The 56779-nt window shown below is 66.9% G+C and carries 53 protein-coding genes, 1 tRNA gene and 2 pseudogenes (2 of these 56 cut by a window edge); 24 read left to right on the top strand and 32 right to left on the bottom strand.

Going from position 1 to position 56779, the window contains the following annotated elements:
* Both ACVWWN_RS08360 and dacB read right to left on the bottom strand, forming a co-directional pair.
* On the bottom strand, positions 1-819 hold the 5' portion of the coding sequence (locus ACVWWN_RS08360; RefSeq protein ID WP_457143472.1) for a zinc-dependent metalloprotease. 255 nt of this gene lie to the left of the window's left edge; only the first 819 of its 1074 coding nucleotides appear in the window; it begins with the start codon at positions 817-819; the stop codon falls past the left edge of the window.
* The gene (dacB, locus tag ACVWWN_RS08355; RefSeq protein WP_457143471.1) at positions 816-2201 is read right to left on the bottom strand and encodes a D-alanyl-D-alanine carboxypeptidase/D-alanyl-D-alanine endopeptidase; all 1386 of its coding nucleotides are present in this window, start codon (positions 2199-2201) and stop codon (positions 816-818) included. Before dacB ends, ACVWWN_RS08360 begins: the two co-directional genes overlap by 4 nt.
* A gap of 125 nt (positions 2202-2326) precedes the next feature.
* Here dacB and ACVWWN_RS08350 point away from each other — a divergent pair, with 125 nt between their 5' ends.
* Both ACVWWN_RS08350 and ACVWWN_RS08345 read left to right on the top strand, forming a co-directional pair.
* Positions 2327-2812: an inorganic diphosphatase gene (locus ACVWWN_RS08350; RefSeq protein ID WP_457143470.1), complete on the top strand. Its 486-nt coding sequence runs from the start codon at positions 2327-2329 to the stop codon at positions 2810-2812.
* 60 nt (positions 2813-2872) lie between these two features.
* Complete coding sequence (locus tag ACVWWN_RS08345; protein WP_457143469.1) at positions 2873-3394, top strand: 2-oxo-4-hydroxy-4-carboxy-5-ureidoimidazoline decarboxylase; 522 nt, start codon at positions 2873-2875, stop codon at positions 3392-3394.
* A 13-nt stretch (positions 3395-3407) separates the two neighbouring features.
* Here the strand turns inward: ACVWWN_RS08345 and ACVWWN_RS08340 are convergent, their stop codons facing one another.
* Positions 3408-3938: a hypothetical protein gene (locus tag ACVWWN_RS08340; protein ID WP_457143468.1), complete on the bottom strand. Its 531-nt coding sequence runs from the start codon at positions 3936-3938 to the stop codon at positions 3408-3410.
* 555 nt (positions 3939-4493) lie between these two features.
* Here ACVWWN_RS08340 and ACVWWN_RS08335 point away from each other — a divergent pair.
* Positions 4494-5105, top strand: coding sequence for a TetR/AcrR family transcriptional regulator (locus ACVWWN_RS08335; protein WP_457143467.1), 612 nt, complete (start codon positions 4494-4496; stop codon positions 5103-5105).
* Between the two features lie 19 nt (positions 5106-5124).
* Here ACVWWN_RS08335 and ACVWWN_RS08330 read toward each other — a convergent pair whose 3' ends face one another.
* On the bottom strand, positions 5125-6681 hold the full coding sequence (locus ACVWWN_RS08330; protein ID WP_457143466.1) for a GMC family oxidoreductase: 1557 nt from the start codon (positions 6679-6681) through the stop codon (positions 5125-5127).
* 1897 nt (positions 6682-8578) lie between these two features.
* On the opposite strand from ACVWWN_RS08330, the gene ACVWWN_RS08325 reads away from it, so the two are divergent.
* Together ACVWWN_RS08325 and ACVWWN_RS08320 are read left to right on the top strand one after the other, a co-directional pair.
* Complete coding sequence (locus ACVWWN_RS08325) at positions 8579-8824, top strand: type II toxin-antitoxin system Phd/YefM family antitoxin (RefSeq protein WP_457143465.1); 246 nt, start codon at positions 8579-8581, stop codon at positions 8822-8824.
* Positions 8825-8826: 2 nt separating this feature from the next.
* Positions 8827-9222 (top strand): PIN domain-containing protein, encoded by a 396-nt coding sequence (locus tag ACVWWN_RS08320; protein ID WP_457143464.1) that lies wholly within the window; start codon positions 8827-8829, stop codon positions 9220-9222.
* Positions 9223-9264: 42 nt separating this feature from the next.
* Here the strand turns inward: ACVWWN_RS08320 and ACVWWN_RS08315 are convergent, their stop codons facing one another.
* Complete coding sequence (locus ACVWWN_RS08315; RefSeq protein ID WP_457149052.1) at positions 9265-10149, bottom strand: L,D-transpeptidase; 885 nt, start codon at positions 10147-10149, stop codon at positions 9265-9267.
* Positions 10150-10325: 176 nt separating this feature from the next.
* Here ACVWWN_RS08315 and ACVWWN_RS08310 point away from each other — a divergent pair.
* Together ACVWWN_RS08310 and ACVWWN_RS08305 are read left to right on the top strand one after the other, a co-directional pair.
* Positions 10326-11182, top strand: a pseudogene (locus ACVWWN_RS08310) (L,D-transpeptidase family protein); the annotation flags it as partial.
* 533 nt (positions 11183-11715) lie between these two features.
* Entirely contained in the window at positions 11716-12027 is a 312-nt protein-coding gene (locus ACVWWN_RS08305) for a serine hydrolase domain-containing protein (RefSeq protein WP_457143463.1), read from the top strand.
* A 236-nt stretch (positions 12028-12263) separates the two neighbouring features.
* Here the strand turns inward: ACVWWN_RS08305 and ACVWWN_RS08300 are convergent, their stop codons facing one another.
* Positions 12264-12674 (bottom strand): hypothetical protein, encoded by a 411-nt coding sequence (locus ACVWWN_RS08300; protein ID WP_457143462.1) that lies wholly within the window; start codon positions 12672-12674, stop codon positions 12264-12266.
* Between the two features lie 44 nt (positions 12675-12718).
* On the bottom strand, positions 12719-13708 hold the full coding sequence (locus tag ACVWWN_RS08295; protein WP_457143461.1) for a TerC family protein: 990 nt from the start codon (positions 13706-13708) through the stop codon (positions 12719-12721).
* A gap of 209 nt (positions 13709-13917) precedes the next feature.
* Here ACVWWN_RS08295 and ACVWWN_RS08290 point away from each other — a divergent pair, with 209 nt between their 5' ends.
* Genes ACVWWN_RS08290 through ACVWWN_RS08265 form a run of 6 tightly spaced genes read left to right on the top strand, consistent with a single transcriptional unit; the run spans position 13918 to position 22137 of the window.
* Positions 13918-14547, top strand: a complete 630-nt coding sequence (locus ACVWWN_RS08290) for a DedA family protein (protein WP_457143460.1) — start codon at positions 13918-13920, stop codon at positions 14545-14547.
* Between the two features lie 12 nt (positions 14548-14559).
* Positions 14560-18489: a Pls/PosA family non-ribosomal peptide synthetase gene (locus ACVWWN_RS08285; protein ID WP_457143459.1), complete on the top strand. Its 3930-nt coding sequence runs from the start codon at positions 14560-14562 to the stop codon at positions 18487-18489.
* On the top strand, positions 18486-19832 hold the full coding sequence (locus ACVWWN_RS08280) for a M1 family metallopeptidase (protein ID WP_457143458.1): 1347 nt from the start codon (positions 18486-18488) through the stop codon (positions 19830-19832). The genes ACVWWN_RS08285 and ACVWWN_RS08280 overlap by 4 nt, the downstream gene beginning before the upstream one ends.
* Positions 19829-21070, top strand: coding sequence for a hypothetical protein (locus ACVWWN_RS08275; protein ID WP_457143457.1), 1242 nt, complete (start codon positions 19829-19831; stop codon positions 21068-21070). Before ACVWWN_RS08280 ends, ACVWWN_RS08275 begins: the two co-directional genes overlap by 4 nt.
* A 15-nt stretch (positions 21071-21085) precedes the next feature.
* Complete coding sequence (locus tag ACVWWN_RS08270) at positions 21086-21799, top strand: glycosyltransferase family 2 protein (protein ID WP_457143456.1); 714 nt, start codon at positions 21086-21088, stop codon at positions 21797-21799.
* Complete coding sequence (locus tag ACVWWN_RS08265; RefSeq protein ID WP_457143455.1) at positions 21796-22137, top strand: DUF2304 domain-containing protein; 342 nt, start codon at positions 21796-21798, stop codon at positions 22135-22137. Before ACVWWN_RS08270 ends, ACVWWN_RS08265 begins: the two co-directional genes overlap by 4 nt.
* Here ACVWWN_RS08265 and ACVWWN_RS08260 read toward each other — a convergent pair.
* Positions 22134-22727 (bottom strand): TetR/AcrR family transcriptional regulator, encoded by a 594-nt coding sequence (locus ACVWWN_RS08260; RefSeq protein ID WP_457143454.1) that lies wholly within the window; start codon positions 22725-22727, stop codon positions 22134-22136. The two genes, ACVWWN_RS08265 and ACVWWN_RS08260, sit on opposite strands and share 4 nt — an antisense overlap.
* 1 nt (position 22728) lies before the next feature.
* Positions 22729-24507, bottom strand: coding sequence for an N-acyl-D-amino-acid deacylase family protein (locus tag ACVWWN_RS08255; protein ID WP_457143453.1), 1779 nt, complete (start codon positions 24505-24507; stop codon positions 22729-22731).
* Positions 24508-24620: 113 nt separating this feature from the next.
* Here ACVWWN_RS08255 and ACVWWN_RS08250 point away from each other — a divergent pair, with 113 nt between their 5' ends.
* Positions 24621-26384 carry a hypothetical protein gene (locus ACVWWN_RS08250; protein WP_457143452.1) on the top strand — a complete coding sequence of 588 codons (1764 nt, stop codon included), beginning with the start codon at positions 24621-24623 and terminating at the stop codon, positions 26382-26384.
* A 17-nt stretch (positions 26385-26401) separates the two neighbouring features.
* Here ACVWWN_RS08250 and ACVWWN_RS08245 read toward each other — a convergent pair.
* Together ACVWWN_RS08245 and ACVWWN_RS08240 are read right to left on the bottom strand one after the other, a co-directional pair.
* Positions 26402-26474: transfer RNA gene (locus tag ACVWWN_RS08245), tRNA-Thr, on the bottom strand.
* Positions 26475-26559: 85 nt separating this feature from the next.
* A complete protein-coding gene (locus ACVWWN_RS08240) occupies positions 26560-27768 on the bottom strand; it encodes a DNA polymerase III subunit delta' (protein WP_457143451.1) in 1209 nt (402 codons plus the stop codon).
* An 82-nt stretch (positions 27769-27850) separates the two neighbouring features.
* On the opposite strand from ACVWWN_RS08240, the gene ACVWWN_RS08235 reads away from it, so the two are divergent.
* The gene (locus ACVWWN_RS08235; RefSeq protein WP_457143450.1) at positions 27851-29470 is read left to right on the top strand and encodes an adenylate/guanylate cyclase domain-containing protein; all 1620 of its coding nucleotides are present in this window, start codon (positions 27851-27853) and stop codon (positions 29468-29470) included.
* An 18-nt stretch (positions 29471-29488) separates the two neighbouring features.
* Here the strand turns inward: ACVWWN_RS08235 and topA are convergent, their stop codons facing one another.
* From topA to ACVWWN_RS08220, 3 genes are all read right to left on the bottom strand, one after another.
* Positions 29489-32275, bottom strand: a complete 2787-nt coding sequence (gene topA, locus ACVWWN_RS08230; protein WP_457143449.1) for a type I DNA topoisomerase — start codon at positions 32273-32275, stop codon at positions 29489-29491.
* A 138-nt stretch (positions 32276-32413) separates the two neighbouring features.
* Positions 32414-33004 (bottom strand): hypothetical protein, encoded by a 591-nt coding sequence (locus ACVWWN_RS08225; protein WP_457143448.1) that lies wholly within the window; start codon positions 33002-33004, stop codon positions 32414-32416.
* 130 nt (positions 33005-33134) lie between these two features.
* Positions 33135-33338, bottom strand: coding sequence for a cold-shock protein (locus ACVWWN_RS08220; protein WP_457143447.1), 204 nt, complete (start codon positions 33336-33338; stop codon positions 33135-33137).
* Between the two features lie 276 nt (positions 33339-33614).
* On the opposite strand from ACVWWN_RS08220, the gene ACVWWN_RS08215 reads away from it, so the two are divergent.
* Both ACVWWN_RS08215 and ACVWWN_RS08210 read left to right on the top strand, forming a co-directional pair.
* Positions 33615-35954: a DEAD/DEAH box helicase gene (locus ACVWWN_RS08215; protein ID WP_457143446.1), complete on the top strand. Its 2340-nt coding sequence runs from the start codon at positions 33615-33617 to the stop codon at positions 35952-35954.
* 314 nt (positions 35955-36268) lie between these two features.
* On the top strand, positions 36269-37342 hold the full coding sequence (locus tag ACVWWN_RS08210) for a PAS domain-containing protein (RefSeq protein WP_457143445.1): 1074 nt from the start codon (positions 36269-36271) through the stop codon (positions 37340-37342).
* On the opposite strand, the gene ACVWWN_RS08205 is transcribed toward ACVWWN_RS08210, so the two are convergent.
* The 8 genes and pseudogenes from ACVWWN_RS08205 to ssd all read right to left on the bottom strand — a co-directional run bounded on the left by ACVWWN_RS08205 (position 37339) and on the right by ssd (position 43220).
* The gene (locus ACVWWN_RS08205) at positions 37339-38484 is read right to left on the bottom strand and encodes a nitric oxide synthase oxygenase (RefSeq protein ID WP_457143444.1); all 1146 of its coding nucleotides are present in this window, start codon (positions 38482-38484) and stop codon (positions 37339-37341) included. The genes ACVWWN_RS08210 and ACVWWN_RS08205 overlap by 4 nt on opposite strands.
* Positions 38485-38734: 250 nt before the next feature.
* Entirely contained in the window at positions 38735-39130 is a 396-nt protein-coding gene (locus ACVWWN_RS08200; protein WP_457143443.1) for an Rv3654c family TadE-like protein, read from the bottom strand.
* Positions 39078-39404 (bottom strand): TadE family type IV pilus minor pilin, encoded by a 327-nt coding sequence (locus ACVWWN_RS08195; protein WP_457149051.1) that lies wholly within the window; start codon positions 39402-39404, stop codon positions 39078-39080. Before ACVWWN_RS08195 ends, ACVWWN_RS08200 begins: the two co-directional genes overlap by 53 nt.
* Positions 39401-39607 (bottom strand): DUF4244 domain-containing protein, encoded by a 207-nt coding sequence (locus ACVWWN_RS08190; RefSeq protein ID WP_457143442.1) that lies wholly within the window; start codon positions 39605-39607, stop codon positions 39401-39403. Before ACVWWN_RS08190 ends, ACVWWN_RS08195 begins: the two co-directional genes overlap by 4 nt.
* 24 nt (positions 39608-39631) lie before the next feature.
* Positions 39632-40211 (bottom strand): annotated as a pseudogene (locus ACVWWN_RS08185) (type II secretion system F family protein).
* Positions 40208-40999 carry a type II secretion system F family protein gene (locus tag ACVWWN_RS08180; RefSeq protein ID WP_457143441.1) on the bottom strand — a complete coding sequence of 264 codons (792 nt, stop codon included), beginning with the start codon at positions 40997-40999 and terminating at the stop codon, positions 40208-40210. The pseudogene ACVWWN_RS08185 and the gene ACVWWN_RS08180 overlap by 4 nt, the downstream one beginning before the upstream one ends.
* Positions 40996-42162 (bottom strand): TadA family conjugal transfer-associated ATPase, encoded by a 1167-nt coding sequence (locus ACVWWN_RS08175; protein ID WP_457143440.1) that lies wholly within the window; start codon positions 42160-42162, stop codon positions 40996-40998. The genes ACVWWN_RS08180 and ACVWWN_RS08175 overlap by 4 nt, the downstream gene beginning before the upstream one ends.
* The gene (gene ssd / locus ACVWWN_RS08170) at positions 42159-43220 is read right to left on the bottom strand and encodes a septum site-determining protein Ssd (protein WP_457143439.1); all 1062 of its coding nucleotides are present in this window, start codon (positions 43218-43220) and stop codon (positions 42159-42161) included. The genes ACVWWN_RS08175 and ssd overlap by 4 nt, the downstream gene beginning before the upstream one ends.
* A gap of 453 nt (positions 43221-43673) precedes the next feature.
* Here ssd and ACVWWN_RS08165 point away from each other — a divergent pair, with 453 nt between their 5' ends.
* On the top strand, positions 43674-44498 hold the full coding sequence (locus ACVWWN_RS08165; protein ID WP_457149050.1) for an HAD-IB family hydrolase: 825 nt from the start codon (positions 43674-43676) through the stop codon (positions 44496-44498).
* A 427-nt stretch (positions 44499-44925) separates the two neighbouring features.
* Here the strand turns inward: ACVWWN_RS08165 and ACVWWN_RS08160 are convergent, their stop codons facing one another.
* Together ACVWWN_RS08160 and ACVWWN_RS08155 are read right to left on the bottom strand one after the other, a co-directional pair.
* Entirely contained in the window at positions 44926-45675 is a 750-nt protein-coding gene (locus ACVWWN_RS08160; RefSeq protein ID WP_457143438.1) for an oxidoreductase, read from the bottom strand.
* A gap of 11 nt (positions 45676-45686) precedes the next feature.
* On the bottom strand, positions 45687-46157 hold the full coding sequence (locus tag ACVWWN_RS08155; protein WP_457143437.1) for a DUF6653 family protein: 471 nt from the start codon (positions 46155-46157) through the stop codon (positions 45687-45689).
* An 83-nt stretch (positions 46158-46240) separates the two neighbouring features.
* On the opposite strand from ACVWWN_RS08155, the gene acs reads away from it, so the two are divergent.
* Positions 46241-48190 carry an acetate--CoA ligase gene (gene acs / locus ACVWWN_RS08150; protein WP_457143436.1) on the top strand — a complete coding sequence of 650 codons (1950 nt, stop codon included), beginning with the start codon at positions 46241-46243 and terminating at the stop codon, positions 48188-48190.
* Here acs and ACVWWN_RS08145 read toward each other — a convergent pair whose 3' ends face one another.
* Positions 48191-48916 (bottom strand): serine protease, encoded by a 726-nt coding sequence (locus tag ACVWWN_RS08145; protein WP_457143435.1) that lies wholly within the window; start codon positions 48914-48916, stop codon positions 48191-48193.
* A 117-nt stretch (positions 48917-49033) separates the two neighbouring features.
* Between ACVWWN_RS08145 and ACVWWN_RS08140 the strand changes: the two genes are divergently transcribed.
* Positions 49034-49555: a phage holin family protein gene (locus tag ACVWWN_RS08140; RefSeq protein ID WP_457149049.1), complete on the top strand. Its 522-nt coding sequence runs from the start codon at positions 49034-49036 to the stop codon at positions 49553-49555.
* Positions 49555-50505, top strand: coding sequence for an alpha/beta fold hydrolase (locus tag ACVWWN_RS08135; RefSeq protein WP_457143434.1), 951 nt, complete (start codon positions 49555-49557; stop codon positions 50503-50505). Before ACVWWN_RS08140 ends, ACVWWN_RS08135 begins: the two co-directional genes overlap by 1 nt.
* On the opposite strand, the gene marP is transcribed toward ACVWWN_RS08135, so the two are convergent.
* From marP to nth, 4 genes are read right to left on the bottom strand one after another with little or no spacing between them, the layout of a single operon-like run.
* Complete coding sequence (gene marP, locus ACVWWN_RS08130) at positions 50502-51692, bottom strand: acid resistance serine protease MarP (RefSeq protein WP_457143433.1); 1191 nt, start codon at positions 51690-51692, stop codon at positions 50502-50504. The two genes, ACVWWN_RS08135 and marP, sit on opposite strands and share 4 nt — an antisense overlap.
* Positions 51692-52468 (bottom strand): NUDIX hydrolase, encoded by a 777-nt coding sequence (locus ACVWWN_RS08125; protein ID WP_457143432.1) that lies wholly within the window; start codon positions 52466-52468, stop codon positions 51692-51694. The genes marP and ACVWWN_RS08125 overlap by 1 nt, the downstream gene beginning before the upstream one ends.
* On the bottom strand, positions 52465-53112 hold the full coding sequence (locus tag ACVWWN_RS08120) for a TlpA family protein disulfide reductase (protein WP_457143431.1): 648 nt from the start codon (positions 53110-53112) through the stop codon (positions 52465-52467). Before ACVWWN_RS08120 ends, ACVWWN_RS08125 begins: the two co-directional genes overlap by 4 nt.
* A gap of 16 nt (positions 53113-53128) precedes the next feature.
* A complete protein-coding gene (nth, locus tag ACVWWN_RS08115; RefSeq protein ID WP_457149048.1) occupies positions 53129-53809 on the bottom strand; it encodes an endonuclease III in 681 nt (226 codons plus the stop codon).
* A gap of 251 nt (positions 53810-54060) precedes the next feature.
* Between nth and ACVWWN_RS08110 the strand changes: the two genes are divergently transcribed.
* Positions 54061-54354, top strand: coding sequence for a hypothetical protein (locus tag ACVWWN_RS08110; RefSeq protein WP_457149047.1), 294 nt, complete (start codon positions 54061-54063; stop codon positions 54352-54354).
* A 103-nt stretch (positions 54355-54457) separates the two neighbouring features.
* On the top strand, positions 54458-55132 hold the full coding sequence (crp, locus tag ACVWWN_RS08105; RefSeq protein WP_457143430.1) for a cAMP-activated global transcriptional regulator CRP: 675 nt from the start codon (positions 54458-54460) through the stop codon (positions 55130-55132).
* A 15-nt stretch (positions 55133-55147) separates the two neighbouring features.
* Here the strand turns inward: crp and ACVWWN_RS08100 are convergent, their stop codons facing one another.
* The 3 genes from ACVWWN_RS08100 to ACVWWN_RS08090 are packed head-to-tail and all read right to left on the bottom strand — an operon-like array spanning position 55148 to position 56569.
* On the bottom strand, positions 55148-55924 hold the full coding sequence (locus ACVWWN_RS08100) for an MBL fold metallo-hydrolase (protein WP_457143429.1): 777 nt from the start codon (positions 55922-55924) through the stop codon (positions 55148-55150).
* 22 nt (positions 55925-55946) lie between these two features.
* Entirely contained in the window at positions 55947-56411 is a 465-nt protein-coding gene (locus ACVWWN_RS08095) for a RidA family protein (RefSeq protein ID WP_457143428.1), read from the bottom strand.
* Complete coding sequence (locus ACVWWN_RS08090) at positions 56408-56569, bottom strand: DUF4177 domain-containing protein (RefSeq protein WP_014817956.1); 162 nt, start codon at positions 56567-56569, stop codon at positions 56408-56410. The genes ACVWWN_RS08095 and ACVWWN_RS08090 overlap by 4 nt, the downstream gene beginning before the upstream one ends.
* A gap of 48 nt (positions 56570-56617) precedes the next feature.
* On the opposite strand from ACVWWN_RS08090, the gene ACVWWN_RS08085 reads away from it, so the two are divergent.
* Positions 56618-56779, top strand: partial view of an ArsA family ATPase gene (locus ACVWWN_RS08085; RefSeq protein WP_457143427.1) — the start only. It continues 858 nt past the right edge of the window; 162 of the gene's 1020 nt are visible here — the first part of the coding sequence; the start codon lies at positions 56618-56620; its stop codon lies off the right edge, out of view.

The raw sequence follows: 56779 nt of genomic DNA, 5'->3' as shown, positions 1-56779 counted from the left end.
CACCACCGCCGGTCCGACGGCGTCCATCACATGATCGGCGTGGCCCTCCAGCAGCGTCCCCAGCACCAGCAGCCGGTCCAGCGCCTGGCGCTGCGGTTCGGACTGGACCGCCCGCAGCAATCCGATCATTCCGCTGGAATTCGGCTCCGGTGCTGCACCGTTGGAGTCGTTGCGGCGGCTGCGGACGAATCCCGCGAGTCTGCCGGCCACCGCTGCGAGGTCTTCGCTCGCGTCGTCGGTGAGTATCGCCAGGGCCCGCGACATGTGGTCGGCCAGCCACGGATTGGCACGGAACTGCACCCGGTGCGTCACCTCGTGCAGGCACACCCAGAGCCGGAAATCGGCGGGCAGTACCCGTAATTGACGCTCGACGGCGATGACGTTCGGATACACCAGTAGCAACTCGCCGCCGTTCGGCCCGAACGGGTCGTACTGGCCGAGGATGCCCGACGACACGAACGCCAGCACGGCCCCGGTCTGCGCGCCGGTGATCCTGCCGGTGATCGGCCGCGGCCGGGCCGTGTCGCTCTCGTCGCTGCCACCCGTCATGATACGCATGGATTGCGTTGCAGCCCTGATCCATTCGACGCGGTCCACGATGCGCGACTCGGGAATCTCCCCGCCTTCACTCAGGCCCGTGACCTCGCGCACCGGCAGCTCTGCGCTGCGCGACGCCTCCGCGAGCTGGTCGATGACCTGGTTGCGGGTGTAGTCGGTGGCCGCCGGACCGGGCCGGGCCAGCTTGGCGCCGACGGTCGCCGCGAACTGCCAGTCGACCGCGCGGCTGACGTTGAACTTGGAGGAGGTGGAGGAGCTCACGCGCTGCACCCGCACGATCGCAGCGCGGCCGAGATGGCATCGATGGCCGTGCGGCCGGTCGGCCCGGCGTTGTTCGAGATGAACCCGAACGTCAGCACGCGTCCACTCGAATCGGTGACGAAGCCCGCCAGCGCATTGGTTCCGGTCAGCGATCCGGTCTTGGCGCGCAGGTAACCCAGCGAAGCCCGGCCGGCGTCGGTGTCGAGGTATCGGTTGGACAGCGTGCCGCTTCCGCCGGCGATCGGCAGCAGGTCGACCAGCGGACGCAGGTCGGGCTGATCGTTGCCTGCGGCCGCGTTCACCACGCCGTCAAGGGTTTCGGCGGTGAGCCGGTCGTCGACCGACAACCCACTGGAGTCCACCAGGTGGGCGCCGCCGGTGTCGATCTTGGCCTTGTCGAGCTGGCTCAGCACCGCCCCGACGGCGCCGTCGAAGCTCTGCGGCCGATTCAGCTTCGCGGCCACCTCACGGCCGATCGATTCGGCCATCACGTTATCGGAATTGTTCATCATCTCGCGCAGCCGCTCCATCAGCGGCGGTGACTGGACGGTCGCGATCTCCTTGCCACCGCGCAGCCCGGCGGGCATCACCCCGACCGTGGCCGGGTCGACCTTCAGCGCCACGGCCAGCGCGCGGCCGGCGTCCAGTGCCGGGGTGGTGGACCGCGCCGAGTCGACACTCACCGGCTGGGTACGACCGCCGTCGAGCATCACCGCCTCCATCGGCGCGATGTCGCCGCCGTCGATGTCGCGTGGATCCCAGCCGGGCGCCATGGTGGGGCCGCTGTAGTCGCTGACATCCACCTGGACCCTGGTCACGGCGACACCACTGCGCCGCACCTGGTCGGCCAGGTCGCTGATGCGCGCCGCGTCGCGGTACCACGTCGGCTGTTTCGAGGGCGCCGCCGACAGCGTGGGATCACCGCCGCCCTCGAGCACGACGAGGCCGGCGGTCTGGTCGGCGGCCAGCACCCTCGTGGTGAGCCGGGCGTCGCGATCCAGGGTCAACAGGGCGGCCGCCGTCGTGAGCACCTTGTTGGTGGAAGCCGGCTGCATCGGGATGTCGGCACCCCGGGCCCACAGCTGGGCGCCGGTGATCGCGTCGGTGATCCGGCCGGTAAAGGTACCCAGATTCGGGTCGGCGGCCAGCGGCGCCAGCAGGGCGGCCAGCCGGTCGGGCGTCGGTTTCTCCGCAGACTCGGCGACGGGCACGATCCCCGGATGGGCGACCGCCGCGGCCGGCGCGGGCTCGACGGCCTGCGCATCGCCGGTCGGGTGCCCCTTGGTGATGACGGCGGCGGCGGCCACCACCGCGGCGACGAGCAGCAGAACCGCCACCCCGATCGCTACGTGGGTGGATCGTCGCCACCGAGTGGACCGCATAACTCTCCTGCTCTCGATGACTGCATTGCCGAGCCACCCGCCTACAGCAGGGTATCGCTCGATTAGGGTTGACCCGCGTCGTCACCCGACGACTTCTTGACCAGAGCGATGAAGGAGCCGCGGCGATGCAGTTCGACGTCGTCATCGAGATCCCCAAGGGTTCGCGCAACAAATACGAGGTGGATCACGACAGCGGAAAAGTGAAGCTGGACCGCTACCTGTTCACCGCGATGGGCTATCCGACCGACTACGGCTTCATCGACGACACCCTGGGCGAGGACGGCGATCCGCTGGACGCCCTGGTGCTGTTGCCCGAGCCGGTGTTCCCCGGTTGCGTGGTGGAAGCCCGACCGGTCGGCATGTTCCGGATGACCGACGAAAAAGGCGGCGACGACAAGGTGCTCTGCGTGCTCGCCGACCCGCGGTGGGACCACATCGCCGACATCGGGGACATCTCGGAATTCGAACTCGACGCGATCAAGCACTTCTTCGTGCACTACAAAGACCTCGAGCCGGGCAAGTTCGTCAAGGCCGCCGACTGGGTGGGCCGCGAGGAGGCCGAGGCCGAGGTCAACCGGTCGTTTGACCGGTTGAAGAACTCCGATCACTGATTTTTCATTGCCGTAACACGCGGTAACCCGCACGTGGCATCAGCCGCCGATGATGGCGGTGTGTTGATGCATCAGGGAATCGGCCTGGACGCCTTCAACGCGATGCCGATGCGACGGGCCGTACACGCGGTGTACGAGTGCTGCTACAGCGTGCCCCTGGCCGCCGATCTGGCGAGGTGCCGCCCGTATGGCAACCACGATCAGTGCTTCCGCCAGGCCGACAGCCTGCTCTTCGCGCTCGGCGAGGACTCCGTCGATTCGATCTTGCAGGCCTACCCGGACATCGGACGGCGCCCCGGCAGTGAGAAGTCGCAGGCCGAGCAATGCGCGATCTGGTGCGATCGGCCCGAGATGATGGATCGGCTTTCTGCGGCCTCCAGGCGCTATCTGGACCACTTCGGCTTCGGTTTCGTGATGTTCGTCAACGGATTCACCGCCGAGGACGTGCTCGCGACGATGACCGACCGCATGCACAACGACGGCGAGACCGAGCGCAAGGTCGTCCGCAACGAACTGGCGCGCATCAACCGCACCCGGCTCGGGCGCATGCTGGGCCCCGAAGGTGGCTACGACAACTGGTGACCGGCAGTGGCCGCTACGCGGACTGCCAATCCTTGATCGCGGTGTCCTGTTTCTGACCGAGTTCCATGACGAAATCGGCAGGCGCGGGATCCGATGGCGGACCGTCGAATTCGATCGTCGCAGCCGTATTGCCCTCGGTGAACGTCAACACGGTCACGGACTCGGTCCCGTCCGGCGACGTCCCGGAGAGCATCGTCCCGCCGGCGCCCTGCGCCGCGGGCTGCGACTGCGTATTGGCCATGTCGGCGGGGTCTGCGGCGAGCGCGGCGACTGCGGCCTGCGCGTCGGGCAGGACGAGGATGGTGGTGGTGATCTGCCGCGTGCCGCCCTCTCGGGGTGTGTACACCGCCTCGACACCCGGACGCCCCTCGGGATCGATGTCGAACGGTGCGGCGCTGTACGCCAGCGAGTCGCTGACGTCGACCGGCAGCATGGTGTAATCGCTGAATCCCTCTGCGGCAGAACGCAACCCGTTGATGGTCATGCCAACGCCCAGCAGCGCGCCGGCGGCCGACGCGACAACCACTCTTGTCGAATTCTTCATTGCCACGCTCCAATCTGACAGTTTCTCGAGAGAATGCCGTGGTGTCAGCAGGGATAGCAGGCGAAACCGCGCCAGCCATCACGCCAGAACCAACCGGGGCCGCACCCCATCGAACCCGTCGTCCCGTGGCAATCCAGCAATTGGACGCCGGGCGGTCGAGCGGGCGCAGCTTGCGTCTGCACCGAGGTATCTCGGGCGGCCAGCGCGGCGGACGCTGTCTGAGCCGTCGCGAGCGGGCCCGCGATCACCGCGGCCACCGCAAGAGTCGTCGCCCGAACGGCGATCTCGTTCCTCTTGAGCCAAGTGTCACGCGGTGCAATCTCCCAGACCGATGCGTGCACGCCATGCACATCCGCTCAACCTTGCGCGAATCGCGTCCTTCTCATACAGGCGTCACTTGAAACGGATGACTCACCTTGATGAGTTGCGCAGGCGGATCGTGCGACTGCCACACGCGCCGCGGCAGAGCGACGGCCAGCAACCCGCATGCCGTAGCGATAGTTACACAAACGCAGGTACACTCGAGTTCCCAACAGGTTCTGCGGGTGAGGTGACATGAGGTATCCACCGGATCAAAAGGAAAAAGCACGCGCCGCGCTCCTGCGAGTCGGTATGCGTTCGATGAAGGTCGCAGGCTTCAACGGGATCGGCGTGGACGGGCTCGCGGCGGCGGCGGACGCCACTTCAGGAGCCTTTTACTCCAACTTCGCGAACAAAGAAGAGATGTTGGAGGCGATCGTCGACGCCGCCGTCGGTGAGCCGTACCTTTCGGGGCCCGAGTCGGGCACGAAAGCCGAGCGGCGGTCACAATTCAAGAAGTTCCTAGCGGATTACATCAGCTATCACCATGTAGCCGACCCGGCCGGCGGTTGTGTGATGCCCGCACTGAGTGCGGACGTGGCGCGCGCGGGGCCATCAACCCGTAAAGCCTACGAGCACAGAATCTCTGCGCTGACAGACCGGATTGCGGACGTGCTCGATGGCCCGCGAGCGCAGCGGCGAAGTCAAGCATGGAGCATCGTTTCGCTGATGGTCGGCGCGATTTCGATATCACGCGCCATGGCGGACGAAACTGCGCAGAAGGAAGTGATCGATTCAGCACGCAAGACGGCCAACCGACTTGTTTCGCCACCCCGGCAGAGGCGTAACCCACCCGACCAACAATAAGCCCCTAGACACCGTACATTCAGAATCGGTGCTGGGCCCGAACGAATTGTGCTGCCCGCTCGCCGATGACGACGCACGGAGCCATGGTGTTGGCGCTGGTGATCCGCGGCATGATCGACGCGTCGGCGACGCGCAGATTGTCGATGCCGTAAACCTTCAAATGACCATCGACAACCGACATGGGATCACGGCCCATCTTCGCCGTCCCGGACTCGTGCCAGTAGGTGGTGACGGCGTTGCGCAGATACGTTTCCAACTCGGCACCCGACAAGTTGCCGGGCATCACTTCTCGGGCGACGAAAGGACGAAGTTCGGCAGAGCTGCCGATTTCACGCAGGGTTTCCACGCAGGTGATCGCCGTTTTGATGTCGTCGGGATGGGCCAGTGCGTTGGCTTCGATCCGAATGGGATCAGCGGCACGGGGTCCCGATAAGTGCAGCCGACCACGGCTCCTCGGGTGCGTCGGTGCACCGAACAGAGTCCACCCCGCCACTGGCAGACCGAATTTGGCGACATTTTCGGGTGTTGCTTTCGGGAACGCGCCCAGACAGGCGAACAAGTCGGGCCCGTCGATGTCCGCTGCTCCGGAGTCCCAGAACAGCGTGGCGCCAACCTGAGCGCTGCTGGGTACGCCCTCGGGGAATTCCCACACGCAGTCGAATCCGAAGTGGTCTTGGAAATTCCGCCCCACGCCGGGAAGGTGCTGCCGAATAGGGACGCCGACGCGACGCAGTTCGTCCTCATCACCTATACCTGACTGCATCAGCACCTTGGGTGTGTGGATCGCTCCCAGCGACAGCACGATTTCTACATCCGCACTCACCCTGTGCAGGGTTCCCGCATGTTCCACTTCCACACCGGTCGCGCGGTTACCGTCGAAGATGACTCTCGTCACCAGCGCCTGCGTCAGCACGGTCAGGTTGGGCTTTTCCAAGTAAGGGCCCGCATATGTGCGGAATATGGAAACGCGCTTTCCATTACGCCAGCGTAGATCAGCGATCGCCGCGCCGCGGTACGCTTCCATCAGCCGACCGTTCGGACTCTGGTATGTCGGGATACCAAGTCCTTTCGCCACGTCGAGCGCCGTAGGGGCCAACGGGTGGACGCCGGGCGCGGGTTGGACGAATATGAGTCCGTCGCGGCCACGGTGAGAGGACTCTCCGGTCCCGTGCCAATCCTCGATGCTGCGGTACAGATCGAGGACGGATTCGTATCCCCATGCCGCTTCACCAGATTGAGAAGCGAAGTAGTCCCAGTCGCTGCGGTGTCCGCGCGCCCAGATCATCACGTTGATGCTCGATCCGCCACCGAGCACCTTCCCCATCGACAACGGAAGTGAGCGCCCGTGGATCTGTGGATCAGGTTCGGCAGTGAAGGCCCAGTCGCGCTCGCTGCCCAGATTGAGCGGCCATTGGTCGGCCTCTGTGACGCTGGGAACCTCATCGGTACCGCCTGCTTCCAGAAGCAACACCTTAACCTGCGGGTTTTCGGCGAGTCGACTTGCAATCACCGATCCCGATGTCCCGGCTCCACAAACGACGATGTCGTACTGGCTCTCCATCTCCCTTGTCACCATTGCCTCCTGGCTAGGTATAACGAACGATATTTAATCAAAACATGCGGTTCACCAAAATGGTTCATGGTCAAGCGGATTCACAGGAAGCGCGCAGTTGGCCATTGCTGGCAGGCGCACACATAGCCGCATACTAACGCTCGCACTTCAGTTACTCGCCAACGTCGTTCAGCCACAACGGCCCATACGGCGCATTGACGAAAGCAGCCTGGATTCAAGGACAAAAACAAGATACCGGTCGCTATCTCAAGACATGGGCGCATCCCTCGGACGCTACGGGGCTTACCTTCCCGCGAAGGTTTACGCGGCAAGATCTTTCGCTACCAGAGCCGAAGACATCGGTGGCCTCAGTTACGGCGCACTGCGGGTCGTCGGCAACGCACCGGGTGATCTGACGATTCCGGAGTTACTTCTTTTTCAGACAAGTCCGTTGCAGTAGCACCGCGACCGCGAATGTGTCGACAGAACCGGTCGATGAGGTACCAACGTCGTTTCACTGCGTCGATAAGAGTGGCCCGGGGGGTCTACTACTCGCCGTCGGTAGCGGACATCGAGAGATCAACGACGGTCCCTATCGCAAGCCGTTCCAGAGCTTGTCCGGCGATATCCACCAACCCGTCGAACTCGGCGGACCCGCGGATCGAATCATTCTCGGAGCGCTGCGCACGCGGGTTCTGCAGCTGTCGAAAGGCAAGGCCGCAGGTGCGCTCTCGTACTTCACACCTGTTGAGCACGCGAAGAAAGCCCGCGCCACGGGCCGGACCGAGTCCTGTCGGTGGTCTGAGTCTTTTGACCCACCGGTGCGGAGCGCGCGGCGAATCGTTCGACCACCCCAGAATTCGGTGTTATCGATACCCGATACCGCTGGCGGCGGTGCCGGCGTCCCAGCCGCAAAAGCCGCCGAATGACCGGACGAAGACGTCGACGTCAGCAGTCCGGCCGCGCACAGAAGCGCTCGCACACCGACACGAGGTAGTGCCGAGCGCCGCGCACCTCGCACAGTTATTCACTTTACGGTTTCGTGGGTGGGCGTCCCAACCTGGCGCGACACCGCCGCCATCCGCGGCCCGTTCACCATCCCACCCTAATCTTCAAAATAGCAACGCACCCTGTGGCCGTGCGTGGCATAGGGGCTTGATCGGCGTGCGTACGCGCCGCAACAGTATTCGCCACCGGAATGGTCACCTAACAAACCCGCACTTTTCGCTGCGCGCCGGGCGAGACGCAAACCGTCGCCGATAAGGTATACGAGTTGCTCTAGAGCACAGCATGTTTCAAGCACAGTTTGAATCAGCCGCTCTTGTTACGCCAGATCAAGCGTGACGACGCTATCCTCGAGCCCGCCGGAGTGCCCTCGGATACCGGGCTTGGCGGGTTGCGTAGAAAGTCACGAAATCGGTAGGCGAAGTCAGGCATCAGACCGTCGTAGACGCCGGGTGGCTAACACTGAAGATAATTCGTCCATCACAGCCGAACGATCCATTGCGCGAGCTCGTGGCGTCCGTCGCTTACAGCCCACGAGAGACTGCAGATAACATCCCGCGGGCGATGACGTCGGAGTAGAACAAGGACATCAATGTTCGCCCGGTATGTCGTACATCCGGTCCGTCCGCTGAATCAGATCGATCAATACCGTGCCGGGGACTCGGACGATCTGGTTCACCAGGCCGGCGCCTGCCAGATCCGCCACGGCCGGGTCGGAATCCTCCCGCAGCTCGTCGGAGATCAGGGTTAGGCCCGCCGTCTTGGATGGAGTTCACTCGACCTCGTGGGGTTGCGCCATCGGTGGCGGTGATTGTGTCGACTCGTTGTACCAGCCGACAGCGGGTTCCGCGATAACAGTCTCGCGGTCGGTAACGCCCACGTAGCAATGTGTAGCACATTCTGCTACGATTGGTTCGTGAAGACCATCGCTCAGCGTGATCTCCGGAACGACAACGCGAAGGTGATGGACGCGGTGACAGCGGGCGAGACATTCGTCGTCACGCGCAACGGTGAACCGGTCGCCGAACTTCGGCCGATCCGCGTCGCGCGCCCCACCTTTCTCCGCCGCGACGAATTGTCTGCGATGGCCGGCGCCGCTGTCCGTATAGATCATCGTCAGTTCCGCGCCGATCTCGACCGGCTGATCGGCCAGGACATCTAAAGGTGAGCGCGGGCCTTTTGGACACCTCGGTGGTGATCGACTGGCACGATCCGGCCGTCATTGCGGCGCTACCTGACGAGATGGCGATCTCGGCGATCACAGCTGCCGAGCTGGCCGCCGGTCCGCTGCTGGCCACCACACCGACAGAGGCGGGCAAGCGTCAGGCCCGCCTACAAGAGGTCGAATCCCGTTTGGAGCCAATCCCTTTCGACGGTACGGCTGTCCGAAGCTACAGCCTTGTCGTGGCCGCCGTGGTACGCGAGGGACGCAAGCCGCGAAGCAGATTTGCTGACTTGCTGATCGCCGCGACAGCACACGCGCACCGTCTGGATCTGTACAGCCGCAACGCCGAGGACTTCGCCGGGCTCGAAGATCTGGTCCGCGTCGTGCCCGTGTGACCAATACCCGGCGAGCCTGCGCCCGCCTTTGTGGGGGCGGAGCTACATCTGCCAGTCGTTGGAGCTGTCGTGCCGCGAGTAGGCGCCGCCGCTGGAGTTCTTCACCACGATGGGGTCACCGGCGTTGAAGTTGTCGAAGAACCATTTAGCGTTGGCAGGGCTGATATTAATGCAGCCGTGGCTGACGTCGCGCTTGCCTTGGTCATCCACCGACCAAGGCGCGCTGTGGACGAAGTCGCCGCTGTCGTCGAAACGGACGGCGAGCTCGACTGTCGTCCGGTATCCGTAGGTCGAGTTGACCGGAACCCCGTAGGTTGAGGAGTCCATCACTACTGACGGCATCTTCTCTTGGACGTAGTAGGTGCCGTTGGGAGTTTGGTGACCCCCGGCCGTCATCCCCATCGACATCGGAATGGTCTTCTCGACCACCCCGTTGCGGGTGACCGTCAGCTGGTGCGTGGCGTCGTCGGCGGTGGCCACCAAAGCATCCCCGGTCTGGAAGCTGGACACCGTGCCGCCCGCGTCGACCGTCACCGCGGTGTGCGCGGGCCAGAAGCTCATCGGGCGCCAGCGAAGCTGCGTGGGCGTCATCCAATAGAACTTGCCGGGCACCGGCGGGACCGAAGAGACGTGTACGGCGTCTTCGGCTGCAGCGGAATCATCGACGAGTCCCGGGAAGTTGACGATGATCGGTTGAGCCACCCCGACCGTTGAACCGTTTGCTGGCAACAACTCCGGTGGCCCGAACGGTGCCGTGCCGGTGAACGGTGTCGGGTCTTGTCCCGCGTCGGGACCGGCGACCACTCCTGGATCCCCGGGGGCCGGATCCGCCAGAGCCGGACTCGTGCCCAATAACAGGGCCGCCAGCGAAACCGCCCCAACCACCTGCAAAGCGGCGACCACGCTGGCCCTCGTGCAGCCCCACATAGCCATCCCTTCGATCGAATGCTGCGAGCAGTCTCGCACAGCGCATCGGTTTGACCCCCACCCGGTGGGTACCTTCCGAGCAGACACGGAACACGCCGGTCGGGGGGACGGGATGCGACATGAGAGCACGCGTTAGAAGGGCGGATCGCTCTGCCGAAGAATAGGTTTCTGCCCGTGTGCTCGATGTGGCATCGCTTCTCGCGCTCGTTACGGCAGGCGCCCTCACGCTGAGCAGCTGCGGGCACCAGCCAGCGCCACCTGCCGCGCCGGCCCCGAACCCGGCCGAACCAGCATCAGTGAAGATCGAGCCGGTTCCCGGGGCCCACGACGTCGACCCGGTCGCACCGGTGTCGGTCACCGCCCACACCGGGACACTGACCAAGGTGGCGATGGTCAATGACGCCGGCAAGCCTGTCGACGGTGTGCTGACCCCCGACTCCAAAGTCTGGCATCCCGTCGTGCCCTTGGGCTACGGCCGCACCTACACGCTCACCATCGCCAGCCGTGGCCCAGCCGGAAAGACTGCAACGCAGCCAGTTTCGTTTTCCACGCTCACCCCACCCAATCAAACCAAGGTGTCGTTCCAGACCACATCGGAGGCGACGCGGGCCGACGGCGCCACCTACGGAGTCGGCACAGTCATCGTCGCGCACTTCGACGAACCGATCACCGACAAGGCCGAGGCGGAGCGGCGCCTCGTCGTCACCACTTTCCCGCCGACAGCGGGCTCGTGGAACTGGATCGACGACCAGAACGCGCACTGGCGCCCCGAGCACTACTACCCGGCGGGCACGACAGCGACCGTCGATGCGAAGATCTACGGAATCCAAATGGCTCAGGTGTGTTCGGACAACAGGACGAGCACCTGAAGTTCACTATCGGTGAATCTCCTATCTCTATCGAAGACGGCCGGACCCACCGGGCCAGTGTTTATCGCAACGGCACGCTCGTGCGGACCATGCCAACGTCGACGGGAATGGGCGGCACCGAACAAGTGAATGGACGGACCCTGTCGTTCTGGACACCGCCGGGTGACCGTCCCATGGGATCAGTGGCGCGAAGGCGCGCGCTGAGCTGAGGCCAGGCCGTCTCAGGCCGTCACCAGAACTGCTGGCTGTATCCGGTCATCCCGAAGCCAGCGATGAATGAGGCGATGACAATGCCGATCCCGACCGCTGGCCAGATTCTGCGCATTGGATTTTTCCCTTCGGTTCCGCGAATTTGCACGACGGACGCCACAGCAAATACCTGCTGTATCAAGGGATTCGATAATCAAGCGCGTCGGTTGAGCCACCGCCCATGATGTGCCGATGGACGAGGTTGTTCACGGTCACTGCGATGCCCGGTTTCAGACGGTTGCCGACGCCCTGACGTCCGGGCTCGCCTCCGCGGGGAGATCGGCGCGGCCATCGCCATCGACATCGAGGGCGAGCTCCTGGCCGTACTCATGCTCATCGACCGCTGACTCGTGGAACCGTCCGCGCCGGTGGCCCGCTACTGGCCCGAGTTCGCGGCAAATGCAAGCAGGACATCGACTTCCGCCGTCTTCTGACGCACAACTCCGGGTTGTCGGGATGGGATCGGCCGTTCACCAACGACGACGTGTACGAACGGGCCAAGTCCACGGCGGCGCTGGCCGCGCAGGCGCCGTGGTGGGGACCCGGAACCGCGTCGTGCTATCACGCCCTGACCTACGGCCACCTGATCGGCGAGGTCTTGCGCCGGGTCACCGGACAGACGTCGAAGGACTTCGTCCGGGACGAGATCGCGCGTCCACTGGGCGCCGACTTCCCGATCGGCGCCCTGCCCGGCGGCGCCGACCGGATCGCGGAGATCGTGCCTTCCACCGCTGGCCCTGCCGATGGACCAACTCACTGAGGTGATGCTGAAGACTTTCGCGGGACCACCCCCGGATCCGGAACCTGGGAACACCGCGGCGGGGCTGCGGCCGACGTCGGGCGGCCAACGGCCATGGCAATGCCCGGTCGCTGGCCCGCATCCTGTCGCCGATTTCCCTGGGCGGCGAGAAGTTCTGTTTCTGGGGCGGCCGGGGTGGCCAAGATGGCACCCGGCGTCGGGGGTTGGCCGCGCACGGAGCGCTACTTCACCTCGATCTACGAGGCATTGGCCTGATGGCCGGTCGACGCCAGGTGGTCGAGCACTTCGCGACCGAGCGCGCGTAGGTCCTGCCGCGGCGTCGCGCCGATCAGCGTGACGCCGTCCGCGACGCCGGCCCGGTCGATGTCGGAAATCAACCCGGCCAATCCCGCCACCGTACCGGCGTAACGCATGGTGCCACCGTCCCCGGAACGGGAGCCGAGGACGGTACGGGCCGACCGAAAGTCGCCGGCCACCGCGACGGTCACGTCCAGGATGACCGCGACGTCCTCACCGCCCGCCCGGATCCGCGCGCGGACCCGCCGGGCCTGCTGCAGGTCGGGCGCGATGACCCGCACCGTCCGCTGATCGCCCTCGGTCAGCTCGCTCCAGTCATCACCGGGAGCATCTGCCACGAATAGCCGCACAGCACCACGCTAGGTGCGCGGACGAGGCGTGTCGATGGTTCCGCTCAGGCCGAATCCAAGGCGTCTTTCTTCGCGTCGTGAACCCGCGTCTTGTACAGGCTCGCGACGGTGGTGATGATCAGCGTCACCACGATCACGCCGAGGCTGAGCAGGGTCGGGATCTCGGGGACGGGAACGTGCTCACCGCCGTTGATGAACGGCAACTCGTTCTCGTGCAGCGCATGAAGCACCAGCTTCACCCCGATGAACGCGAGGATGAACGCCAACCCCTGAGACAGGTAGACGAGACGCTTCAGCAGGTCGCCGAGCAGGAAGTAGAGCTGCCGCAGCCCCATCAACGCGAAGACGTTCGCGGTGAACACCAGGTAGGGCTCCTGGGTCAGGCCGTAGATCGCGGGAATCGAGTCCAGCGCGAAGATCAGGTCGGTGGTCCCGAGTGCGACGATGACCAGGAACATCGGCGTCATCAGCCGCTTGCCGTTCTCCTTGACGTAGAGCCGCAGACCCTCCCACTTGTCGGTCATGCTCAGGTGGTTGCGCGCGAACCGCACCACCGCGTTGTCGCCGTCGTCGTCGTGGTTGGTGTCGCGGACCAGGGTGACCGCCGTGTAGAGCAGGAACACACCGAAGATGTAGAACACCCAGGAGAACTGGTTGATCGCCACCGCGCCGAGCGCGATGAAGATGCCGCGGAAGATCAGCGCCAGGATGATGCCCACCAGAAGCGCCTGCTGCTGGTACTTCTTGGGCACGTTGAAGCTGGCCATGATGATCAGGAAGATGAACAGGTTGTCGACCGACAGGCTGTACTCGGTGAGCCAGCCGGCGAAGAACTCCAAGCCGAACTGGCTGCCGTGGAAGAACCAGACCCAGACGCCGAACGCCACCGCCAGCCCGATGTAGATCGACAGTGCGATCACCAGCTCGCGCCGCGAGGGTTCGTGTGGCCGCCGGCCGATCACCACCACATCGAAGAGCAGGACGGCGATCGTCAGGCCCAGCGTGATGATCCACTCGAGCTGGCTTACTTGCATCAGAATCCTCCGGTCGTCTTATAACGCCGGAGGTCTCTTCCACCGCCGCGACGAATGCCTTCATCGCGATGCGGCCCGCAGTACCGGTCGGCCGATGACGGCCGACGTGGTGACGACACCGCGGCTAAGGAATACTCCCCTCCACACAGGATTCTGCCAGCTTCGGGTCCCGAACCGAAACCCGGGCCGGTGAACATACGGTTACAGCCATGGCCCACACCCAGCTGCCCGGCGTATTCGCCGACGTGCAGCCGCTGCTGGAGCACTACGGATACCTGGGAGTGGGCGGCATGCTGTTCCTGGAGGACTTCGGCATCCCGGTCCCCGGCGAGATCATGTTGATCGCCGCGGCGGTGTTCGCCGGCGCCGGGCAGATGAACATCGCGGTGGTGTTCGTGGTCGCGGTGCTGGCCGCGGTCATCGGTGACAACGTCGGGTTCGTCGTCGGGCATTTCGGTGGCCGCCCGGTCGCCGAGCGGTTCGGGCGGTACGTCCTTCTGACCCCCGAGCGGCTGGATCGCGCCGAGAACTACTTCAACCGGCACGGCGGGAAGATCGTCACCGCGGCGCGCTTCATCGACGGGCTGCGCCAGATCAACGGACTGCTGGCCGGGATCGTCGGCATGCACTGGCTGAAGTTCCTTGGCTACAACGCCCTGGGCGCCGTGTTGTGGGTGGGCGCCTGGTGCGCCGCGGGGTACCTCGCGGGGGAGCACATCGCCGAGATCTACGACACGTTCGAGCGGTACAAGTGGTATGTGGCCGGGGCGGCCGCCGTCGTTATCGCAATTGTGATCACCCGCCGTGTGCGGCGCGGGCGGGCCAGGCGGGCGGCTTAGTAGTTTGTAGTCGTGTCAACGGACGATCTGCCGCCCCGGGAGGTACCCGCGCAGTATCTGCGGTCTTCGTCGGCGTCCGAGCCGCGCACCCTCATCGACATCCTCTACGACACCGCGGCCCGGTTCCCCGACGCCGCCGCGCTCGACGACGGCACGGTGCAACTCACCTACGCGGAGTTGATCAGCGACATCGAGGAGAGCGTGCAATGGCTGGCCGCCCGGGGCATCGGCCGCGGCGACCGCATCGGCATCCGGATGCCCTCGGGCAGCTATGCGCTGTACGTGGCGATCCTCGCGGCGCTGGCCACCGGCACGGCCTACGTACCGGTCGACGCCGACGATCCCGAGGAACGGGCCGCGCTGGTGTTCGGCGAGGCGAATGTGGTCGGCGTGATCACCGATCGCGGTTTGGTCCGCTCGACGGGCGTATCACGCGGCTGGCGCGCGGCGCCGCCGCTGGGCCGTGACGACGCGTGGATCATTTTCACATCGGGTTCCACGGGAACGCCCAAGGGAGTGGCCGTCACACACCGCAGCGCCGCTGCTTTCGTCGACGCGGAAGCCCGAATGTTTCTGCAGGACAATCCAATCGGGCCCGGTGATCGGGTGCTGGCCGGACTGTCGGTGGCGTTCGACGCGTCGTGCGAGGAGATGTGGCTGGCCTGGCGGCACGGGGCCTGCCTGGTGCCCGCGCCGCGGTCGCTGGTGCGCAGCGGGATGGACTTGGGTCCCTGGTTGGTGTCCCGCGACATCACCGTGGTGTCGACGGTGCCGACCCTGGCGGCGCTGTGGCCGGCCGAGGCGCTCGAGGCGGTGCGGCTGCTCATCTTCGGCGGCGAGGCCTGCCCGCCCGAACTGGCCGAACGGCTGGCGGTGGACGGGCGCGAGGTGTGGAACACCTACGGACCCACCGAGGCGACGGTGGTGGCCTGTGCGGCCCGTCTCGCCGCGAACGCCCCGGTGAGCATCGGGCTGCCGCTACCCGGCTGGGACCTCGCCGTGGTGAATTCCGACGGCGACCCGGTCGCGGTGGGCGAGGTGGGCGAGCTCGCCATCGGCGGCGTCGGCTTGGCGCGCTACCTGGACCCGGACAAGGACGCCCAGAAGTACGCACCGATGCCGTCGCTGGGGTGGAACCGTGCGTACCGCAGCGGCGACCTGGTGCGGCTGGAACCCGACGGCCTCTACTTCGTCGGGCGGGCAGACGATCAGGTCAAGGTCGGCGGCCGCCGGATCGAGCTGGGCGAGGTGGACACGGCGCTGGTCAACCTGCCCGGTGTCAGCGGCGGCGCGGCCGCGGTCCGGCGCACCGCAAGCGGGACACCGCTGCTCGTCGGCTATATCGCGAGTGCCGACTCCTCGTTCGACGTGGCCAAGGCCCGCGCGGCACTGGCCGAGTCGCTGCCCGCCGCGCTGGTGCCACGCCTGGTTCTCCTCGACGAGCTGCCCACCCGCACGTCGGGCAAGGTCGACCGCGACGCACTGCCCTGGCCGGTTGGTTCGGCCGACGGCCAGGAAGCACCCGACTTCGGCGGGACGACGGGCTGGCTGGCCGGGCTGTGGCGTGACATCCTCGCCGCGCCGGTGGAGGGGCCGGAGGCCGATTTCCACGCCCTGGGCGGTGGATCGCTGTCCGCGGCGCAACTGGTGGCGGCGATGCGCCAGCGGTATCCGCAGGTGACGGTCGCCGACCTGTACGACCATCCGCGGCTGGGTTCCCTTGCGGGTTTCCTCGATGAGCTCGCCCCTCCCCCGAAGGTCGAGACGCGCGTCGTCACGCCGACGTCACGGCTGACCCAGACCGCACAGGTGGCGTTGTCGGTGCCACTGACCACCCTGACCGGTCTGCAGTGGGTGGTCTGGCTGGCGCTGCTCAACAACGTGGTCGCGGGCCTTCAGCTGGTGCCGTGGGCGCTGACGCTCGATTGGTGGGTGGTCGGCGCCGGTTTCGTCTTGTTCGTCAGCCCGATCGGCCGCATGGCGATCGCCGCGTTCGGCGCGCGGGTGCTCCTCGGCGGCCTGGAGCCCGGCACCTACCGGCGTGGCGGGCCGGTGCACCTACGGGTGTGGTTCGCCGAGCGGCTCGCCGAGGCCAGCGGAGCCGAGAACCTCGCGGGTGCACCGTGGTTGGTCTACTACGCCCGCGCGCTGGGCAACAAGGTCGGCAAGGGCGTCGACCTTCACTCCGCCCCGCCCGTCACCGGCATGCTGACGCTGGGGCATCGCTGTTCGATCGAGCCCGAGGTCGACCTGACCGGGCACTGGATCGACGGCGACCATTTTCATGTCGGCAGGATCACCGTCGGCAACGACGCCACCATCGGGGCCCGCACCACCCTGCTGCCCGGCGCCGTCATCGGTAAGAACGCCGACGTCGCCCCTGGCTCGGGTGTGGTCGGCAAGGTGAAAAACGGCCAGTACTGGAAGGGCTCGCCGGCAGTGAAATCCGGCAAGGCCCGCCATCCGTGGCCGGACCACCGCCCGCCGCGGGCGCCGCTGTGGGTGGCGATGTACGGGGTGACGTCGATCCTGTTGGCGGGCGTTCCGCTGCTGGCCCTCGCTGTCGGCCTGGCCGTCGTCGGATGGGGTGTGCGGGACGCCGACGGACTGACGGACGCGATCGCGCCCGCCGCGCTGTGGACACCGGCCGCGACGCTGGCCGCGATAGTCACGTACGCAGCGCTGACGGTAGTCGGGGTCCGGGTGCTCTCGCTGTGGCTGCCCGAGGGATATCACCCGGTGCGCAGCCGCGTCGGCTGGCAGCTGTGGACCACCGAACGGCTGATGGACGCCGCCCGCAACTACCTGTTCCCGGTCTACGCCAGCTTGTTGACGCCGTGGTGGCTGCGGCTGCTCGGTGCGAAAATCGGCCGTGGGACCGAGATCTCGACGGCATTGCTGACACCGAAGTTCACCGTTGTGGAGGACGGCGCCTTCCTGGCCGACGACACCATGGTCGCGTCCTACGAACTGGGCGGCGGCTGGATTCACGTCGCCAAGGCGACCATCGGAAAGCGGGCCTTCCTCGGCAACTCAGGCATCACCCAGCCCGGCCGCCGGGTGCCCGACGACGGGCTGGTGGCAGTGCTGTCGGCCACCCCTCACAAGGCGAAGGCCGGCTCGTCATGGCTGGGCAGCCCGCCGGTCCGGTTGCGCCGCAAGACAACCGCCGCCGATGTGCTGCGTACCTTCCACCCGTCGTTGCGGCTGAAGATCCTGCGGGGACTCGTGGAAACCTGCCGGCTGATCCCGATGTTGGTGACGTTCGCGATCGGTGTCGCCGTGCTGTTCGCGGTGCAGTGGCTGGCGCTCGAGTTCGGCTGGGCGGTGGCGGCGCTGTGCAGCGGCCTGATTCTGATGGCCGCCGGGGCATTCGCGGGCAGCGTCGCGGTGATCGCCAAATGGCTTGTGGTCGGCCGTATCCGGGCGATCGAACATCCGCTGTGGTCCTCGTTCGTGTGGCGCAACGAGGTGTCCGACACCTTCGTGGAGACCGTTGCGGCACCGTGGTTCGCCCGTGCGGCCACCGGCACGCCCGTGATGAACCTGTGGCTGCGCGCGCTCGGCGCGTCGATCGGTCGCGGCGTGTGGTGCGAGACGTACTGGCTGCCCGAGGCCGACCTGGTGACACTGGCCGACGGCGCGACCGTCAACCGGGGCTGCGTGGTCCAGACGCATCTGTTCCACGACCGCATCATGCGGATGGACACCGTTGTGCTGGAGGAGGGTTCGACGCTGGGGCCGCATTGCGTCGCGCTGCCCGCCGCACGGATCGGCGCGGGCGCCACCGTCGGGCCCGCCTCACTGGTGATGCGCGGCGACGAGGTGCCGGCCTCCACACGGTGGCAGGGCAATCCGATTGCGCCGTGGAATGTGTTCAAGAAGAAACCGGGTAATCCGCCGAAGGAGCCATCGCCGAAGAAGACAGAAACCGCAGCGTGACGAGGAGCAAGAAAGCGGTCAAGAAGGCGTCCCCGCCCGTCATCGACCCATATATCCCGGCCAACGGGAACTTCGGCTACCGGGTTTCGCGTTACGAGTTGGATCTCGAGTACAAGGTCGCGATCAACCGGCTGTCGGGGTCGGCCACCATCACCGCGGTGACGCTCGCGGCGTTGCGCACCTTCGCGCTTGATCTGTCGGATGCGCTCGGGGTGACCAAAGTGTCGGTGAACGGCCGGCGTCCCGCACAGTTCCGGTCGTCGAACGGCAAGCTGCACATCGCCCTCGCCGACGCATTGCCCGCAGGGGCGGCGATGACGATCAACGTGCGCTACGGAGGCACCCCCCGCCCAATCCGGTCCTATTGGGGGGAAGTCGGTTTCGAGGAGCTGTCCGAAGGCGTCCTGGTCGCCGGCCAACCCAACGGTGCCGCCTCGTGGTTCCCGTGCGATGACCATCCGAGCGCCAAGGCCAGCTTCCGCATCCAGATCAGCACCGAGAGTCCGTACCGGGCGATCGCCAACGGGGAGCTGTTGAGCCGGCGCGTGCGGGCGGGGATGACCACCTGGACCTACGAACAGGCCGAGCCGACGTCGACCTATCTGGTCACGCTTCAGATCGGGATGTACGAGCGCCACCGGATGGCCAAGAACGGTGTCCAGATGCATGCGGTGCTGCCGGGCCGCCTGCGCCACAACTTCGAACACGACTTCGCCCACCAGCCGCAGATGATGAAGCTGTTCGTCAAGCTGTTCGGGCCTTATCCCCTGACGAGCGGTTACACCGTCGTCGTCACCGACGATGATCTGGAAATCCCACTCGAGGCACAGGGTATCTCGATCTTCGGCGCAAACCATTGCGACGGCGCGCGCGAGTCCGAGCGGCTGATCGCCCACGAACTCGCTCATCAATGGTTCGGCAATTCGGTGACGGCGAAACGCTGGCGGCACATCTGGCTGCACGAGGGCTTCGCCTGCTATGCCGAATGGCTGTGGTCGGAACATTCCGGCGACCGCAGCGCCGATGAATGGGCACATCACTTTCACGAGAAGCTGGCCTCTTCGCCGCAGGACCTGTTGCTGGCCGATCCGGGTCCGCGTGACATGTTCGACGACCGGGTCTACAAGCGCGGTGCGCTGACCCTCCATGTGCTGCGGCGCACCCTCGGCGACGAGAATTTCTTTGCGCTACTGAAGGACTGGACGTCGCGCCACCGCCACGGCTCGGCGGTGACCGACGACTTCACCGGATTGGCCGCCAACTACACCGACCAGTCGCTGCGTCCGCTCTGGGACGCCTGGCTGTATTCGACCGAGGTACCTGCGCTGGACGCGGAGTCGTGACCGACGCGGCACCGTCAACCGGGCCGATCACGCGGGGCAGCGTGGCAAGAGTCGGCACGGCGACCGTGCTGTCGGCGGTGTGCGGATATTCGGTGCTGTACCTCGCCGCCCGCGATCTCGCGCCTGCGGGCTTCTCGGTGTTCGGCGTCTTCTGGGGCGCGTTCGGATTGGTCACCGGCGCGGCGTTCGGTCTGCTGCAGGAGGCCACCCGTGAGGTGCGGTCGGCGCAGTACACCGAGGTGCTCACCGGGCCGCGGACTCACCCCGTCCGAGTGGCGGCGACGGTCGGGGTGATCGCGGCGGTGGTGATCGCGGCGACGTCGCCGTTGTGGTCGGCCCACGTGTTCGTCGAATCGCGGGGGGTGAGCGTCGCGTTGCTCAGTGTCGGGCTGGCCGGATTCTGCCTGCACGCCACGTTGATGGGAATGCTGGCGGGCACCAACCACTGGACCCAGTACGGCTCCTTGATGGTGACCGACGCCGGGCTGCGCGTGGCGGTCGCGGCGGCGACGTTCGTGCTGGGGTCGGGACTGGTCGGCTACCTGTGGGCCACGGTTGCGGGCTCGGTGGCGTGGCTGATCATGCTGCTGGCCTCGCCGGCCACCCGGGGGGCCGCCCGGCTGCTGACCCCGGGCGGCACGATGACCTTCCTTCGGGGCGCGGCTCATTCGATCGCCGCCGCGGGGGCCAGCGCGATCCTGGTGATGGGCTTCCCGGTCTTGCTCAAGGCCACGTCCGGCGATCTCGGGGCGACCGGCGGTGTGGTGATTCTGGCGGTGACGCTGACCCGGGCGCCGCTGCTGGTGCCGCTGACCGCGATGCAGGGCAACCTCATCGCGCATTTCGTCGACCAGCGCAGTCACAAACTGCGCGCGCTGGTGACACCTGCGGCGGTGGTGGGCGGCCTCGGACTGCTCGGGGTGCTGGCCGCCGGGCTGTTCGGTCCATGGCTGGTGCGCACGGCCTTCGGAACCGACTACCGGGCCGACGGTGCGTTGCTGGCGTGGTTGACGGCGGGCGCCATCGCCATCGCGCTGCTGACGCTGACCGGCGCCGCGACGGTCGCGGCGGCGCTGCACCGTTCGTATTCGATCGGCTGGGTGTCCGCGACAGTAGCGGCGGCGCTTTTGCTGCTGCTCCCGCTCGCTCTCGAGGCGCGCACGGTGGTCGCGTTGCTGTGCGGGCCGCTGGTGGGAATCGCCGTGCACCTGGCCGCACTTGCGCGGCTGGGCACATAGCGGGCGTGTACTTTTATGGGCAGAAATATGGCAGATACGCGTTATCGCGACGTTTGGATCGTCGTCCCCGCCTTCAACGAGGCGAGCGTCATCGGCGACGTCATCTCTGACGTTCGCTCCGTTTTCGGGCACGTGGTCTGCGTGGATGACGGAAGTCGGGACGACACCGGCGATGTCGCGCTACGTGCAGGCGCACACGTCGTGAGTCATCCGGTGAACCTGGGCCAGGGTGCGGCCATCCAGACCGGCATCGAGTACGCCCGCAGGCAGCCCGGCGCAGCGGTGTTCGCCACGTTCGACGCCGACGGTCAGCACCGCGTCAAGGACGTCATCCGGATGATCGACCGGCTGGCGGCCGAGGACGTCGATCTCGTCATCGGCACTCGCTTCGCCGATCCGGGTGTCGTCAGTCGCACCCCGTTGCCCAAGCGGTTGGTGTTGCGCACGGCGGCCGCCCTGAGCCGGCGCAGTCGCAAGCTGGGGCTGACCGATGCCCACAACGGCCTGCGCGTGTTCAACAAGACGGTGGCAGACGGTCTGAACATCACCATGAGCGGCATGAGCCACGCCGACGAGTTCATCAGCCTTGCCTACGAGAATCGTTGGCGGGTAACTGAAGAGCCGGTCGAGATCCTCTACACCGAGTACTCGATGTCGAAGGGTCAGCCCTTGCTGAACGGCGTCAACATCATCTTCGACGGGTTGTTGCGGGGAAGGATGTCCCGATGAACTGGATTCAGGCTCTGCTGATCGTGGCCGTCCTGGTGCTGCTGGTGTATCTGCTGCGGTCGCGCCGCAGCGCGCGGTCCAAGGCGTGGGTCAAGGTCGGGTATGTGTTGTTCGTGATCGCCGGTGTCTACGCGATCCTGCGACCCGACGACACCACCGTGGTCGCCAATTGGCTCGGCGTGGACCGTGGTGCCGACCTGATGGAGTACGTGCTGATCATCGCGTTCGTGTTCACGACGCTATCCGCCTATATGCGGTTCAAGGACCTGGAGTTGAAGTACGCCAGGCTGGCCCGGGCGGTGGCGCTGCAGAACGCCCGGGTGCCGGACCAGGATTAATCCGCCTGGACCCTGCTCAGCAGCGAGGTCAGCAGTTCGAGCTGCTTGTCCTCGATCTCGGGCTGAGGCAGCACAGCACGGACGATCGCCGCCCCGTTGAAACTGTTGGTGAAGATCGCCACCAGCGCCGCGAACACCTCCTCGGAGAATCGATCGGCCCCTGGCAGGGCTCTGGCCGTGTCGTAGATGTTGGTGGCGTACTCGGCGAGCACGTCCTGCAGAGTGGCCCGCAGCTTCTCGTCGGTGCGCGCGGCCACCAACAGCTCGTACACCACGGTATTGGTCGGGTTGGCGGTGACCTCCCAATGAATGGTGAGCGCCGCCTCCAGTGCCGGCCGGTCGGCTGGTATCTCGGCCACCTGCTTTGTGAACAGCCCGATCTGGCGGCGCATCACCTCCGTCGCGGTGGCCGCCATGAAATCGGTCATGGTCGGAAAATGCCGGAAGATCGCACCGTCGGAGACCTGCGCGCGTTTGGCGATCACCGCGGCCGACGCCCGTGCGTACCCGACCTCGACGATCGTGTCGATGCCGGCCTCGAGCAGGCGGGCAACGGTTTCCTCACGGCGCTGCTGTTGAGTCCTGGCCATGTCAGACAGGCGTTTTCGTCGGCGCCGCGGCGCCGGCGCGCAGGAAGCGACCCGATTTCACCGTGCCGCCGTAGCCGTCGCGGAACCGGCCGTTGCGGAACACCACGGTGCCGTTGACCCCGGTCGCCACCACCGCGGCGTCGTTGCGGTTCACCATGCGCGACAGGCCGCCGTAGAACGGCACCGTTTCTTCGTGGTAGGAATCGACCGACGCGTTCAGACCCGTCGGATCGATGACGACGAAATCAGCCCGGTCGCCCTTGCGCAGGGTGCCGGCCGGCAGACCGAACCAATCGGCGACCTCGGCCGTCAGCCGGTGTACCGCGCGCTCGCGGCTCAGGAACGGACGTCCGGCGTGTTCGGCATCGTTGACCCGCTTGAGCAGTCGCAGCGCGAAGTTGTAGAAGGCCATATTGCGCAGGTGCGCACCGGCATCCGAGAAGCCCATGTGAATGGACGGTTCGGCGGCGAGCCGGTCGAGGTGCTTCGGCCGGTGGTTCGCGACGATCGTCGTCCATCGGACGTTGCGTTCACCGTTCTCCACGAGCACGTCGAGGAACGCGTCGAGCGGATGGAGTCCCCGCTCGTCGGCGATCTGGCCGAAGGTCTTGCCGACGAGTGACTTGTCGGGGCACTCGACGATGGTGGCATCGTGAAGATCGCGGTGCCACAACGTGGGTCCGAGCTTCTTGCGATCAAACGAACGGCGGAAGCGGCGGCGGTACTCGGTGTCGGCCAGCAGTTCATTGCGTTCGATCTGGTCGCGCAGGTGCAGGGCGGCGGTGCCGGCGCCGAACTCCTCGAAGACAGGCAGGTCGATGCCGTCGGAGTACAGCTCGAAAGGCACCGGAAGATGCTGGAAGCGCACCAGTGATCCGAACAGCTTGTTGAGAAGCCTTGTGCCCGGCCCCAAGACGTGGACCGCGCCCTGTGCGGACTTCGCGTCGGCCGACACCAGCAAGCTCATCCGGACGCCGGGCCTGCGGCCGAACATGCGGCTGCTGGTGAGGAAGAACATCAGCGCCGAGACCGCGTTGGTGTTGGGTGCGCTCTGCAGCAGGCGGCCGCGTCTGCGCAACACCGAGATCAGCTTGCGGCGTTCCCGCCAGGTGGCGAACGTCGACGGGAGCGCCCGCGACCGGTAGCGGTCGCCGTCGAGTTTGTCGATGGGGGCGTCCATGCCGGACATGCCGACCAGGCCCGCGTCGAGCGCCTGGTCCAAAAGGTCTGCCATGCGGTCAAGTTCGGCGTCGCTCGGCTCGATTCCCTCGGTGGTGGCACGGTCGAGTCCGAGGACCGAGGTGCGCAGGTCGGAATGCCCCAGCATCGAGCCGACATTGGGGCCCAGGGGCAGATCGTCGAGCGCTGCGACGTACTCGGCCGGAGTGGTCCACGACTTCTTCGCCTCGAGCGCGCCGAGAACGAACTTCCGTGGCACCGCCTCCACGCGGCTGAAGAGGTCGGCGACGTCCTCGGAGTCCGCGTACACGGCCGACAGTGAGCAGTTGCCCAGCAGGACCGTGGTGACACCGTGGCGCACCGACTCACGCAGGCCGGGATCGAGCAGTACCTCGGCGTCGTAGTGGGTGTGGACGTCGATGAAGCCGGGGACAATCCATTTGCCTTCGGCATCGATCACCTCGGGGCAGCCCGTCTCGTCGAGTGGCGTAGCCGACACCTCGGCGACCATGCCATCGCGGATGCCCAGCGTGCCGACCTGGGGGGCGCTGCCCGTTCCGTCGAACCACAGCCCGTTGCGAATGATCACGTCGAAGGTCATGCCGGCCACGATACAAGAGTTAGTGAGCACTTACAATCTTTTGTCGCACCGGCTGACCGCGTGCCCTACCGGCGCCCGCTGCGGCGTGTCGCGGACCGTAGAGTCGACGAGAGATGAGATGGGTCGCCCGCACCGCCGCCGTGCTGATCACGGTGCAGCTGATCATCAGAGCGGTGCTGGCCTTTCGGGGCTACTTCTATTGGGACGACCTGATCCTGATGGGCCGAACGGGCACGCAGAACCTGCTGTCGCCGGAGTATCTGTTCGACGATCACGACGGCCACGTGATGCCGGGCGCGTTCCTGGTGGCGGGCGGCATCACCCGGCTCGCGCCCCTGAATTGGCTGGGACCCGCGATCAGCCTGGTGGTGCTGCAACTGCTGGCGTCCCTGGCGCTGTTGCGGGCGCTGTACGTGATCCTGGGCTGGCGTCCGGTGCTGCTGGTGCCGCTGACCTTCGCGCTGTTCACTCCACTCGCGGTGCCCGGATACGCGTGGTGGGCGGCGGCGCTGAACTCGTTGCCGATGCTGGCCGCGCTGGCCTGGGTCTGCGCCGACGCCATCCTGCTGGTGCGTACCGGCGAGCGGCGCTATGCGGTCACCGGGCTGGTGGCGTACTTCGGCGGGTTGCTGTTCTTCGAGAAGGCCGCCGTCATCCCGTTCGTCGCATTCGCGGTCGCAGCGCTGTACGGCTACGTCACCGGGTCAACGCGGATGGCCCGGATATGGCGGCGGGGGTTGGCGCTCTGGGTTTCGGCGCTGGCCCTCACGGCGCTGTGGATCGTCGTGTACCTGTTCGTCGTCGACCAGAAGCGCTGGAGTTTCGATCTCGGGATGACGGGGGACCTGTTGGAACGCTCCGTGACTCACGGGATCGTACCCGGGCTTGTCGGCGGGCCGTGGGATTGGCAGCGTTGGGCCCCTGCGTCGCCGTGGGCGACCCCACCCGTGGCGGTGATGGTTCTCGGCTGGGCGGCCCTGGCCGCGGTGGTGGCGGTGACCTTTGTTCGCAAGGAACGAATCGCGATGGTGTGGCTGGTCGCAGCCGGCTATGCGGTGGCGTGCCAGATCCCGATCTATCTCATGCGATCGTCGCGGTTCACCGCGCTGGAGTTGGCGCAGACGCTGCGATATCTGCCCGACCTCGTCGTGGTGCTGGCACTGCTGGCCGCGGTCGGGTTGTGTGCCCCCAACCGCGAGCGGTCACACCGCCTCGACGCGTCGGTCCTTCGCACCGTGGTGACGGTTTGTCTCGCGGTGGCCTTCGTGGCCAGCTCTCTCTACTCGACGGCCACCTTCCTGGCGAGCTGGCGGGACAATCCCGCGCAACCGTATCTGCAGAACGCCCGCACGAGCCTGGCCGCCGCGCATGCCGCCTCCGACGCGCCGATCCTCGACCAGGAAGTCGACCCGCTGGTGCTGCAGCGGGTGGCGTGGCCGGAGAACCTGGCCAGCCACATGTTCGCCCTCCTGCGCGATCGGCCCGAATTCGCGGGCGCCACAACCCGACTGCGGATGCTGGACGTCACTGGACGTCTCGTCGGTGCCAAGGTCACCTGGGTGCGGACGATCGTCGAAGGTCCCGAGCCGCAATGCGGATACCTGGTCCAGCCCGACCTCGCGGTCCGCATGCCGCTCGATGGGCCGTTGCTGCCCGCCGACTGGACCGTGGAGATCAACTACCTGGCCAACAGCGACGGTTCGCTGATGATGTCGCTGACGGAGGGCCCCGAGACGAAGGTTCCGGTCCGGCCGGGGCTGAACCGGGTATTCGTGCGGCTTTCCGGCGCGGGTGATGCGATCACCGTGCGCGCGAACACCGCCGCGCTGTCGGTGTGCATCGCGTCGGGACCCGTCGGGTTCGTCGCCCCGATATAGCTCCCTGCGCAGTACGGAGCCACCTGGGGGAATCGAACCCCCGACCTATTCATTACGAGTGAATCGCTCTACCGACTGAGCTAAGGTGGCGCGCCGCCGACGAGCGCTTGCGCGAGGAGCCAAGTGCCTGCGACGGCGGTGGTGAGTCTACGGTAGCGCCCGGCGGCCGCCCAAGTCAGTCGCGCAGGGCGAGGCCGACCGTGGCCACCATCGCATCGACCGCGAACTTCGGCTTGACGTTGGTGGCGAGCGCCTCGCGGCACTCCAGGACGGCCTCGATGCAGCGCAGCAGCTTGTCCGGGGACGCGTGGCCGGCCATTGCGGCGACCCGGTCGGCCATATCGGGATGGTTGGCCCGGACCGCGCCCGCGCCGGACGCGACCAGCAGCGCGTCCCGGAAGTACGTCGCCAGGTCGATCAGGGCCCGGTCCAGCGCATCGCGTGAAGCGCGGGTCTGTCGCGACTTCTGTCGCTTCTCAAGGTCTTTGATGGCCCCGGTGGCGCCGCGGAGTGTGCCCGCGGTGCCCTTGCCCGTGCCGCCCGCGCCCAGGGCCGTTCGCAGTTCCTCGGTCTCGGCCTCGTTGCGATCCTCGGTCAGCGAGCGGGCCTCCAACTCGGCCGCTGCCACCAACTCCTCGGCCGCGGCATAGGCCCGTGACGGGGTCGCCGCCTCCCTGGCCAGCCCGAGGGCCCGCTCACGCCGCCGCCGTGCCTCCTGGTCGGTGGCCAGCCGACGTGCGCGCCCGACGTGACCGCCGCTGACCGACGCCGCCCAGCGGGCCTCCGTCTCGGGCAGCCCGTCGGCCTCGATCAGCACCCGCGCGATCGCCTCGACGGGTGGTGTCACCAGCGCCACGTGCCGACAGCGGGAACGCAGCGTGATCGCGATGTCCTCGGGATCCACCGACGGAGCACACAGCAGGAACACCGTCGACGGCGGCGGCTCCTCGACGACCTTGAGCAGCGCGTTCGCCGCGCCCTCGGTCAACCGGTCGGCGTCCTCGATCAGCACGATCTGCCACCGTCCGGTGCCGGGCCGCCGGGATGCGATCTGCACGATGTTGCGCATCTCACTCACACCGATCGACAGCCCTTCCGGGATGATTCGCCGCACATCGGCGTGGGTGCCCGCCATGGTCGTCGTGCAGGCGCGGCAGTGCCCGCAGCCCGGCACGCCGTCCGATGTGCACTGCAGGGCCGCGGCGAAGCACAGCGCGGCGATCGAGCGGCCGGAACCGGGCGGCCCAGTGACCAGCCACGCGTGGGTCATGGTCCCGGTGGCAGCAGCATTGTGAGCCGAGTCACCACGGGCTGCCTGTGCGGCAGCCACCAATTCCGCTTCAACGACGTCCTGACCCACCAGACGCGAAAAAACCCCGGCCATCGTGCATAACAGTAGTGACGCGAACCGACACGTCAGTCCCACACCGCCCGTTCCGGTCCGTGCGGCCCGATACGGTTAACGAATGGCGACGGAAGCGGTACCGACAGGGCGAATCAGCGCATTCGTCCGGTGGGTAGCGCGCACGCCGTGGCCGGTGTTCACGCTGGGCATGCTGCAGGCCGACATCATCGGCGCGCTGCTGGTGCTGGGCTTCCTGCGGTTCGGGTTGCCGCCGGAGGACCGCATCCAGCTGCAGGATCTGCCCGCCTTCAACCTGGCGATCTTCCTGGGCTACCTGTTTCTGTCGTTCACCGTCGGTTCGTACCTGACGCTGCGCCTGCTGATACCCGTGATGCGCTGGCAGCGCCGTGACACCCTGCTGGGTCAGCGCGACCCGGCCGCCACCGAAATGGCCCGCAGCCGCGCGCTGAAGATGCCGTTCTACCGCTCGGTGATCAACGTGACGAACTGGCTGCTGGGCTCCGTGGTGTTCATCGTGGCCAGCTGGCCGGTCGCCAGCAGATCTGCGCCCGTGGTGGCGGTCGCCACCGGGCTGGGCGCCACGGCGACGGCGATCATCGGCTATCTGCAGTCCGAACGGGTGCTGCGCCCGGTGGCGGTGGCTGCCCTGCGCGGCGGCGTACCGGAGAACTTCCGGGCGCCGGGGGTGATCCAGCGTCAGGTGCTGACCTGGGTGTTGTCCACGGCCGTGCCGGTCCTGGCGATCGTGCTGGCGGTGGTGGCCAGCAAGTTCGAGATTCTCACCGCTCCGGCCGAAAAGCTCACCACACCGATCTTGCTGTTGGCGATCGCCGCGCTGGTGATCGGATTGGCGGGCACCGTGTTGGTGGCGATGTCGATCGCCGACCCGCTGCGCCAATTGCGCTGGGCCCTCGGCGAAGTCCAGCGCGGCAACTACAACGCGCACATGCAGATCTACGACGCCAGCGAGCTGGGTCTGCTGCAGGCCGGGTTCAACGACATGGTGCGCGACCTCGCCGAACGGCAGCGGCTGCGCGACCTCTTCGGCCGCTATGTCGGTGAGGACGTGGCCCGTCGAGCGCTCGAGCGGGGCACCGAACTCGGCGGCCAGGAGCGGGACGTCGCGGTGCTCTTCGTCGACCTCGTCGGATCAACGCAGCTGGCCGCGACCATCGCGGCGGCCGATGTCGTCAGCCTGCTCAACGAGTTCTTCCGCGTGGTCGTCGACACCGTCAACCGCCACGGCGGGTTCGTCAACAAGTTCCAGGGCGACGCCGCGCTGGCCATCTTCGGTGCGCCGATCGAGCATCCCGACGCGTCCGGTGCGGCGCTGGCGGCCTCCCGCGAGCTTCACGACGACCTGATCAAGGTGCTGGGCGAGACCGACTTCGGCATCGGGGTGTCCGCGGGACGCGCCATCGCCGGACACATCGGCGCCCAGGCACGCTTCGAGTACACCGTGATCGGTGATCCGGTCAACGAGGCGGCCCGGCTCACCGAACTCGCCAAGCTCGAGAGCGGTCACGTGCTGGCGTCGGCCATCGCGGTCAGCGGCGCACTCGATGCCGAGGCGCTGTGCTGGGACGTCGGCGAGATCGTGGAACTGCGCGGCCGTATCGTGCCGACCCAGCTGGCCCGGCCGCTGAACCTGATGTTGCCCGGCGACGTCGACGTCCCCAGCGACATCGCCGAGGACGTCTCCAGCGACGTCTCGCGTTGATCGGCCGAGCGGCGGCGCTCAGGCCTTCTTGACGGCCTTCTTGGCTGGGGCCTTTTTCTTTGCGGCGGCCTTCTTGGTCCGCTTGACCGGACCGCGCGCACGGCGTTCGGCCAGCAGTTCGGAGGCCCGCTCATCGGTGATCGACAACACGTCGTCGCCCTTGCGCAGGCTGGCGTTGGTCTCGCCGTCGGTGACGTAGGGACCGAACCGGCCGTCCTTGATGACCATTGGGCTGCCACTCGCCGGATCGTTGCCCAACTCGCGCAGCGGCGGCGTCGAAGCGCGTTGTCCCGCACGACGTTTCGGCTCCGCATAGATCTTCAGCGCTTCGTCGAGGGTGATGTCGAACATCTGCTCTTCGGTGGCCAACGATCGGGAATCGGTGCCGCGCTTGAGGTATGGGCCGTAGCGGCCGTTCTGCGCGGTGATCTCCTCACCGTTGGTGGGATCGACTCCGACGAGCCGCGGCAGTGAGAGCAGCCGTAGCGCGTCCTCGAGGGTCACCGTCTCCAGGTCCATCGTGCGCAGCAGCGAGCCGGTGCGCGGCTTGGGGCCGGTCGGCTTCTTGCCCTTCTTGGCCGGTGCGCCGTCCTCGGGCTCGGGCGGTTCGGGCAGCACCTCGGTGACGTATGGACCGTAGCGGCCATCCTTGGCCAGGATCTCATGGCCGGTGACCGGATCGATACCCAGCGATCGGCCCTCTTGCGGTGTCGCGAAGGCTTTTTCGGCAAGCTCGAGCGTCAATTCGTCGGGCGTCAGATCGTCGCTGAGGTTGGCCCGCTGCGGAGTAAGCTCACCGTCGTCGCCGGCCACCATCCGCTCGAGATACGGGCCGTTGCGGCCGACTCGCACGTTGATCGCCCGGCCCTGCTCGTCGTCGAACAGCTTGATGGAGTTGACCAATCGCGCGTCGATCTCTTCGAGATTGCCACCGACGAGCTTCTTGAGCCCGCCTGCCCGGGCGATGGAACCCTCCACCCCGTGCTCGCCGCCGAAGTAGAAGTTGTTGAGCCAGTTGGTGCGTCGTTCGTTACCCGCAGCGATCTCGTCGAGCTCGTCTTCCATGGCGGCGGTGAAGTCGTAGTCGACCAGCCGGCCGAAGTGCTGCTCCAGCAATCCGGTCACAGCGAACGCCACCCACGACGGGACCAGCGCGCTGCCCTTCTTGTGCACGTACCCACGGTCCTGGATCGTCTTGATGATCGAGCTGTAGGTCGACGGCCTGCCGATGCCGAGGTCTTCGAGCGCCTTGATCAGCGACGCCTCGGTGTAGCGCGCGGGTGGGCTGGTGTTGTGGCCGTCGGCGGTCAGATCCGTGGCGTCCACACGCTGGCCCTGGGTCAGGTTCGGCAGCCTGCTCTCGGCGTCGTCGGCCTCGCCGCCGGCCTGCTCGTCGATGCTCTCGACGTAGGCCTTGAGGAACCCCGCGAACGTGATGGTGCGGCCGCTGGCGTTGAACACGACCTGCTCGCCGGACGTCGCGGCACCCGAAATGCGAAGGGAGAGGGTGGTGCCGCGCGCGTCGGCCATCTGCGAGGCCACCGTGCGCTGCCAGATCAGCTCGTAGAGCCGGAACTCGTCGGTGTCCAGGGCGCTGTGCAGCTGGCCCGGGGTCTGGAACACGTCGCCGGCCGGGCGGATGGCCTCGTGTGCCTCCTGCGCGTTCTTGACCTTGCGGGTGTACTGGCGCGGCGACGGGTGCACGTATTCCTCGCCGTAGAGCTGACGGGCCTGATTGCGCGCCGCACCGATGGCCGACTCCGACAGCGTGGTCGAGTCGGTACGCATATAGGTGATGTAGCCGTTCTCGTAGAGCCGTTGGGCGATGCTCATCGTGCGTTCGGAGGAGAAGCGCAGCTTGCGGCCCGCCTCCTGCTGCAGCGTCGAGGTCATGAACGGCGCGTACGGCCGACGGGTGTAGGGCTTCTGCTCCACCGACGAGACCGTGAGTTGCGCGCCGCGCAGGCCGCCGACCAGCGCGGTCGCCGAAGCCTGGTCGAGCACCAGCACCTCATCGGGCTTGCGGACCGCGCCGAGCGAGTCGAAGTCGCGTCCGGTCGCCACCCGGCGCCCGTCGACGGTGTTGAGCTTCGCGGTGAACCTGGGCGGCGAAGCCTGCGCATCGGACACGCTGGCATCGAGTTCGGCGGTGACGTCCCAGTAGCCGGCGCTGCGGAACGCCATGCGTTCCCGTTCCCGCGACACGATGATGCGCGTCGCCACCGACTGCACCCGACCCGCGGACAGCTTCGGCGCGACCTTCTTCCAGAGCACCGGACTGACCTCGTAGCCGTAGAGGCGGTCCAGGATGCGCCGCGTCTCCTGCGCGTCGACCAGGTCGTTGTCCAGATCGCGGGGGTCCTCCGCGGCGGCGCGGATGGCCGGCTCGGTGATTTCGTGGAACACCATCCGCTTGACCGGGATCCGGGGCTTGAGCGTCTCGAGGAGATGCCAGGCGATGGCCTCGCCCTCACGGTCCCCATCTGTGGCCAGATAGAGCTCATCGACGCCCTTGAGCAGGTCTTTCAGCTCCGCGACCGTGCCCTTTTTGTCCGGGCTGATGATGTAGAGCGGTTCGAAGTCGTCATCGACGTTGACGCCGAGTCGCGCCCACGGTTCAGCTTTGTACTTCGCCGGTACGTCGGCGGCGGCCCGCGGCAGGTCGCGGATGTGGCCGCGGGAAGACTCGACGATGTAGTTGGAGCCCAGGTAGCCGGCTATTTTTCGTGCTTTAGTAGGCGACTCGACAATGACGAGCCGCCGCACGTTTCCATTGCGGCCGCTGTTGCGGTCCCCGTCAGCCACCTCTGCCTACGCTCCACTTCTTCTGTTGCCATCAGGTCTAGATATATAACGCCTCGGCGCTCGATCCGGACTCGCTGGCAACTGACAATTTCGCACCCCGGGCGACCCGACGCAAACTGGCCCCCAGCCGACGGGTCGCTAAGTGCGGGGCCATAGCGCGAACGCGTCAACATCACCCGGAGGTTCCCCGACGTTCTCTACCAGGCGCGATAGCCGTCGACGACCGCTGATTCGAAGCGCCGGACTGGACCCTCTGGTGCCGATGAGGGTGGGCGCGATCCCGACTCGCATTAGTGCCGACGCCAGCGGCGAATGGGTGTCCGGCGCGTGCGGGTCGAGCCCGAGCAGATACCGGTCGGCCTCCGGGGCGCCGGCGGCCAGGGTCCAGACCCGCAATTCCCGCGGGCCGGGCAGCCACTGCGGCGGCACCGTCTTGACCGCCCCCCGCGTCCACTGAGCCGCGATCGACACCAGCCGGTGATCGGCGGCTGTGCGCACCAGAGGCGTCTTCTCGTCGGTGCGGCCGATCTCCGGCTCCAGGCCAGCCTCGGAGATCATCTCGGCCAGCGCCTGGGCCCGCCACAAGGCATCCACGACGACCGACAGCCGCGCCCGCTGATCGCTGGGGCTGCCCACCAGGACCACCTGACCCGGCGCGGCCAGCAGCCCCGTCAGGTCGGCGACCGCGGGCGGCACCGACTCAGCCGAGAAGAAGGACAGCTGGCTCACGGAACGACATTAAGCCAGCCGCGGGCGACTGAGCAGTCGGCGGGCCGCGGACACCTCAAAACGAAACGCCCCGCCTCGTCGGTAACGGATGAGGCGGGGAGTTTTCGAGGTCTTTATTGGCTGGCTTGGCTCAGATGGTCCGAACACCCGTGGCCTGCGGCCCCTTGGGGCTCTGGCCGACCTCGAACTCGACCTTCTGATTTTCCTCAAGGGTGCGGAAGCCGCTGCCCTGAATTTCCGTGTAGTGGACAAAAACGTCGGCGGAGCCGTCCTCGGGGGCGATAAAGCCGAAGCCCTTCTCCGCGTTGAACCACTTCACAGTTCCCTGTGCCATCTTTCGTACTTTCCTTCTCTTCTCACCGGGAGCGGTCCACCGACTTCCGGTGTACCGGGCCCGTTCCGACCGCTATACCTTCGTGGAGTCGTCGGAACTCGACCCGACCTACAACCCTCGCAGGAACCGCGATCGCAACGTCGATCCTGCGGGTGCGAATACACGAACACAGAAGCTGCGACCGCAGCTAGTCAATCATGTTCGGGGCTGCCGCGACAGTCTCGACGCGATCAAGTGGGGAACAATTCATCCAGCACGGGTTCCAGGAGGCGAGCGATGGCGGATTTGGGGTCGAATTTCGGCCGCGAGCTGCTCGCCTGCGCCGTCGAGGGCACCGATCCCGACGAACGGCCCCTGCGCCACGTCACGGATCTACCGCCACGCCAGGGACGCCCGCGTTCCTGGCCGCAATGGGCGGACCCAGATGTGGTGCGGGCGTTCCGCGATCGCGGCGTCGAGGCTCCTTGGTCGCATCAACTCACGACGGCCGAGTTGGCCCGCGGCGGGCGCCACGTCATTCTCAGCACGGGTACCGCCTCGGGTAAGTCGATGGCCTACCAGCTGCCGATATTGACGGCACTGAAGGAAAACTCGCGGGCCCGGATCCTCTACCTGTCACCGACCAAGGCGCTGGGGCACGATCAGCTGCGTACGGCGATCGCGCTCACCGAAGCCGTGCCCGGCCTTCATGACGTCGCCCCGAGCTCGTATGACGGAGACAGCCCTGCCGACGTCCGCCGGTTCGCGCGCGAACGGTCGCGGTGGATCTTCTCCAATCCCGACATGATCCATTTGTCGCTGCTGCGAAACCACGCTCGTTGGGCGGTGTTCCTGCGCAATCTGAAGTTCGTCGTCGTCGACGAATGCCACTATTACCGCGGCATTTTCGGGTCGAATGTCGCGATGGTTCTTCGGCGTCTGTTGCGGCTGTGCACGCGGTACTCAGCGGCCGCCTCGATGCCCACGGTGATCCTCGCCAGTGCGACGACGGCGCAGCCGGCGGCCACTGCTTCGGAGCTCATCGGCCAGACCGTCGCAGAAGTGACCGAGGACGGATCGCCACAGGGCGCGCGGACGGTCGCACTGTGGGAGCCGGCGCTTCGTGACGACATCGTGGGCGAAAACGGGGCACCGGTAAGACGTTCCGCGGGCGCCGAGGCGGCGCGGGTGATGGCCGATCTGATCGCGGAAGGCGCCCGGACGCTGACATTCGTCAGATCGCGACGCGGCGCCGAGTTGACGGCGCTGGGCGCGCGGGCGCGCCTGGAGGACGTCGCTCCGGAGCTGGCCGATCGAATCGCCTCCTATCGGGCCGGTTATCTGGCCGAGGACCGGCGCGCCCTGGAACGCGCTCTGGCCGAAGGCGAATTGCGTGGCTTGGCCACCACCAACGCCCTGGAACTGGGCGTCGACATCGCGGGCCTGGACGCGGTGGTCCTGGCCGGCTTTCCCGGCACGGTGACGTCGTTCTGGCAGCAGGCCGGACGGTCCGGCCGTCGTGGGCAAAGTGCACTGATTGTGCTCATTGCACGCGACGACCCCTTGGACACCTATCTGGTCCATCATCCGGCGGCGCTGTTGGACAAGCCGATCGAACGCGTGGTGATCGATCCGGCCAATCCCTATGTGCTCGGCCCGCAGTTGCTCTGTGCGGCGACCGAGCTTCCCCTGACAGAAGCCGAAGTGCGGGTGTGGAATGCGGAGGCGGTCGCGGAGGCCCTCGTGGACGACGGCCTGCTTCGCCGGCGGGCCAACGGTTTCTTCCCCACTCCCGGCATCGATCCACATCCGGCGGTGGACATTCGCGGCTCGTCGGGCGGGCAGATCGCCATCCTCGAGGCCGAAACGGGGCGGATGCTCGGCAGCGCGGGCGTCGGTCAGGCATCGGCGTCCATCCATCCCGGTGCGGTCTATCTGCACCAGGGTGAGAGCTATGTGGTGGATACGCTGGACTTCGAGGAGGGCATCGCGTTCGTGCACGGCGAGGATCCCGGATACACGACCTTCGCCCGCGAGCTGACCGACATCACGGTCACCGGCGAAGGCGAGCGAAAGACCTACGGCCCGGTGACAGTTGGGCTGGTACCGGTCTCGGTGTCCAACACGGTGATCGGCTATCTGCGGCGGCGGCTTGATGGCGAGGTGATCGATTTCGTCGAGCTGGACATGCCGACGCGCACCTTGGACACCGCGGCGGTGATGTGCACCATCACACCGGAGGCGTTGCAGCACAACGGGATCGATTTGCTACGGGTACCCGGGGCGCTGCACGCGGCGGAACATGCGGCGATCGGCCTGCTGCCGTTGGTCGCCAGCTGCGACCGCGGCGACATCGGCGGGGTCTCCACGGCGGTCGGGCCGGTGGACGGGCTGCCGACGATATTCGTCTACGACGGCTACCCGGGCGGCGCCGGGTTCTCCGATCGCGGTTTTCGCCAGATCGACACCTGGTGGGCAGCGACCGCCGCGGCGATCGAGGCCTGTGAATGCCCGGCGGGCTGCCCGTCCTGCGTTCAGTCACCCAAATGCGGCAACGGCAACGATCCGCTCGACAAAGAGGGTGCGGTGCGGGTGTTGCGGCTGGTGGTCGATCGGCTTGCGTACCGGACACCGTGAAGACGCGGTGCTTCCAAAACACGGGAGAGGGGGCGACCGACCCCTCGACGGTCGCCCCCACCCATCCGCGGCCGGAGCCCTTTGACGCCGAAGTCCGACGCAGGACCCAGACGCGCGGCAAACGGCCCAACAACGCGATCCGTTTCCAAACCCATAAGTAGGATGCAAACGAAAACTACCTAATGGGAGGGGTGATCGCAACCCACTCATCGTTTGCCAGAAGCAACTATCCAACGGTATAGACCATAGATCTACGGATTCCGTTGCCTCGTCCGGCGCCTGGTCCGCAAACGATATCCAGCTAAAATGCGTTCATGACCCACGACTGGCTGCTCGTGGAGACACTGGGCACCGAGCCTGTCGTGGTCGCACAGGGAACCCAAACCAAGAATCTTGCGCCAATCAGCGCGTTTCTGCGGCGAAATCCGAATCTGATGGCGATTCAGACCGCGATCAGCGAAACTGTGCGCGGCGGAACCGGGCTGAGCAGCATCACCCCGAAACACGACCGCGTAATCCGTACCGAGGTCATCCAAATGACCGACGGCCGAATCCACGGCGTGCACGTATGGTTGGGTCCGCCGGGCGTCGACCCGCCCGAGCGTCCGATCCCCGGCCCCTTGATCTGGGACCTGACCAACGGCGTGGCAACCGACACCCGGGAGTCCTTGCTGAACAGCGGACGTGACCCCGATAAGGAAGCCACGGACGGCCGGGCGTTCGCCGAGGATCTGCCGATGCGGGACCTCAATCCGGGCGAGGCCAAGGTGCTAGCGATGTTGATGAAGCCCGAACCCGGCATCAACTTCTCCAGTACCTGGGATGTCACCGACTTCGATGGCCGGCGGGTCACCGTGGGCTGGGTGGCCCGGGTGCAGCTGGAGGAGGACGATGACGGTTCGGAGCGGCTGATCTGCCGGGCGATGAACTGGCGATGCGATCGGGAGGCGTCGACGGTCCCGCACGACGGATTGGCCGAACGAATTCTCGCCGGTCTGGCAGAACCCGGTGTGCACCGCGCGCTGGTCGACCTCCAGAATTGGAAGCTGCTCAAGTGGCTGGACGAGCCCGCCCCGTTCTACGACTGGCGTGCCCGTGCGACAGGCGATTCGGTCGTTCACCCTGACGACGCCCCTCAGATGGCGAAGATGACAATCGAGTTCGGGACCGGAGGGACCTCGGGCGTGTTGCGGCTGCGCGCCAATGACGGCGGCTGGCCACCGGTGCACGTCACCATCTACCGCGTCGAGCTCGACGCGAAGACGGTCGCCGGGCTGGTGTCGTTGCGGGTACCCACCGATGACGAGAAGCCTTCGAAGAAACGAAAGGCCAACCCACGCAAGGCTAAAGCGGCCAAGTCATGGCCGCCCTCGCACACAGCCGGCTAGTCCCGGCGAAAGAAGTTGGGTACCGGAGCCGGATCCGGATCCTCGTACAGCCGGTGGAAGGTCGGAACGGCGCTGGCCGACATCGGAGGATTCACCCACGACCAGTCGGTGGGAACATCGCGTCCGCAATTCTCTTCGCGGTTGACGAAGTTGGCGAACTGCCGCCCCACTCGATGATGATCGGTGATGGTCACTCCGGCTTGTGCAAAACTGTGCATGACCGCTTCAGTGAGGATCACCATCGCGCGGTCCCGCCACAGATCGTTGCGACCGCGGCTCAAACCGACCGCGTCGGCCACATTGTCGAGTTGATCGTAGCGATCGTGGTCGACAAGGTCACGGGCACCGATCTCGGTGGCCACGAACCAGCCGGTGAACGGTGCCGCCGGATAACGCAGGCCGCCCGAGGCGAGAATCATGTTGCTGACGGCGGGATTCGCGTGCCAGGTGAGGCCGAGGTCGGCGATGTGCGGGTAGTCCGGATGGCTCAGCGCAATGCGCAGTACGGCGCTCTCGGGGACGGGGTACCAGGACAGCTCCCCGTCGACTGACAGGATCAGCGGAAGGACGTCAAACCTGCCGTGGGGTGCCGACCAGCCCAGTTCGATGGCGAGATCGGTCAACTCGACGTTGGCCGGGTCGCCGATGAATCTGTCTTCGCGCCGATAGCCGGCGTAGCCGATGAGTTGCCTGTTCACGATGCTGATGGCCGGCCCGTTGTCGGGTTCGGCGAAGACGGTGATCGTCGGACGCAACTTCCCACCGTTCGTGGACTCCGTCAGATGCGTGATGCATTCGGCGGCAACATCATCAGCCGTTCGGACGTGTCGGGCGTCCCGTAGTTCCAGCGTGTGCCAGATCGCGCGGCCCACGCATCTGCTGTGATTGCGCCACGCCAGGCGTGCGCCGGCAAGCAGTTCGTCGTATGTCTGCAGATAGCTTCCGCGGCTGCGGATTGCCGTCCGCACCGACGATACCCGGCCCGGGGATGCGGCGACGATGTCGCTTTCAAGGAGGGCCAATGCCTCGGCTTCCATTTCACGAGCGGGCAACGTCGCCGGAATCCCCCGGGTCGCAGGCTGTGTGGTCCTGTCGCCGGCGTGTGGGCATTGCGCGAGATACGCTCTCGAAAAGTTGGCCATGACATCTCCTCAGATACTGCTCAGATTCGAGGCATTGGCGGCCTGAAGGCCTGAACGCCCTCTCACTCCAACGCCAAGGGAATGCCGAGGTGTGCCCGTAGGAGTCCCGAATTCGGTGTTAGTTGTGTCTCGTCATACCGCTGAAGAGCGAAGTTGCCTTTATACCAACATTTCCGGCTTGTCGACCACTACGCAGGAGTCGGCAGGATGTTCACAGTGGCCCTGGCGCTGACGCACAGCAGGCAACCGGTCAACCGGGCGTATCGGATGGTCCGGCCCGAGCGGCGGCGCGTGCCGGACCCAGCTCGAGCCGTCCCAGCCCGACCGCGACGTCGACCGAGACGATCACGTCGAGGTCCTCGACGACACAGTTCGCCAGCGAGGTCTGCATGGCGCGTGCTACCGCGGTGGCTTGCGCACATGCGGCTTGGGCACCGGCGGCCAGCCGTGCGGCGCCCGCAAGCGAGGCGAGGTCGGCGGCCGCCTGCGCGCGGTGCCGGGCGACGACGGCCGTGCCGACGAGAACCGCGCCGACCGTCACCGTCAGCAGGACGGTGATCATCGCGACGGCCACCAGGGTGGCCGAACCCTGTTCAGCCGACGCCGGGCTCGATGGCAGCCACCGCCTCCGCCGCGACGGTGACACCCGGTAGAAGCGTCGATCGCGCCGTAATGGTCGCAATGACGAAGCCACCGTCGTTGCGCAGGTGGAGCGCCGCGCCATCTGGTGCGATGCGCTGCGCCGCGGCCGACGCGTCATCACCGCGCGCCGCGAGCCTGGCCGCCTCTCTGGCGGCGTCGACGCACCGAACTTGCATCGACACCGCCGTGAGCCCCGCCACACAGACGAGTAGCACCACCACGAGTGCTGCGATCGCGAACGCCGCCTCGACGGTGACTCCGCCGGCGTCATCGGTCAGACGTTGGTGTTCAGCGCCCGGGTGATGATGTTGGTCAACGCGCTCACGATCGAGTCGCCGGTGATCACCGTGTACAAGATGGCGCCAAAGGCGGCCGCTGCGATGGTGCCGATCGCGTACTCGACGGTGGACATCCCCGTCTGGTCCACGGCCAGCAGGGTCAACCGGTCCTTCAGTGCTCGAATTCTGTCTGCGCCCAACATGTTTCCTCCTCATTTATCTGCGTTTCAGAAGAATCCTGCGCGCCACACATCGCCGGCGAGACCAGCGACGACTGGAACGATCCCCAGGCACACGAATGCCGGCAGGTAGCAAAGCCCCAGCGGCCCGGCGATCAACACCGATGCCCGCTCGGCCGCCGCTGCCGCCGTGTCAGCGGCGTCGTGCCGCGATTGCGCCGCCAACTCCGCCACTCCCAGGGCCAACGCCGTGCCGGATGCCGCGGACCGTCTCGCCAGTCGGAGCAACGCCTCGACATGGGCATCCGGTCGCGAATCGGGATTCGACCAGGCGGTGTCGGGCGCGGCGCCCAATGCCAGCAGGTCCGACGCCCGGCGCAGTAACCGCGCCAACGGTGCAGGCGCCGACTGTGCCGCTGCTGCAGCCGCCGTGGACACCGCCATCCCGGAACGCAGGCACGCCGCCAACACGTCGAAAGTGGACGCCATCGCCAGTGGATCGCCGGAGTCGCGCGGAACCGCTGGCCGCGAGCCCTGCCGGAGTGCTCAGCGCCGCACGGAATTTGCTGCGTTCTGAATCGCCGCCCATGAGTAGGGCCGTCGCGAGAAGCACTGCAGCCAGCGTCATCTCAACTGCCGGGTGATTCGATCGGTCCAGAGCAGGCCGGCGCAGGCCAAGCTGACACCGATGACCAGCAACCAGCCACCCGCACCTCCGGAGAACAAGAAGGTGAGCGGATCCGCGCCGATGAGCTGCCCGAGCCCGATGCCGAGCACCGGTAATCCGGCGAGCACTGCCGCCGTGGTCCGGGCCCCCGCCATTCCAGCCTCGGCTCTGGTCGAAAAGCGTTCCCGCTCAATGATGTCGCGTTGCGCAGTATGCATCAGCGTCCCGATCGCCAGGCCATACGTCTCGGCCAGTTGCCAGCACACCGCCAGCCGCTCCCAGTGCGTGGGCACCGACGACTCCCGGGCAACGCAGCGCAGGCCCTCCCCCACATCGGCGCCCAGCCGCGCCCGCGCGGACACGGCGCGAAGGAAATCAGCGACCGGCCCCGCTGTCTCCGCCGCAGCGGTGTCGAACGCCGCGACGGGGTGGGCTCCCACGCGCAACTCTCCGACGAGGACATCCAACGCGGACTGCAGGGCGGTGGATTCGGCGCCGCGGCGCCGACGTGCACCAGACTGTCGCCTACGCAGGAACACGGTGACCCCGACGAGGGCCGCCGCCGCCACCGCGCCTATCGGTGCGAGAAGGCCCGCAACGACCGCGACGACCCAACCGCCCCATGCGCTCGCTGCCCGTCCGACTGTGCCGGGCATCGGTGCACGCAAGGCCAGACCATCGAGCCTGCGTCGCGACCGATACGGTGCGACCAGCAGCGCCAGCGCCAGTGACAGCGCCGCGGTCGTCACGATCGGTCCCTGAATTCGATCAGTTCGCGCAAATACTCGGCCCCGCAACCGAATCCGGTTCGCCACTGCCAGGCGGTGGCGGCCCGCACCAAGCCGTCGTCCGCACGCCGCAGCACCGCAATCTCGCTCAGCCGACGGGCGCCGGTATGGTCGCGGCCGACGTGCAGGACAACCTGTACCGCGGCGGCGAGCTGACTGTGCAGCCCGGCTCGGTCCAGACCGCCCAGCGCGGCCAGTGCCTCGAGCCGGGCCGGTACCTCCGCGGGGCTGTTCGCGTGCACGGTACCTGCGCCGCCGTCATGGCCCGTGTTGAGGGCGGCGAGCAGGTCGACGACTTCGGCGCCGCGAACTTCACCGACGACGATCCGGTCGGGACGCATGCGCAGGGCCTGCTTCACCAAATCGCGCACGGTCACCTCACCGGCGCCTTCGACGTTGGGGCACCGGGCAACGAGTTTCACCAGATGCGGGTGACGCGGCTCCAATTCGGCCGCGTCCTCCACACAGACGATGCGCTCGTCTGCGGAGACCTCGCTGAGTGCGGCCGCCAGCAGTGTGGTCTTACCGGCGCCGGTCCCGCCCGAGACCAAGAACGCGAGCCGCGCACCGATGATGCCCCGCAGGAGGGCGCCGGACTCCTGCCCAATCGTGCCGATGTGGGTCAGTACGGCCAAATCCTGGTTGGCGGGGCGCAATACCCGCAGCGACAGGCAGGTGCCCGCGGGGGCGATCGGCGGCAGTACCGCGTGCAACCGAACGGTGAACTGCCCGGTGCCAAGGCCGGTCAGCTGGCCGTCGACCCACGGTTGTGCCTCGTCGAGACGGCGCCCTGCCGCGAGCGCCAACCGCTGCGCCAGCCGGCGCACTGCGTCCTCGTCGGCGAATCGAAGCGAGCTGCGGCGCAAACCGTTTCCGTCGTCGACCCACACCTCGTCCGGAGCGGTGACGAGGACATCGGTGGTGCACTCAGCGCATAGCAACGGCTCCAAAAGGCCCGCCCCGGTCAGCTCGGTCTGCAAGACCCGCAGGTTGCTCAGTACCTCGGCGTCACCGAGCACACCACCCGACTCCGCGCGGATCGCGGCGGCCACCACATTCGGACGCAAGGGTGCGGAGTCGGCCGCGAGCCGCTCACGGACCCGGTCGATGAGCGAGACGCTCACGCTGCCACCGCCGGTTGACCGTCGAGCACCGTCAGGACGTGGCGGGCGGCGGAGGTGAGCGGAGATCTGCGCGTCAGCCTGAGCCCTCCGCGTTCCAGGACCTCGTCCATTCGCGATTGAGGCCGCATCGCCGCCAGCAGCGGCAGCTCCACGATCTTCGCCACATCGCACGGGCGAAGGCCACCGGGTGCAGGACCCCGCACGACGACACCGGCGTTCGGATTTATCGCCGACACCCATGGCGCGAGCGCCGCGGTGGCGACACACGATCGAACGTCGGCGGTGGCGAGCACGACGACGAGGTCTGCGCAGTCGAGCGCAGCCTCCGCCGCCGCGGTCGATCTCCTCGGCACATCGCAAATCACCGTCGCGCCGGCCCGGCTGCCCGCGTCGATCACCGCGCTCAGCGGTGCGGCGTCGATATCTCCACCGGAGCGGCTGCCCGACAGGACGCTGACCCCGTGCCGCCGGGGCAGCGCGTCCCTCAGCGCGGCATAGTCCAGCCGACCACCCTGCAGCGTGAGGTCGGGCCAGCGCAGCCCAGTCAGGGATTCGCTGCCGAGGACGAGGTCGATGCCGCCGCTCCACGGATCCGCATCGACGAGCAACGCCTCCGATGCGGTCTGCGCCAACGCCGTGGCGAACACGGACGCACCGGCCCCGCCACGGCCGGCGATCACCGCGACCACCGGGCCCCGGCGTCGACCCCCGCGGCACGAGTCGGCGGCCTCGGACAGTTCGTCCATCAATTCGCCGTCCTGCCCGGGCAGCGCGATGACGTGCTGGGCGCCGACGGCGATGGCCGCCTCCCAGTCGGCGGCCCGAGGAGCGCTCCGGCCGACCAGCACCACCTGCCCGCGCCGCGGCAACGACCGATCGGCACACCGGCGCGCGGCGTCCACGTCGAGCAGGACCGCCACCGCACCTGTCCACACCTTGCGGCTGGAGGGTTCGGCGGCGTGCACCACCGGGACTCCGGCAGCGGCGGCGACACGGTCCACGTCTTCGCGCAGTACCGGGTCAGCGACGAGAGCAAGGATTGCCTGGGCCGTGGTCATGCCACCACCCTGCTGTGGGTGGACGACACCCGGCCACGGGCTCGACAGGGTCTGTGGATAAAACCGCAACTGGGGATGAGTCGCGCAATAGCCGGAGTCCGAAAATCGCGTTCCGCAACTAGGCGAGGACTACCTACTTATCCGCTGGGCGAAGGGTACCCACCAAAAGAGACGACCCCCGCCAGGGGGGGAGGAGGCGGAGGTCGTCGTGTATCAGCCCCGGGGGGTCGGGCTGATGCACACCCGGCATAAGCCGAGTAATGCTCACTATACACACGGCACCTTGCAGCGGCGCAAGTACTGCTTGCCGGGGAAAGCACCCGGTTCCAGGAAAGATTGCAGTCACCGGCACCTGTCGTGAACTGCCAATTTGTACACTCTGTCGAGTCGTGTCACGCAGGGGCCTTTATGCTGAGCCCTGTGGACCCGACTAATCCGGCAGACGCAGGGGCGATGGGTTCCGCGGCGGTGTCGCCGCCGGGTCGGCACGTGCGTACCGCGGCATTCTTTGATCTTGATAAGACGGTCATTGCTAAATCGAGCACATTGGCTTTCAGCAAACCTTTCTTCGACCAAGGGCTAATCAATCGTCGGGCCGTTCTCAAATCCACTTACGCACAGTTCCTGTTCCTGATGTCTGGCGCGGACCACGATCAAATGGACCGGATGCGCTCCTATATCGCCAACATGTGCACCGGCTGGGACGCCGAACAGGTGAAGTCCATCGTCGGTGAGGCGCTGCACGACATCGTCGACCCCCTGGTGTTCGCCGAGGCGGCCGACCTCATCGCGGATCACAAATTATGTGGCCGCGACGTGGTCGTTGTATCGGCGTCCGGCGAGGAAATCGTGGCGCCGATCGCTCGCGCGCTCGGCGCCACCCATGCGATGGCGACCCGAATGGTCGTCGAAGACGGCAAGTACACCGGCGAAATTGCGTTCTACTGCTACGGCGAGGGCAAGGTCGAAGCGGTTCGCCAACTCGCCGCCAGCGAGGGCTACGCGCTGGAACACTGCTACGCCTACTCCGACTCGGTGACCGATCTTCCGATGCTGCAGGCCGTCGGCCACCCGACCGTGGTGAACCCCGATCGTGCGCTGCGCAAAGAAGCCACCTTGCGGGGATGGCCGGTGCTCACCTTCACCAGACCGGTCTCGCTGCGGGACCGCATTCCCGCGCCGTCCGGCGCGGCGATGGCGACCACAGCGGCGGTGGGCGTCAGCGCCCTGGCGGCCGGCGCGCTGACCTATTCACTGCTCCGGCGCTTCGCGTTCTAGAAGCTACTGCCTGTAGTAGCTGGCCCCGGCGGTAACAATCCGACGACACAGGTAGATCTAGGCCTTGATGTGACCGTGGTCACGGAGTACAAAGGAAACCACGGAAGCTTGGCAAGGCCAAGACCGAGCCGGAAGAGAAGGCTCGGCCTCCCGAGTCAGGCTACCCAGCACGGATCCCGGCACCCACGCGGAGCACATGCCGCGGAATAGGTAAAAGTGTTGCGGGCCTGCGTAATTGAGAAAAGCGGACGATCACGACGGTCCTTTGGGTGGGGCCGCAGTCGTAGCGCATCGCAAACGCGCCGAGGTCACCCACGCAACCCCAGAAAGCACGCATGGTAACCGGAGTCCGTGTTGGCGGGCGGCGAGCCGAACGAGTTTCGGAGCGTCGCCCGCTTTTACGTTGCTGGGATCCCCGCTGACGACCTCAGGACGACGCCGGCTGCGCGATCGACAGTGCTTCCCAGGCGCCGGCATGAAGAGCGCGACAGCTCAGCACCAACCAAGCCGTGAGGCCATCGGGCGTGCCCGACGAGAAGCCCTGTGCCGCGGTCCGGTAGTCGCGCGACTGACGCATCCAGTAGACCTCCGGCACGCCGAGACCATGCGGATCGAGACCGCTGGCGATGGTCACCAGCCGCGACACCGCCCGGGCCACGACACCGTCGGCCGTGCCGAACGGCTCCAGGGTCAGCAACTCGCCGTGGACGACCGCGGCCAGCACCGCCGCGGGCACGCTGGTGCCGCCGGTGACGATGTCGGCCAGCAGTTCGAGCCGACGCCCGACGTCGGCGTCTCCGCGGGGCCGTCCGAGATGCTCGTCGTCGGTCAGGTCGGCGGCAGCCAGCGCATGCAGTCGCGCGATGGCCTGCAGCGGAGCCCGCCGCCACACCCCGATCAACGACGTCTCGCCGCCCTCCAGCGCCTCCGAAACCCGCAATGCACCCGCCAGCACGGGATCGGCCTGACCGCCCCGGGACAACTGCAACGGCCCGCCGTCGAGCACCGAGGACGCCCGGGCAGCCCGCAGCGCCGCCTCGGCCGCCGTGGCCGGCCAGCCGCGCAGGTTGGTGCGGTGTCGATGGGCCCGGCCCAACGCCTCACGCGCCTCCTCGCCCGCCTCGGCGACGCCGGGCAGCGCGGCGAGTGGGGCCAACGGATCGGCGGGCGTGGTCACGGCAGCACAGGCTACTGCGTGCGTTCGTAGAGAACGACGAACCGGTCGATCCGCCATAGCTGGGCCATCACGATGAGGGTGGCCCCGAAGATGGTCGGCCAGACCTCGAGCCTGACGAGTCCGTAGGCCAGAAGGACGAAGCCCGCCCCGCCGGCCGAGACCAGCAGGCGGAGCACCGCGCGGTGCTCGGGCGGAACCGCATGACGCTGCTTCAACCAGAGCTTCTCCCCATAGATGCCCTTGGCCGCCCAACCGGTCGGCGTGCGCACCGGTGCGAACACGCGCGGATTCAGCCAGAGCCAGACGATGACCACGGCGATCGGCACCAGACACCACCAGCCAAGCCAGATCCGGCTCCAGATCGCCAGGATCATCAGTGGGATCGCCGCGAACCGCGTCCACACGCTCCACGGGTTCGCATGCCGCTGCCATGCGTCGTCGGTCATCCCGAAAACGCCGGCGATCTTCGACATGATGCCCATCCCCGCATTGTCGCGCCACCCGACCCGGACTTGCCCGGGTCTCGGACATAACCAGGCGAGGCCGGGTGACTACGCTCACAGTTATGTCCGAGATGCACACCGACATTCCGTCCGCCTACCCCCCGCCCGATGATTTCGCCGCGCAGGCCAACGCGACAGAGGAGCTGTACCGCGAGGCCGAAGCGGACAGATTGGCGTTCTGGGGAAAGCAAGCCAACCGGCTCTCGTGGGAGACCCCGTTCACCGAGGTCCTGGACTGGTCGGAGGCACCGGTCGCCAAGTGGTTCGTCGGCGGCAAGCTCAACGTCGCCTACAACTGCGTTGACCGCCACGTCGAGGCGGGAAACGGCGACCGGGTGGCGATCCGGTGGGAAGGTGAGCCGGTCGACGACAGCCGCACCCTGACCTATTCGGAACTGCAGGCTGAGGTCTGCAAGGCCGCCAACGCGCTGACCGATCTCGGGCTGGTCGCCGGCGACCGGGTCGCCATCTACATGCCGATGATCCCCGAGGCGATCGTCGCGATGCTCGCGTGCGCGCGGCTGGGGGTGCTGCATTCCGTCGTGTTCGCCGGCTTCTCCGCGTCAGCCCTCTCGGCCCGTATCGAAGACGCCGAGGCCAAACTCGTCATCACCTCCGACGGTCAGTTCCGGCGCGGTAAAGCGGTGTCGCTGAAAGAGGCGGTGGATGAAGCCGTAGACGGGCAGAAATCCGTCGAGCACGTTCTGGTGGTGCGGCGCACCGGAATTGACGTGGAGTGGACCGACGGCCGCGACCTGTGGTGGCATGAGACTGTAGACGGCGCGTCACCGGAACACAGCCCAGAGGCGTTCGACTCCGAGCATCCGCTGTTCCTGCTCTACACATCGGGCACCACCGGTAAGCCAAAGGGCATCATGCACACCTCGGGTGGCTACCTCACGCAGGCGGCATACACGGTCGACACTGTGTTCGACGTCAAGCCGGAAGCCGATGTGTACTGGTGCACAGCCGATATCGGCTGGGTCACCGGACACACCTACATCGTCTACGGTCCGCTGTCGAACGGTGTCAGCCAGGTGGTGTACGAAGGCACACCCACCTCGCCGAACGAGCACCGGCACTTCGAGGTGATCGAAAAGTACGGCGTTACAATCTATTACACCGCTCCGACGCTGATCCGCACGTTCATGAAACTGGGCCGCAAGATTCCCGACGCACATGACATGTCCAGGCTTCGGCTGCTCGGCTCGGTCGGCGAACCGATCAACCACGAGGCCTGGCGCTGGTACCGGGATGCCTTCGGCGGCAACCGGACTCCGGTCGTCGACACTTGGTGGCAGACCGAGACGGGCGCGATCATGATCTCACCGCTACCCGGGGTGACGGCCGCCAAACCCGGTTCGGCGATGACACCGCTGCCGGGCATCTCGGCGAAGATCGTCGACGAGGAGGGCAAGGACCTGGAGCCCGGCGCCGACGATGCCGAGCACGTGACGGGTTACCTGGTGCTCGACGAGCCGTGGCCGTCGATGCTGCGCGGCATCTGGGGCGACCCTGAACGATTCAAGGAGACTTACTGGTCGCGCTACGCCGACCAAGGTTGGTATTTCGCCGGCGACGGTGCTCGAGTCGACTCCGACGGCAACATCTGGGTGCTCGGGCGTATCGACGATGTGATGAACGTGTCCGGCCACCGGATCTCCACTGCAGAGGTGGAGTCGGCACTTGTCGGACACTCCGGTGTGGCCGAGGCGGCCGTCGTCGGCGCCGCGGATGAGACCACCGGCCAAGGTATCTGCGCGTTCGTGATCCTCGAGTCGCAGGCGCCCGACAACGCCGACATGGTCGAGCAGCTCCGTGAGCAGGTGGCCAAGGAGATCGGGAAAATCGCCCGACCGCGCGAGATCCACGTGGTGCCGGAGCTGCCGAAGACGCGCAGCGGCAAGATCATGCGCCGGTTGCTGCGCGACGTCGCCGAGGGCCGTGAGCTCGGCGATACGTCCACGCTGGTGGATCCCGGCGTGTTCGAGGCAATCCGGGCCAGCAAGTGATCAAGCAGCGTCCGCACCGACCGGGACGAATCCCGAGCCGGGACGGTTCTTGGCGGTGATGTCGGCCAATTGCGTGTTGAACGACATGGTCACCGCCGGTGTGTGCAGCGGGATGTACTTGACGACGCAGGTCGGCAGGTCCTCGCTGAACGCTCCGTGAATCATGCCGACCAGTCGGTTGTTGACGGTCACCGGCGCGCCGGAGTCACCGGGCTGCCCACAGACCTGATTGACGATGGTGCCGGGCTCCTGGCCCGGCCCCCATGTCACCCCGCATGAGTAACCCGTGGTGCGGCCCAGCTTGCAGGCCAAATCGCCGAACACCGGGTCGGGGCCCAACCCGTCGATCTCGAAGCCGTTGATATTGTTGACGGGCCGGACTTTCTGCGGGTCGAACTGGATGACGGCGTAGTCCAGCGCGTCGTTGCCCGCCACCATCGTGCCGAGCACACCGGCAGCCTCGGCACCTTCGGCGGCCACCTTCTCGCCCGGGCCTCCGCAGTGCGCGGAAGTGAAGCCGATCAGGTTGCCCCGGTTGTCGTTCCCGATCGTCGTGAGTGTGCACAGCGTGTCGCCCTCGACCACCAGCCCGGACCCGCCACCCAGCGTCACCGGTTCGTCGGCGTGCGCGACAGGACTGGCTGGGAAAAGAAGCGCGGTCAGGGCCACGATCGCGGCAGACGCCAATCGGCACGGGCCGCTGGTCCTCAAGTGTCTGTCCCCCATCCAGGTTTGCCCGACCCGCCCATCGATTCAGTCCGCACAGTCTAACGTCGGCCGGAATCGTTTCGGGCGGCGCCACATGGCAACATGAACCGCGACTGACATAGATGCGGGGAGGAACTGTCCGTGAGCGATCGCAGGAATGGCGTACCCACCACCGTGACCTCGATACCGCTGGTTGATCCGCACGCCGCCAAGGCCGACCCGTCCATCGGTGACCTCGTCAAGGATGCGACCACCCAGGTGTCGACGCTGGTGAGGGCCGAGGTGGAGCTGGCCAAGGCAGAGATCACCCGCGACGTCAAGAAGGGCCTCACGGGCAGCGTCTACTTCATCCTGGCGCTGGTTGTCTTGTTCTACTCCACGTTCTTTTTCTTCTTCTTCGTCGCCGAGTTGCTCGACACCTGGTTGTGGCGGTGGGTCGCGTTCCTGATCGTCTTCGGTGTCATGGTGTTGACCACCGGGCTGCTGGCGTTGCTCGGCTATCTGAAGGTGCGGCGTATCCGGGGACCACAGCAGACCATCGAATCGGTCAAAGAGATCCCCGAGGCGCTCACCCCCGGACACGACAGGGCCGCCAAGTCGATCGCATCGGCCGACGGCGGTAAGCCCGCCTCGACCGCAGACCCGTCGGGCTGGTAATGATCCCGCCCGACCCGTCGGTGGTGCGCATCGACGGTCCGTGGCGTCATCTCGAGGTACATGCCAACGGGATTCGCTTCCATGTCGTGGAGGCGGACGCCCCCGACGCGCCCACCCGACCGGTCACCGACCGGCCGCTGGTCATCCTCCTGCACGGCTTCGCATCGTTCTGGTGGTCGTGGCGTCACCAGCTCAGGGGCCTGAACGGAGCGAGGGTGGTGGCCGTCGACCTGCGGGGCTACGGCGGCAGCGACAAGCCGCCCCGCGGCTATGACGGCTGGACGCTGGCCGGTGACACCGCCGGGTTGGTCCGCGCGCTCGGCCACGGGTCTGCGACGCTGGTCGGGCACGCCGACGGAGGTCTCGTCTGTTGGGCGACCTCGGTGCTGCACCCCCGCGTGGTCCGCGCGATCGCGGTGGTCAGCTCACCGCATCCCGTGGCGCTGCGCGCATCCGCGCTGTCACGCCGCGACCAGGGCATCGCGCTGCTGCCGTCGATGCTGCGCCATCAGGTGCCGATGTGGCCGGAACGCGCCCTGACCCGCAACAACGCCGAGGAGCTCGAGCGTCTGGTTCGTTCCCGCGCCAGCGGCAAATGGCTTGCTTCGGAGGACTTCTCGGAGACCATCGGCCACATGCGCCAGGCCATCCGGATCCCGTCGGCCGCCCACTCGGCACTGGAGTATCAACGCTGGGCGGTGCGTAGCCAACTCCGCGGCGAAGGCCGTCGGTTCATGCGGTCGATGAAGCGGCCGCTGGGAGTGCCGGTCCTGCACCTTCGGGGCGACGCCGATCCTTACGTCCTGGCGGACCCGGTGTATCGCACTCAGCGCTACGCACCGCACGGACGGTATGTATCGATCGCGGACGCCGGACATTTTGGACACGAAGAAGCACCGGACGTGGTCAACGAACAGCTGTCGCGCTTCCTGACGCAGGTGTACGGCTAGCTACCGACGCACACACCGGTGGGCACCCGCTGAGTGCTTCCCACCGTGGCCATCTGGCGCGAGACCTCGCTCGCCGTCAGCACGAAGCCGGTATCGGCGTCGTCGACCGCGGCGCCGAACACCACGCCCAGCACCTTTCCGTTCCGATCGATCATCGGGCCACCCGAATTCCCTTGCCGCACTGTACCTCTGATGGTGTACACCTCACGGCTGACAGTGGTGGTCCGGTAGATGTCGGGGCCCTTGAGCTCGATGGTCTCGCGGACCCGAGCGGGTGTGGCGGCGAAGTCTCCGCCACCGGGATAACCCATCACGATGCCGTCAGTGCCCGTGGCCGCCGGGGCGTCGTCGAACGTCAGCGGCGCGGCAGGCAGATTGGGCACATCGAGGATCGAGACGTCCTCCTGGGGATCGTAGGAGACCACCCCCGCGTCGTAGGTCTGCCCGTCGGCCTCGACCGTGACGCTGTCGGAGCCGGCAACCACGTGAGCGTTCGACATCACCCGGTTCGGGGCGACCACAAAGCCGCTGCCCTCCAACACCTTCTGGCAACTGGGCGCGACGCCGCGGATCTTCACCACACTGGGCCGCGTCGCGGCCACCACCGGGTCGCCGATCAGTGCGGCATCCGGTGCGTCGACCGCGACGATCGGGGTCCTGCCGAACGGTTGCAAAACTTGCGGCAGGCCCGAGGTGTTGAGCAGCGCCGACAGCCTCGTCGGCACGGATCTCAGCCACGGCGGTGCCAACTGATCGACCTGGCCCAGCACCTTCGACCCGCGCACCGCGGCGGCGAGGTTCGGCTGATCTGACGAGGTGAGTGGCGTGGCCAGCAGCCAGGCGGCCACCAGCACCGCGATCAGCTGCAGGCCCACCCCGATCACCGAATCGAACGTGCGCAGCGAGCGATGGCGGATCGCGCCGCGAACCGCACGGCCCAGCACGACGCCGGCGATCTCGCCGATCACGACCAGTGCCAGTATCAAGAACAGCGTCACGAAGAGCTTCGTGCGGGCGCCGGTGATGTTGCTGACCACGTGGGGCGCCAGCAGAACCCCGGCCACCGCGCCGAGCACCACCCCGACGAACGACAGCAACGAGCCCAGCGCCCCCGAACGCCAACCGGAGATGGCGGCGACGAGCGCCACCGCGAGAACGGCGATATCGAGCCACTGTGACGATGTCATTATTGGGCTTCACCGTAGCTGCCGTCGTGGCCGACGAGGGCCATTGCCTCCTCGACTTCACGCACGTCGTCGGTGTTCCACGGTTGCGCCCAGCCTGCCACGTCGAGCATCGCCGAGATCACCTGGCCGGTGAACCCCCACACCAGCATCTCGTTGAGCAGGAACGCCGGGCCGGCGGATCGAGCGGTGTTCTCCTTGCGGTACACCATGATCCGGTTCTCCGGGTTGATGAATGCGCGCACCGGAACCCGCGCCACGAGCGCGGTTTCGGATTCGTCGACGACGGCCACCGGCCCGGGATCGGACGAGTAGGCGAGCACGGGCACGACCTGAAAGCCCGACGGCGGGATGAACATCCGCTCCAGGGTGGCCAGCGGCTGAAGCCTGCCGATATCGATGCCGGTCTCCTCACGGGCCTCGCGCAGTGCGGTGGACACCGGGCCATCGTCCCCGGGATCGGCCGCACCCCCCGGGAACGCGGCCTGCCCGGCGTGGTGCCGCAGGGTCGATGCCCGCACCGTCACCAACAGGTCGGCGTCATGGGGCAGGCCGCCCGACGGGCAATTCTGTGGGCCGGAGAAGAGCACCAGCACCGCGGCGTCGCGGCCGCCGTTGAGTGCGGCCTTGGCGCTGGCCGCCATCACCATCGCGAGAACTTCCGGCGGCACCCGGCGCCGATAGACCTTCTTCACTCGGTCGGCGTTGTCGACCAGCGGTTTGAGCCACGGCGGCGCAGCGTCGGGGGCGAGCTCACCCTCTTCGCTGACCCAGCTCACGCCGACGCTCCTATCTGTGGGTCGACCGCCGCGGCGATCTCGTCGGCGGTTGCGAAAGACCGTGCCAGAACTTCGGCAACGCTACCGTCCGCGCGCAGCACCACGGTCGCGGGCATCACGTTGGGGACCCGCAGAGCGGCGGCGATCAGCCGGCGGCCGTCCTGCAGGGTGGGCAACCGAACACCGAGCTCAGCGAGCCGCAACAGGGCGGCCGTCTCGTTTTCGTCCTGGTGCACGGTCAGCACGGTCACGGCCGGGCCGACCCGGCGCTGATACTCCGCCATCGCGGGCAGTTCCTGTGCGCACGGTGCGCACCAGTAAGCCCACAGGTTGAGCACCGTCGCCCTGCCGGCGACCGCCTCGGCGACGTGGACCATCGTTCCGTCGCCGGCGCATTCCAGTGAGATGCCGTGCAGGGCCGCCGGGCCGGCACCGGTTCCTGACGGCGGGCAGGGCTCGAGGTCGGCGCCGGCACGTGGCCCCGCCAGCGCCTCGACGGTGTCGGCGTCGCGGTGGTCCCGGGCGGGCGCAGGCGCGCGAGATCCGGAGGGTGCGGCGTCGTCGCCCAACTGCTGCCAGAGCGCCACCCCGAGGGCGACGACGATGACCATCACCGCGACGGTCCAGCGGGTCGACGTGCTCATGAGCCAGGCGGGCGGTTTACAGCCCGGCCAGTGCCAGCAGGTGTTCGGTCTCGGGACCCTTCACCAGCGGCGCGGCGATTAGTGGGTCGGTGGGACCGGCGCCGAACGACGGACAGTCCTTGGCCAGCACGCATACTCCGCAGGCCGGCTTGCGGGCGTGGCACACGCGGCGGCCGTGGAAGATAACCCGATGGCTGAGCAACGTCCACTCCGGGCGCTCGATCAGCTCCCCCACCGCGTGTTCGACCTTCACCGGGTCCTCTTCGGCGGTCCAGCGCCAGCGCCGGACCAGCCGGCCGAAGTGGGTGTCGACAGTGATACCGGGGATGTCAAAGGCGTTTCCCAGGATCACGTTCGCGGTCTTGCGGCCGACGCCGGGCAGCGTCACCAGTTCGTCCATGTTCCTGGGGACCTGCCCGTCGAACCGCTCGACGAGTTCCTGACCAAGGCGCATCAGCGAATTGGCCTTGTTCCGGTAGAAACCGGTGGGCCGGACCATCTCCTCGAGTTCGGTGCGGTCCGCCGTCGCATAATCCACCGCGGTGCGGTACTTCTTGAACAGCGCCGGCGTGGTGAGGTTGACGCCCTTGTCGGTGCTCTGCGCGGACAGGATGGTCGCGACCGTCAACTCCAGCGGATTGGTGAAATCCAGCTCGCAATACACGTGCGGGAATGCCTGCGCCAGAGAGCGATTCATCCGCCGGGCGCGGCGGATCAGGCCCAGCCGGGTCTCATCGTCCCACTTGCGCGAAGACGCGCGCCGCGGCGTCTTGGCGGCGGCAGGCTCATCGGCTGAGGTCTCGCGCACAGTCACGACTCCCAGCGTACTGAGCGGGTCCGACGAGCCTGGTGCGGACCGGTGACAATTCGTAATCCCGCTGAGACCTTGGCCGTGTTTACTTCAGCCTTGTGTCGTGGTTGCTCGTAGCGTTTATACCGGGGTTGCTGATGCTGGCGACTTTCGGGCTCGAGCGAATCGAATCCGGCCTGCATCGCGACACTGTTTCGGCTACAGATGTCGCCACCTTCCTCGAGCAGGCACAGACCGACGACGTGAACACGCTGGTGCGGGATGGCATGGGCTTGGCACTGGACGGTCTGCATCAGCGGCTGCACGAACAGGAGCTGGCAACCGACACCCGGACTGCCGGCACCGTTGCCGCCGGTTTGCCGACGCGGCTATACCTCCATCAGCGGGTAAATCCTGAATTTCAGGAGACCCGGCATGCCAATCGTGTGTAGCGTGGGCTGGTCACGAAATGGCGTACCTCTAGACTGATCTCGTTAACCAATGCGAGATCAGCTACTCGCATGTCATATCACCGAACAGCTTAAGAGGGGCAACGTGGACGAGATCCTGGCCAGGGCCGGAATCTTCCAAGGAGTCGAGCCCAGCGCCGTATCCGCGCTGACGAAGCAGCTTCAACCCGTCGACTTCCCGCGTGGGCACACCGTGTTCGCCGAGGGTGAGCCGGGCGACCGGCTGTACATCATCGTTTCGGGCAAGGTCAAGATCGGTCGCCGGTCACCGGACGGCCGCGAGAATCTGCTCACCATCATGGGACCGTCGGACATGTTCGGCGAGCTGTCGATCTTCGACCCCGGACCGCGGACGTCGAGCGCCACCACCATCACCGAGGTGCGCGCCGTGTCCATGGACCGCGACGCACTGCGGGCGTGGATCTCCGATCGCCCCGAGATCGCCGAGCAATTGCTGCGGGTTCTGGCTCGCCGGCTGCGGCGCACGAACAACAACCTGGCCGACCTGATCTTCACCGACGTGCCCGGTCGGGTCGCCAAGCAATTGCTGCAACTGGCCCAGCGCTTCGGCACTCAAGAGGGCGGCGCCCTGCGCGTGACGCACGACCTGACGCAGGAGGAGATCGCCCAGTTGGTCGGGGCGTCACGCGAGACCGTCAACAAGGCGCTCGCCGACTTCGCCCACCGCGGCTGGATCCGCCTGGAGGGCAAGAGCGTGTTGATCTCCGACAGCGAGAGATTGGCGCGGCGGGCCCGCTGACCCGCCCGCCACAGGTCAAGCGCGCAGGTAGTCCAGCTGCGCCTGCACGCTCCATTCGGCTGCGTCCCAAAGCTTTTCGTCGACATCGGTATAGACGTGCTCGACGACCTGCCGTGCGCTCGCCTCGTCACCCAGCGCGCGCAACGCCTCTCGCACCTGATCGAGTCGTTCTTCACGGTGCGCCAGGTACATGGTGCTGACGGCCGCCAGATCGCCGATGTCCGGACCGTGTCCGGGCAGAACGGTTCTGCTGCCGAGGCCTTGCAGGCGCCGCAGCGACTCCAGGTAGTCGCCGAGGCTGCCGTCCTCGTTGTCGATGACAGTGGTGCCCCGGCCGAGCACCGTGTCGGCGGTCAACACGGCGTCGTCGAGAACAAACGACACCGAGTCGGCGGTATGGCCGGGGGTCCTCATCACCGTGATTCGCAGCCCCGCGGCTTCGATGACCTCCCCGTCGACCAGCGGACCGCCGAGGCCGCGCAGAAAGCCGCTGCCGATGCTGCGGACCACCGCGCCGGTGAGGTCGACGATCTTGTGGATGGCCCCGGTGTGGTCGTCGTGTCTATGGCTGATGAGTACGAGCGGGATCTTGCCGAGTTCCGCGATGCGAGCGATGTGCTCGTCATCGTCGGGGCCCGGGTCGACGATGACCATCTCGTCGCTGCCGGGGCCGCGCATCACCCAGGTATTCGTGCCCTCCAGCGTCATCAACCCGGGGTTGTCACACAGCAGCACCGACGCGGTCTCGGTGACCGGACGCAGCAGCCCGTAGGCCGGGTGCTCGATCGTCACGCCACCTCGGCCCGATCGTCGCTCACGCGACCTCGACAATGAGTTCGACCTCCACCGGTGCGTCCAGCGGCAGTTCGGACACCCCGACCGCCGAGCGCGCATGCGCGCCGGCATCGCCGAACACGTCGCCGAGGAACTGCGAGGCCCCGTTGACCACACCCGGCTGGCCATTGAACCCGGGCGCCGAGGCGACGAAACCGACGACCTTGACCACTCGCGTCACCGCATCGATACCGACCAACGAGTTCACCGCCGCGAGCGCGTTGAGAGCGCACATCCGCGCCAGCGCCTTGCCCTGCTCGGGACTGACCTGCCCACCGACCTTGCCGGTCTGCGCCAGACCGCCCGACTGCATCGGCAATTGACCCGAGGTGTAGACCAGGTTGCCCGTTCGCACCGCGGGCACATAGGCGGCTACCGGCGGCACCACCGGGGGCAGCTCGATGCCGAGTTCGGCCAAGCGCTCAGACCAAGTCGACCCGGTCACTTGGGTCGCTTCAGGTAGGCGACGTGCTGCTCGCCGGTCGGGCCGGGAAGCACCGACACCAGCTCCCAGCCGTCCTCGCCCCACTGGTCGAGGATCTGTTTCGTGGCATGCGTCAGAAGTGGCACGGTGGCGTACTCCCAGCGGGTCGGTTCGCTCATATCGCTGAGCTTATCGGGCGGCACCGTGGCCTTGGCTAGCATGCAGGGGTGGCTACCTCAGCGAACAGCGGTAGACCGGTCGGCTGGCCGTCTCGCCTGACCAAGGCGCGTCTGCACTTCGTCACCGGCAAGGGCGGTACGGGCAAGTCGACGATCGCGGCCTCGCTGGCGCTGGCCCTGGCCGCGGGCGGCCGCAAGGTGCTGTTGGTG

The sequence above is a fragment of the Mycobacterium sp. URHB0021 genome, assembly GCF_054057895.1.
This window is presented reverse-complemented; position numbering and strand designations above follow the sequence as displayed.

What these genes read in the sequence shown, in the direction of transcription:
- dacB (WP_457143471.1), bottom strand. Translation starts at nt 2,201, where the DNA reads ATGCGGTCCACTCGGTGGCGACGATCCACCCACGTAGCGATCGGGGTG.
- ACVWWN_RS08350 (WP_457143470.1), top strand. Translation starts at nt 2,327, where the DNA reads ATGCAGTTCGACGTCGTCATCGAGATCCCCAAGGGTTCGCGCAACAAA.
- ACVWWN_RS08340 (WP_457143468.1), bottom strand. Translation starts at nt 3,938, where the DNA reads ATGAAGAATTCGACAAGAGTGGTTGTCGCGTCGGCCGCCGGCGCGCTG.
- ACVWWN_RS08335 (WP_457143467.1), top strand. Translation starts at nt 4,494, where the DNA reads ATGAGGTATCCACCGGATCAAAAGGAAAAAGCACGCGCCGCGCTCCTG.
- ACVWWN_RS08330 (WP_457143466.1), bottom strand. Translation starts at nt 6,681, where the DNA reads ATGGTGACAAGGGAGATGGAGAGCCAGTACGACATCGTCGTTTGTGGA.
- ACVWWN_RS08315 (WP_457149052.1), bottom strand. Translation starts at nt 10,149, where the DNA reads ATGTGGGGCTGCACGAGGGCCAGCGTGGTCGCCGCTTTGCAGGTGGTT.
- ACVWWN_RS08295 (WP_457143461.1), bottom strand. Translation starts at nt 13,708, where the DNA reads ATGCAAGTAAGCCAGCTCGAGTGGATCATCACGCTGGGCCTGACGATC.
- ACVWWN_RS08290 (WP_457143460.1), top strand. Translation starts at nt 13,918, where the DNA reads ATGGCCCACACCCAGCTGCCCGGCGTATTCGCCGACGTGCAGCCGCTG.
- ACVWWN_RS08270 (WP_457143456.1), top strand. Translation starts at nt 21,086, where the DNA reads ATGGGCAGAAATATGGCAGATACGCGTTATCGCGACGTTTGGATCGTC.
- ACVWWN_RS08265 (WP_457143455.1), top strand. Translation starts at nt 21,796, where the DNA reads ATGAACTGGATTCAGGCTCTGCTGATCGTGGCCGTCCTGGTGCTGCTG.
- ACVWWN_RS08260 (WP_457143454.1), bottom strand. Translation starts at nt 22,727, where the DNA reads ATGGCCAGGACTCAACAGCAGCGCCGTGAGGAAACCGTTGCCCGCCTG.
- ACVWWN_RS08255 (WP_457143453.1), bottom strand. Translation starts at nt 24,507, where the DNA reads ATGACCTTCGACGTGATCATTCGCAACGGGCTGTGGTTCGACGGAACG.
- ACVWWN_RS08250 (WP_457143452.1), top strand. Translation starts at nt 24,621, where the DNA reads ATGAGATGGGTCGCCCGCACCGCCGCCGTGCTGATCACGGTGCAGCTG.
- ACVWWN_RS08240 (WP_457143451.1), bottom strand. Translation starts at nt 27,768, where the DNA reads ATGGCCGGGGTTTTTTCGCGTCTGGTGGGTCAGGACGTCGTTGAAGCG.
- ACVWWN_RS08235 (WP_457143450.1), top strand. Translation starts at nt 27,851, where the DNA reads ATGGCGACGGAAGCGGTACCGACAGGGCGAATCAGCGCATTCGTCCGG.
- ACVWWN_RS08220 (WP_457143447.1), bottom strand. Translation starts at nt 33,338, where the DNA reads ATGGCACAGGGAACTGTGAAGTGGTTCAACGCGGAGAAGGGCTTCGGC.
- ACVWWN_RS08215 (WP_457143446.1), top strand. Translation starts at nt 33,615, where the DNA reads ATGGCGGATTTGGGGTCGAATTTCGGCCGCGAGCTGCTCGCCTGCGCC.
- ACVWWN_RS08210 (WP_457143445.1), top strand. Translation starts at nt 36,269, where the DNA reads ATGACCCACGACTGGCTGCTCGTGGAGACACTGGGCACCGAGCCTGTC.
- ACVWWN_RS08205 (WP_457143444.1), bottom strand. Translation starts at nt 38,484, where the DNA reads ATGGCCAACTTTTCGAGAGCGTATCTCGCGCAATGCCCACACGCCGGC.
- ACVWWN_RS08190 (WP_457143442.1), bottom strand. Translation starts at nt 39,607, where the DNA reads ATGTTGGGCGCAGACAGAATTCGAGCACTGAAGGACCGGTTGACCCTG.
- ssd (WP_457143439.1), bottom strand. Translation starts at nt 43,220, where the DNA reads ATGACCACGGCCCAGGCAATCCTTGCTCTCGTCGCTGACCCGGTACTG.
- ACVWWN_RS08165 (WP_457149050.1), top strand. Translation starts at nt 43,674, where the DNA reads ATGGGTTCCGCGGCGGTGTCGCCGCCGGGTCGGCACGTGCGTACCGCG.
- ACVWWN_RS08155 (WP_457143437.1), bottom strand. Translation starts at nt 46,157, where the DNA reads ATGGGCATCATGTCGAAGATCGCCGGCGTTTTCGGGATGACCGACGAC.
- acs (WP_457143436.1), top strand. Translation starts at nt 46,241, where the DNA reads ATGTCCGAGATGCACACCGACATTCCGTCCGCCTACCCCCCGCCCGAT.
- ACVWWN_RS08145 (WP_457143435.1), bottom strand. Translation starts at nt 48,916, where the DNA reads ATGGGGGACAGACACTTGAGGACCAGCGGCCCGTGCCGATTGGCGTCT.
- ACVWWN_RS08135 (WP_457143434.1), top strand. Translation starts at nt 49,555, where the DNA reads ATGATCCCGCCCGACCCGTCGGTGGTGCGCATCGACGGTCCGTGGCGT.
- marP (WP_457143433.1), bottom strand. Translation starts at nt 51,692, where the DNA reads ATGACATCGTCACAGTGGCTCGATATCGCCGTTCTCGCGGTGGCGCTC.
- ACVWWN_RS08120 (WP_457143431.1), bottom strand. Translation starts at nt 53,112, where the DNA reads ATGAGCACGTCGACCCGCTGGACCGTCGCGGTGATGGTCATCGTCGTC.
- nth (WP_457149048.1), bottom strand. Translation starts at nt 53,809, where the DNA reads ATGAATCGCTCTCTGGCGCAGGCATTCCCGCACGTGTATTGCGAGCTG.
- ACVWWN_RS08110 (WP_457149047.1), top strand. Translation starts at nt 54,061, where the DNA reads ATGCTGGCGACTTTCGGGCTCGAGCGAATCGAATCCGGCCTGCATCGC.
- ACVWWN_RS08090 (WP_014817956.1), bottom strand. Translation starts at nt 56,569, where the DNA reads ATGAGCGAACCGACCCGCTGGGAGTACGCCACCGTGCCACTTCTGACG.